The following is a 57,671-nucleotide window of genomic DNA, read 5'->3' as shown; positions in this document are numbered from 1 at the left end:
CGCCAGCAGCGCCTGACGCTTTTTGATTTCTTCAATCGGCCATACCTGACCATTAGGAATGTGATGCAGCGCCGTCACGACACCCGTTGCGCCAGCCTGACGCACATCATCAAGAGAAACCGGATCGTTCGGCCCGTACCAACGCCAGGTCTGTTCCATTGCCTCACCTCTAAAGTTGTTATACCAATATGGATGACTACGATGACGACTACCATACATGTTTGCCGTAAAGGGTCAACACACCGCCACACATTGATTGATCAAACTCACACTTCGGGGATATTTACGGCTCACCAATTTTATTTGCTGTCATATAACTTTACACTGGCGTTGTTAATTAATGGTTAATCAGGTGTGTATTTCATGAAGACAATTGCCTCCACCTCGCTTCCTGCCCATGTCCAGCTCCCTCGCTACGATCGTAAGCAGTTACGCTCTCGCATCGTCCATTTTGGCTTCGGCGCATTTCACCGCGCGCATCAGGCCTTGTTAACAAACCGGGTGCTGAATGAGAAAGGCGGCGACTGGGGTATTTGTGAGATTAGCCTCTTCAGCGGCGACGTGCTGATGAGCCAGTTGCGCGCACAGGATCATCTCTTCACCGTGCTGGAAAAAGGGGCGGAGGGAAACCAGCCGATTATCGTCGGTGCCGTCCATGAATGTCTGAACGCAAAACTGGATTCTCTGCCTGCCATCATTGAGAAATTTTGTGAACCTCAGGTCGCCATTGTGTCGCTCACCATCACAGAGAAAGGTTATTGCATCGATCCCGCCACCGGTAATCTGGATTTGCACAACTCCCGGATCGTTCACGATCTGGAGAACCCGTCTGAACCGCACTCCGCGCCCGGGATCCTGGTCGAGGCGCTCCACCGCCGCCGTGAACGCGGTTTGTCCGCTTTTACCGTCCTCTCCTGCGACAACATCCCTGATAACGGCCATGTGGTGAAAAACGCGGTACTGGGGATGGCCCAGAAACGCGACCCGGCGCTGGCAGAGTGGATTGATTCACATGTGAGCTTTCCGGGGACCATGGTCGACCGAATTGTTCCCGCCGCGACCGAGGCGTCGCTGGCAGAAATCACGCAGGAGCTTGGAGTAGAAGATCCTTGTGCCATCAGCTGCGAACCGTTTATTCAGTGGGTAGTGGAAGACAATTTTGTTGCCGGACGCCCGGCATGGGAAGTGGCTGGCGTACAAATGGTGCAGGACGTGCTGCCGTGGGAACAGATGAAATTGCGCATGCTCAACGGCAGCCACTCTTTCCTCGCGTATCTGGGCTACCTCGCCGGGTATGCGCACATTAACGAATGTATGGAAGACACCGCTTTTCGCGAAGCCGCACGTCGGTTAATGCTGAATGAGCAGGCTCCTACGCTGCGTATTAAGGATGTCGACCTCACGGCTTATGCCGATAGCCTGCTTGAACGCTTTGCCAATCCGGCACTGCAGCACCGGACCTGGCAAATTGCGATGGACGGAAGCCAGAAATTGCCGCAACGCATGCTGGATGGGATCCGCATCCATCTTGAACGTAAAACCGCGTGGCCGCTGCTGGCCCTGGGCGTTGCAGGCTGGATCCGCTACGTCAGCGGTACCGACGAGCGTGGCGACGCGATTGATGTGCGCGATCCGCTGAGTGATAAAATCCGCACCCTTGTTGCAGCCAGCAGCGACGCTGAGCGCGTCAACGCCCTGCTGGGGCTGAGTGAAATCTTTGGTCACGATCTCGCACAAAATAGCCTATTCGTGGAGGCCATCAGCCAGGCCTATCAGCGCATCGCCCGCCATGGCGCGCGTCAGGCTGTTATCGAAACGTTAAATATTTAGCGATTATTGCGCTTAAGGCGAACGGCGATTGCCTCCGTTCGCCCTCCCCCTTCTCATTGCGCCCGTTTTTCGCCAGGATGATGGATAATTGTTATAGCATCACAATTATCGACTGGAGCGCACGTGACCAAAACCAACCTCATTACCGGTTTTCTCGGCAGCGGTAAAACCACCTCAATTCTCCACCTGCTAGCCAATAAGGATCCGGCAGAAAAATGGGCCGTACTGGTCAATGAATTTGGCGAAGTGGGTATTGATGGCGCATTACTGGCAGACAGCGGCGCGATGATCAAAGAGATCCCCGGTGGCTGCATGTGCTGCGTAAATGGTCTGCCGATGCAGGTCGGGCTGAATACGCTGCTGCGTCAGGGCAAACCAGACCGTCTGCTGATTGAACCGACCGGGCTGGGTCATCCGAAGCAAATTCTCGATTTACTGACCGCGCCGGTCTACGAGCCGTGGATCGATCTGCGTGCCACGCTGTGCCTGCTGGACCCCCGTCAGTTGCTGGACGAAAAAGCCGTGACCAACGAGAACTTCCGCGACCAGCTCGCCTCGGCAGATATTATCGTCGCCAATAAAGAGGATCGCGCAACGGCGGAAAGCCAGTCCGCGCTGGAGACATGGTGGCAGCACTTCGGTGGCAACCGTCAGCGGGTGCTGACCACCCAGGGGAAAATTGATAACGCCCTGCTTGACCTGCCTCGCCTGAACCTGGCGGCGCTCCCGGCAAGCGCGGAACATGCCCACAGCCATCCGCAAAAACAGGGTCTGGCTGCCCTGAGTCTGCCGGAACACCAGCGCTGGCGTCGTAACCTTAACAGCGGCCAGGGCTATCAGGCCTGCGGATGGATTTTCGATGCGGATACCGTATTCGACACCATCGGCATACTCGAATGGGCCAGACTGGCTCCGGTCGATCGTGTTAAAGGGATCATGCGCACCCCGGACGGGCTGGTGCGGATCAACCGTCAGGGCGAAGATTTCTTTATCGAAACGCAAAATGTGGCGCCACCTGATAGCCGAATAGAGTTAATTAGTGCGGTTAACGCCGACTGGAATGCCCTGCAGTCCAGCCTGTTGAAGCTTCGTTTAAGTTTGGGCGGCTAACGTTGCCCCAGATTTCACTCTATGCTGAATGTTATGACGACTCGACTTCCCCTGATATTACTGCTTAATGTCGCCGGTCTGGCGCTCTTTTTCTCCTGGTATATCCCGGCGAATCATGGTGTCTGGTTTCCGCTGGATTCTGCCATTTTTCACTTCTTCAACCAGGAACTGGTGAAGAGTGAAGCCTTCCTGTGGCTGGTTGCTATCACGAATAACCGCGCCTTTGACGGCTGTTCGCTGCTGGCGATGGGCGGCCTGATGCTCTCTTTCTGGCTGAAAGAGGACAAAACAGGACGCCGCCGTATTCTGATTATTGGTTTGATGATGTTGCTGCTTGCAGTGGTAATTAACCAGCTGGCAACGGCCATTATTCCGGTTAAGCGTTCCAGCCCAACGCTCTTCTTCCCCGATATTTATCGCGTCAGCGAGCTGCTGCATATTCCAACGAAAGATGCGTCGAAGGCCAGTTTCCCGGGCGATCACGGAATGATGCTGCTTATTTTTTCCGGCGTGATGCTCCGCTATTTCGGCCGAAAAGCCTTTGCGATAGCCCTGATTATTTTTGTGGTTTTTGCCTTCCCACGGGTAATGATTGGCGCTCACTGGTTCACTGATATTGCAGTCGGTTCGCTCTCTTCTGTGCTGGTTGCGCTGCCGTGGTGTCTGATGACACCGCTGAGCGACAAGATAATAGCCGTGTTCGATCGCTACCTCCCCGGCAAAACGCAACAAATCAGAAACCAATAATTAACCTTAATTAACACTATGCATCAGGGATCGTTTTGATCCTTGATGCGCTTTTCTCCCCTTTCACCCCCTCCCGTCATCATTTCGTCACAATATTCGTGATAAAAATGAATGTGTTGCACGGTTTTTAACCTTGATCGTGCGCTTTTTGAACAATTATCAATTTTTACTTTCTGTATCACAATTTCTTATAAAAAAAAGGCTTTTTTTGCTCGCAATACCCCAGGCAATCGGTTAATCTCGAACTCGTTTTGCCCCATAGAGATAATTATTTCGCTGGTGAATAAATTTGTGCGCTACGCCACAAATGTGATCAGAAAGAATTGTCTCATTGTGAACAGATAATTAGTCTCGTCACGTTTGGCATTTTTTATAACGATATTTGTCGTTAAGGACTTCAAGGGATAATAAACAAAATGGTCAAATCTCAACCGATTTTGAGATATATCTTACGGGGGATCCCGGCGATAGCAGTGGCGGTACTGTTATCTGCATGTAGTACATCGAACACCGCAAAGAATATGCATCCTGAGACGCGTGTTGTGGGAATGGAAGATTCCTCGTCACTGCAAGCCTCTCAGGATGAATTTGAAAATATGGTACGTAATCTGGACGTGAAGTCCCGTATTATGGACCAGTATGCTGACTGGAAAGGCGTGCGTTATCGTCTTGGCGGCAGCACCAAAAAAGGCATTGATTGTTCCGGTTTCGTACAGCGTACTTTCCGTGAGCAGTTTGGGTTAGACCTTCCGCGTTCAACTTACGAACAGCAGGAGATGGGCAAGTCGATTTCACGCACTAAACTGCGCACCGGGGATTTAGTCCTGTTCCGTGCGGGTTCGACAGGTCGACATGTTGGCATCTACATTGGCAATGACCAGTTTGTACATGCCTCCACCAGCAGCGGTGTGACCATTTCCAGCATGAACGAACCTTACTGGAAGAAGCGCTATAACGAAGCGCGCCGCGTACTGACCCGCAGTTAAAATAATCATTGTATCGTTGGTTATCCCTTGGCCGGCGATATGATAAAAAAAGCACTGCTTCGGCGGTGTTTTTTTTTGCCCGTTACACTGAATACATTCAGCGGCAATCCAGGAACCACGACGTCTATGTTCACCCGCTACTTCTCCAGTAATCGCAAGATACTTTTCCTCAGCCTTATCACCGGCCTGATCACAGCCCTGCTCCTGGGTTCATTGCAATTTTTCTGGAGCTACCACAAGCGGGAAGTCAGATTCGACACCCTGATTGACGACGTGAGCATCTACATGGAAAGCTACTTCGATGAGTTAAAAAGCTCTATCGATCTCCTTCAGCCGCTCACGCTGAACAGCTGCCACGACGTCAACGCTGAGCTGACCTCTCGCGCGGCCTTTAGCCTTAACGTGCGCGCCTTTTTGCTGGTCAGGGATAAACTGGCGTACTGCTCTTCAGCCACCGGTCCGATGAACGTCCCGATGGAAGAACTGATACCCGAGCTGCACATCGATAAACAAATTGATATGGCGTTACTGCCGGGCACACCGATGATGCCGCACAGACCCGCGATTGCCATCTGGTATCGAAATCCGCTGGTGAAGGACGGCGGCGTGTTTACTTCGGTAAACATCAACCTGACTCCGTACATGCTTTATACCGCACGCCAGAACGAGTTCGCGGGCATTGCCATCATCATTGGCGACAATGCGTTGTCGACAAGGTCCGCCACACTGGTTAAGGCACAGGATTTACATGAAACGCCGGCGCGTACCGCGACCCTAAAAGAGGTTCCGCTGACGATCAAACTGTACGCCGAAGAGTGGACGAGCGATGAAATCCTGTTCGCGGTGTTCTTTGGACTGGTCTGCGGGATCGCGGCCGGCTCGCTTAATTTCTATATCCTCACCACGCGTCTTAACCCAGGCAAAGAGATCCTGAGCGCCATTAAACGCGGTCAGTTTTATGTGGTGTATCAGCCTGTTGTGGATGCAGAGACGCTGCAAATGCGTGGTGTCGAAGTCCTGATGCGCTGGAAACACCCGACGATGGGGGAAATTCCGCCTGATGCCTTTATCAACTTCGCCGAAGCGCAGAAGCTGATTGTGCCGCTGACGCTGCACCTCTTTGACCTCATCATCCGCGACGCGCCGGCATTACAGACCCTTCTGCCACCGGGCGCAAAACTGGGCATTAACATTGCGCCGGGGCATCTGCATGCAGAAAGCTTCAAAGAGGATATGCGCACTTTCCTGGACTTAATGCCGCCGGATCATTTCCAGATCGTGCTGGAAATCACCGAGCGCGACATGGTTAACCATCGGGAAGCCAACAATCTTTTCGAATGGCTGCACAATGAAGGCTTTGAAATTGCGATTGATGATTTTGGTACCGGCCACAGTGCGCTGATTTACCTTGAGCGTTTCACCATGGATTACATCAAAATTGACCGGGGTTTTGTCAACGCGATCGGGACGGAAACCGTGACCTCCCCGGTGCTTGATGCCGTACTCACCCTGGCAAGACGACTGAATATGTCGACCGTCGCCGAAGGGGTGGAGACGCCGGAGCAGGCAGCCTGGCTGCGCGAACATGGCGTTGTTTTCCTTCAGGGTTACTGGATTAGCCGCCCGATGCCGCTGGAGCAGTTCCGCCAATGGCAGCCTGAACGTTGAATGATTTCACATTGCCCGTGACGTCACTTATTATTCAGCTTAACTGAGCCGGTCAGTCGAAAGGGAGCCGCCGCGAGATGCTTATGCGCTTTATGTTGCTGCTGTTGGCGTTAACGAGCCTGTCCAGCCAGGCGCAAACCATCACAGAGAACATCGCGTTCTCCGTGATTGGTGAGCCAAAGTACGCGGTCAATTTTACGCACTTTGATTACGTCAACCCTGCCGCGCCAAAAGGCGGGAACGTGACCCTCTCCGCCACGGGGACGTTCGACAACTTCAACCGCTTCGCCCTGCGCGGCGTGGCGGCAGCGCGAACAGAATCGCTCTACGATACGCTGTTTGTTACGTCTGATGATGAACCCGGCAGTTACTACCCGCTGATTGCTGACAACGTGCGTTACGCGGATAACTTTGCGTGGGCGGAAATTTCGATTAACCCACGGGCGCGTTTTCACGATGGGACGCCGGTCAAAGCCAGCGACATTGCCTTCACATTTCACAAATTTATGACTGAGGGCGTTCCCCAGTTCCGCATTGTCTACAAAGGCGTTACGGTCAAAGCCATTGCCCCGCTCACGGTGCGTATTGAGCTAAGTGAGCCGAATAAAGAGAACATGCTCAGCCTGTTCTCCCTGCCCGTGATGCCTGAATCGTTCTGGAAAGATCACAAACTTAGCGACCCGCTCTCCACACCCCCGCTCGCGGGTGGCCCATACCGTATAACCGACTGGCGCATGGGGCAGTATGTTGTCTATTCCCGGGTCAAAGACTACTGGGCGGCAAACCTGCCGGTAAACCGGGGCCGCTGGAATTTCGATACCCTTCGCTACGATTACTACCTTGACGATAACGTCGCATTTGAAGCATTTAAAGCCGGTGCGTTCGATATGCGCGTGGAGAGCAGCGCTAAAAACTGGGCGACACGGTATATCGGCAAAAACTTCGCTAACGGGTATATCGTTAAAGACGAGCATAAAAATGCGTCCGCTCAGGATACGCGCTGGCTGGCGTTTAATATTCAGCGTCCGGTATTTACTGACCGTCGGGTGCGGGAAGCCATTACCCTGGCCTTTGATTTTGAATGGATGAACAAAGCGCTATTTTACGGTGCTTACAGCCGGGCAAATAGCTATTTCCAGAACACTGAATATGCCGCTCGCGATTACCCAAAAGCGGACGAACTTGTCCTGCTGGCACCGCTGAAAGCAGAACTGCCGCCGGAGGTGTTCACGACGGTATTTCAGCCTCCGGCGTCAAAGGGTGACGGCTACGATCGCGACAACCTGCTTAAAGCCAGCAAGCTGCTGGATGATGCAGGCTGGCCACTGAAGAATCAAAAACGCGTCGATTCCAGAACGGGCAAACCGTTAAGCTTTGAGCTGCTGCTTGCGTCCGGAAGCAACGATCAGTGGGTGCTGCCGTTTAAGCACAATCTTGAACGGCTGGGGATTACCATGAACATTCGCCAGGTCGACAACGCGCAGCTCACCAACCGCAAACGCAGCCGTGATTACGACATGATGCAAACCCTGTGGCCCGCGCAGCCGTGGCCCAGCTCAGATCTGCAAATCTCCTGGGCATCCAGCTATATCGACTCCTCCTATAATGCGCCGGGGGTGAAAAGCCCGGCGATTGATGCCTTGATTGCGAAAATTGTGGCGGCGCAGGGTGATAAAGAAAAACTCCTGCCGCTGGGACGCGCCCTCGACAGGGTCTTAACCTGGAATTACTACATGCTGCCAATGTGGTATATGGGCGAAGACCGGCTTGCGCGCTGGGACAAGTTCTCCGAGCCTGCCGTACGCCCTGTCTATTCACTGGGCTTCGACACCTGGTGGTATGACGTTAACAAAGCCGCCAGACTTCCCGCTGAGCGGCGATAAGGAATCATCATGGGTGCGTATCTGATCCGCCGTCTCCTGCTGATTATCCCGACCCTCTGGGCAATCATCACGATTAACTTTTTTATTGTGCAAATCGCGCCCGGCGGCCCGGTCGACCAGGCTATTGCAGCCATTGAATTTGGCAACAGCAGCGGTATGCCTGGCGGCGGTGGCGAAGGAATGGGCGCGAGCCATGCCCGCACCGGCCTGGGAAATATCAGCGAAAGCCATTATCGCGGCGGACGTGGCCTGGATCCGGAAGTCATCGCCGAGATCACCCATCGTTATGGCTTCGACAAACCGCTTCACGAGCGGTATTTCAACATGCTCTGGGACTACCTCCGCTTTGATTTTGGCGACAGCCTGTTTCGCAGCGCGTCAGTTTTAACATTGATTAAGCAAAGTCTGCCGGTGTCGATTACCCTGGGGCTGTGGGGAACGTTGATTATTTATCTCGTCTCTATTCCCCTGGGGATCCGTAAAGCGGTTCACAACGGCAGCCGCTTCGATGTCTGGAGCAGCACGTTTATCATCATCGGCTATGCCATTCCGGCGTTTCTGTTTGCCGTTCTGTTGATTGTCTTTTTTGCCGGTGGCAGCTATTTCGATATCTTTCCGTTGCGGGGGCTGGTGTCAGCGGATTTCAGCACCCTGCCCTGGTACAAGAAGATCACCGATTATTTCTGGCACATCACGCTGCCGGTGCTTGCGACCGTCATTGGCGGCTTTGCGGCCCTGACCATGCTGACCAAAAACGCCTTTCTCGATGAAATCCGTAAACAGTACGTTGTGACTGCCCGTGCGAAGGGCGTGGGCGAAAAGCAGATCATGTGGAAACATGTCTTTCGCAACGCCATGCTGCTGGTGATTGCCGGATTTCCTGCCACGTTCATCAGTATGTTTTTTACCGGCTCGCTGCTGATAGAGGTGATGTTCTCCCTCAACGGACTGGGCTTGCTGGGATATGAAGCCACCGTGTCGCGCGATTATCCGGTCATGTTTGGCACACTTTATATCTTCACCCTGATTGGCCTGCTGCTGAATATCATCAGCGATATCAGCTATACGCTGGTTGATCCCCGAATTGATTTTGAGGGCCGCTGATGCCGCGTTTAAGCCCCGTCAACCAGGCCCGATGGGCCCGTTTTCGCCACAACCGCCGCGGCTACTGGTCGCTGTGGATCTTTGCCGTCCTGTTTGTCTTAAGCATGTGTTCGGAACTGATTGCCAACGATAAACCGCTGCTGGTGCACTTTAACGACCGCTGGTATGTGCCCGTTCTCACCCAATACAGCGAAAGCGATTTTGGTGGCCCGTTTGCGACGCCCGCTGAATATCAGGATCCGTGGCTTCGCCAGCAAATTGAACAGCACGGCTGGGCGCTCTGGGCGCCGGTGCGTTTTGGCGCAAACAGCATTAACTTTGCGACCACCACCCCCTTCCCTTCCCCGCCTTCCGCGCAAAACTGGCTGGGAACGGATGCCAACGGTGGCGATGTGCTGGCACGCATCCTCTACGGCACGCGGATCTCGATCCTCTTTGGGCTGATGCTGACCGTCTTTTCCAGCGTGATGGGCGTAGTAGCAGGTGCCGTTCAGGGCTACTACGGCGGGAAAATCGACCTGTGGGGTCAACGTTTTATTGAAGTCTGGTCAGGCATGCCGACGCTGTTTCTGATCATTCTGCTTTCAAGCGTGGTACAGCCAAACTTCTGGTGGCTGTTAGGCATTACCGTCATCTTCGGCTGGATGGCGCTGGTAGGCGTGGTGCGGGCGGAATTCCTGCGCACCCGTAATTACGATTACATTCGCGCTGCCCAGGTGCTGGGGGTGAGCGACCGCGGGATCATTTTCCGCCATATGCTTCCTAACGCCGTGGTAGCGACCCTCACCTTCCTGCCGTTTATTCTGTGCAGTTCCATCACTACCCTCACCTCGCTTGATTTCCTTGGCTTCGGGCTCCCTCTCGGTTCCCCGTCGCTCGGCGAGCTACTGCTGCAGGGCAAGAACAACCTGCAGGCACCGTGGTTAGGCATCACCGCCTTTCTTGCCGTGGCCGTGCTGCTTTCACTGCTGATTTTTATTGGCGAAGCCGTGCGCGATGCTTTTGATCCCAACAAGGCGGTATAAGATGACGCAGCCCCTTCTCAGTATTGATAACCTGTCGATTGCCTTTTCAAAACAGGGTGAGGCGCGTACCGTGGTCACGGAGTTGTCGCTGCAGATCCAGCGCGGCGAAACGCTGGCGCTGGTAGGCGAGTCAGGCTCTGGCAAGAGCGTATCGGCACTGTCGATCCTGCGCCTGCTTCCGTCTCCGCCCGTCAGCTATCCGCAAGGCGACATTCTGTTTCACGGTCACTCGCTGCTGCATGCTGATGAAAAAACCCTGCGCGGGATTCGCGGCAATAACATTGCCATGATTTTCCAGGAGCCGATGGTCTCTCTTAACCCGCTGCACACGCTGGAAAAACAGCTCTATGAAGTACTGTCCCTGCACCGGGGCATGCGCAAAGAGGCGGCGCGGGGGGAGATTCTGGATTGTCTTGAACGAACCGGCATTCGCAATGCCGCAAAACGGCTGAACGATTTCCCCCATCAGCTTTCCGGCGGCGAACGTCAGCGGGTGATGATTGCGATGGCCCTGCTCACGCGACCCGAACTGTTGATTGCCGATGAGCCCACCACCGCGCTGGACGTGACGGTGCAGGCGCAAATTCTGCGGCTGCTGCGGGAGTTGCGTGACGAACTGAACATGAGCCTGCTGTTTATCACCCATAACCTCAGCATTGTGAGAAAGCTCGCCGACAGCGTCGCCGTGATGCAAAACGGACGCTGTGTCGAGCAGAACACCGCAGCCACCCTGCTGAAAGCGCCTCAGCACCCCTATACGCAGCGTCTGCTTGATAGCGAGCCCACGGGTGACCCGGTTCCCCTGCCGGCTGACAGCGCGCCGTTGCTGCGCGTTGAGGGGCTGGGCGTGTCGTTTCCTGTTCGCAAAGGGATTCTGCGGCGCATCGTCGACCAGAATCCGGTATTGAAAAATATCCATTTTTCCCTGCGTCCGGGCGAATCGCTGGGGCTGGTGGGCGAGTCCGGTTCGGGAAAAAGCACCACCGGCCTGGCACTGCTGCGCTTAATCGCCTCGCAGGGTGAGATCCTCTTTGACGGTATGCCGCTGCACAACTGGAACCGTCGCCAGATGCTGCCCGTTCGTCCCCGCATGCAGGTTGTGTTTCAGGATCCAAACTCCTCGCTTAACCCACGGCTGAACGTATTACAGATTGTCGAAGAGGGTCTGCGCGTTCATCAGCCAGCATTGACCGTCCGGCAGCGGGAAGAAGAAGTGATACGCGTTATGGCAGAAGTTGGCTTAGATCCGGATACCCGGCACCGCTACCCGGCTGAATTTTCCGGCGGTCAGCGCCAGCGTATCGCCATTGCCCGCGCGCTGATCCTCAAACCGGAGCTGATCATTCTGGATGAACCGACATCGTCGCTGGACAGAACCGTTCAGGCTCAGATCCTGGCATTACTGAAAGGATTGCAGGAAAAGCACAGGCTGGCCTATATCTTTATCAGCCATGATTTACAGGTTGTGCGGGCGTTATGCCATCAGGTGATTGTGTTGCGACAGGGAGAAGTGGTCGAGCAGGGAGAGTGCCAGCGCGTATTTGCTGCGCCAACGCAGAGCTACACGCGCCAGCTGTTGTCCGCAGACTAGCGCTCAGAAAGGATACTGGCCCGAGAAAGGCTCAGCGATAGCAACACCAAAGTTTTTCAGACGGCAGGTCGCGGCAAATTCATCCTGGCTTTTCACGAACAGGCAGGGTTCACCTTCACACTCCAGTACGGAGCTGTCCACTTCAATATCCGTCAGGGCCTCGCTGAGACGCTCCATGACTCGCCATGCATTTTCGTCGCTCGGGCTCAGCAGCTTAAGTGCAACCAGACAATTCTCGCAACCCGCGACGCTTTGCGGAATCGGTTCAACTTTCGATCCTGCAAAACCCGCCGACCAGCGATAGCTCTGGGGCAAGCGATGGACTATGGAGAGTTGTAATGTATTCACGTTCGTTCCCCGGAAGCAAAATTTACTTCACAATTTATTTACATTTATAGTAACACATCATCGCCAGCCTGCACTATTCGGCGCTTTTTTATAGGTGTTCAGGCTCGCGTCGGCGCTATATGTACCCGTTTCTGCGATCTAACTCAACCTTTTTAAATACAATGATGTGACTTTTTACACAAATAGATTTTACATAAAAGAAACAAACACAGGGTAAACGAACGCAGCTTTGGTTGATGTGTGTCAACAAAAAAGGCCCTGACTGGGCCTTATTTGCGCGTTAGCTGGCCACCTTTCGCGGCCGACTGGCGTAGAGATAGAAAAGAATGGAGCTGGTTGCACAAAACGCCATCGCCCACAGCATCGGCCAGGCCGTATTAAACGTGGCCATCGACAGTAACGCCCCGACGATGGCGCCGATGCCAAAGCGGAATGTTCCGGCCAGCGACGAGGCGGTGCCTGCCATATGCGGGAATTCGTCGAGGATCACCGCCATCGCATTGGAGGAAACCATCGACACGCAGCCGACGAAGGCCGCAACCCCCACCACCAGCGCCCAGAAGCCCACGCCTGTAAAAGCACTCAGCACCAGCCAGATAGCCATCACAAACTGGATCCAAAGCCCGGCGCGGAACATGTTCAACGCCCCGACTCGGCGGACAAAGCGGCTGTTAATGATGGTCATAATGAACAGGAAGACGATGTTGAGCGCAAAGTAATAACCGAAGTGCTGCGGAGAAACATGGTTCAGTTCGATATAGACAAACGGCCCGGCACTCAGGAATGAGAACATCCCGGCGAAGCTGAAACCGCTCGCCAGCATATAGCTCAGCACGCGCTTATGGCGAAACAGTGAGGCGAAATTCCCCATTGTGGTTCGGATGTGGAACTTCTGTCGGCGCTCCGCGGGTAGCGTTTCATCAATAAAGAAGAAGATCATTGCCGAGGCCAGCAGCGCGGCAAGTGCCAGGATCCAGAAAATCACATGCCAGCTGAACCATACCAGCACCGCACCGCCGGCCATAGGGGCCACCAGCGGTGCAATCGTCGTCACCAGCATCACGAACGACATCATCCGGGAGAACTCTTCTTTCGGGTAGATATCGCGCATCAGGGCATTGATCACCACACTTGCCGCTGCCGCCGCCAGACCGTGGAAAAAGCGCATGACAATCAGTTGATCGATGGTTTGCGCCTGCGCACAGGCCACCGCCGCCCCTGCAAAAATCAGGGTCCCGCCAAGGATAACGGGCTTGCGGCCAAAGCTGTCCGCCATCGGACCATAAAACAGCTGACCGAGGGCAAAACCGAGAATATAGGTGCTGAGCGTCATCTGCGCACTGCCTGCCGGTACGCCAAACTGCGCGGAAATAACCGGCAGCGCAGGCAGATACATATCAATAGACAGCGGCATCAGCATGGCCAGCAGGCCAAGAATGAAGACAATTTTGAACGACGAGTGTGGCCTGGTGGTCACAGAGTTCTCCTGAAATTAATGCGAAGGCAGACCAACGCTGGCGATCTCTTCTTCCGTTAACGGGCGATATTCGCCGGGCGCCAGCTCAGGATCGAGTTCAATTGCGCCAATACGTTCACGATGCAGACCGACAACGTGGTTACCCACCGCGGCAAACATACGCTTCACCTGATGGTAGCGCCCTTCACTGATGGTCAGACGAACCTCGGTAGGCGCGATCACTTCAAGCACGGCAGGCCGGGTCAGATCTTTTTCATTATGCAACTGAACGCCGTTGGCAAATTGTTCTGCCGTGTCATCCGCGACCGGAGACTCCAGCGTCACCCGATACGTCTTCTCACAGTGATGGCGCGGAGACGTGATACGGTGTGACCACTGCCCGTCGTCGGTCATCAGCACCAGCCCGGTGGTGTCGATATCGAGACGGCCAGCGGCATGCAGCTTGTGCGCGACCGGTTCGTCGAGGAAATAAAGCACCGTTGGATGATCCGGATCGTCCGTGGAACAGACATAGCCTTCCGGCTTATTGAGCATGAAATAGCGCGGCCCGTGCTGTTGGGTCAGCGGGTTGCCGTCATATTCAACCTGATGGTCAGGCTGGAGTTTGAACGCAGTGTCTTTCACAATGTCGCCATCCACGGTAACGCGGCTGGCGCGAATTTCACGCCCGGCAATAGCGCGGCTTACGCCGAGTTGCTGAGCGATAAACTTATCAAGTCGCATGAAATCTTTTTAGCCTTAATGGTGCTGGAAGTCGGACAACAGGTCCGAAAAAGAAGCAGTCTGGAATGGCTCAGTATAATGGTCTGGTTGCGCCACTCAAGGGAAAAAGTTTCGTGGCATACTATATGCGAAATAACTAAACCGAGACCCCATGACTTTTACACTTCGTCCTTATCAGCAGGAAGCCGTTGACGCCACTCTCGCCTGGTTTCGTAAACACCAGGCACCGGCGGCCATTGTGCTTCCCACCGGTGCTGGCAAAAGCCTGGTGATCGCCGAACTGGCGCGTCTGGCACGCGGACGCGTGCTGGTGCTGGCCCACGTCAAAGAGCTGGTGGCGCAAAACCATGCCAAGTATTGCGCGCTCGGGCTGGAAGCTGACATTTTCGCTGCCGGGCTAAAGCGTAAAGAGAGCCACGGCAAAGTGGTCTTTGGCAGCGTACAGTCGGTGGCCCGCAACCTTGATCTGTTTCGCAGTGAATTTTCGCTGCTGATTGTCGACGAGTGTCACCGCATCAGCGATGACGACGACAGCCAGTATCAGCAAATCCTCACTCACCTGAAAGAGGTGAACCCGCACCTTCGCCTGCTTGGCCTGACGGCGACCCCGTTTCGCTTGGGTAAAGGCTGGATCTATCGCTACCATTATCACGGCATGGTGCGCGGCGATGAGAAAGCGCTGTTCAGCGACTGTATCTATGAACTTCCTTTGCGCTACATGATCAAGCATGGCTACCTGACGCCGCCCGAGCGGCTGGACATGCCGGTGGTGCAGTACGATTTCAGCCGGTTACAGGCGCAGAGCAACGGGTTATTCAGCGAAGCGGAGTTGAACCAGGCGCTGAAAAAGCAAAAGCGCATTACCCCGCATATCATTAGCCAGATAGAAGAGTTCGCCGCGACACGCAAAGGGGTCATGATCTTTGCCGCCACCGTGGAGCATGCGCGAGAAATTACCGGGCTGCTGCCCGCCGAGGACGCGGCCTTAATCACCGGCGAGACGCCCGGGCCGGAGCGCGACCGCCTGATCGACGCCTTCAAAGCGCAACAATTCCGCTATCTGGTGAACGTGTCGGTGTTAACCACCGGGTTTGATGCCCCGCATGTCGATCTGATTGCCATTTTACGTCCGACCGAATCGGTCAGTCTTTATCAGCAGATTGTGGGGCGCGGCCTGCGCCTGGCGCCCGGGAAAACCGACTGTCTTATTCTGGATTACGCCGGTAACCCGCACGATCTCTACTCTCCGGAAGTCGGCACGCCAAAAGGCAAAAGCGACAACGTCCCCGTTCAGGTCTTTTGCCCTGCCTGTGGTTTTGCCAATACCTTCTGGGGTAAAACCACCGCAGACGGCACGCTGATTGAACATTTTGGCCGCCGCTGTCAGGGCTGGTTTGAAGATGACGAAGGACATCGCGAACAGTGCGATTTCCGTTTCCGCTTTAAAAACTGCCCGCAGTGCAATGCGGAAAACGATATTGCCGCCCGTCGCTGTCGCGAATGCGATACGGTTCTGGTCGATCCTGATGACATGCTAAAAGCAGCGCTGAAGTTAAAAGATGCGCTGGTGCTGCGCTGTTCCGGTATGGCACTGCAACCCGGCGCGGATGACAAAGGCGAGTGGCTGAAAATCACCTATTACGATGAAGACGGCGCAGACGTCAGCGAGCGCTTCAGGGTACATACGCCTGCCCAGCGTATGGCCTTCGAACAACTCTTTATTCGCCCGCACACCCGTACGCCCGGTGTACCGCTGCGCTGGATTACCGTGGCCGATATCGTGCGCCAGCAGGTGTTACTGCGCCACCCGGATTTTGTTGTGGCTCGTATGAAAGGACAGTTCTGGCAGGTTCGGGAAAAGGTGTTTGATTACGAAGGCCGTTTTCGTCGCGCCAACGAATTGCGCGGTTAAGGGGACTTTTCATTGATGTGCGGGGCGTTTGAGTATAAAATGCCGCCCGCTTCATATCCGTGAAGCAGAACACTCACCTGCTGCTGGGTCGCCTGTAGTAGGGTTTAAAATACAGAGAGAAATCAATGTTTACTATCGAAGCAGAAGTACGTAACGTGCAGGGTAAGGGTGCGAGCCGCCGCCTGCGTAACGCTAACAAGTTCCCGGCTATCGTTTACGGTGGCGAAGCTGCTCCAGTTGCAATCGAACTGGATCACGACAAAGTGTGGAACCTGCAGAACAAACCTGAATTCTACAGCGAAGTTCTGACCATCGTTGTTGGCGGTAAAGAAGAAAAAGTGAAAGTTCAGGCTGTTCAGCGTCACGCGTTCAAGCCAAAAGTCACTCACATCGACTTCGTTCGCGCGTAATCGCAAACACGTCGAAAAAAAGCCCCGCTTCTGCGGGGCTTTTTTTATGCCTGTTATTTCCCGCCAGAGGTGCGGCGCTGAAGCTGATCGCGCAGGTTCGGCGGCGTGCCTTTAATGGTCAGCGTATCGGTGGCCGGATCCCAGAAGATGCGTTCACCCAACAGCATGGCATCAAAGTTGATGGTCAACCCACCGCCGCTACCGGCAAATTTAGTGAGCTGTCGCAGCGTACTGCGATCCGCCGGGAAGCTCTCTTCGAGCTCATAGCCTTTATCAGCAGTAAATTCCTGGAAGCTGACTTCACTGACGCCCGCCAGCTCTTTTGACAGCGACTCCAGCTCAATCTCTTCTCCCGCCTGCAGCTGTTCGTTGCAGTAACTGTACACCTGCTGGCGCACGGTCTGACGCTCAGATTTATCGAGCTGCGCTTCGGCGGTAAAGTCGTCAACCGCCTGCAGCAGCCCTTTGTTCTGCGCTTTGGCGTTAAGACCTTCGCTGGCGCCGAGGAAGTCCATAAAGAAATCAGCCACTTTACGGCCGACGCGGCCTTTCAGGAAGGTCAGGTAGCGGGTCGATTCCGGGTTCGTTTCCCACTCGGTTAAATCGATACGCGCCACGATATCCGCATGGTTGATATCAAGATAATGGGTAGAGCTGATATCCAGCTGCTCATTCACGCGCATGCTGCTTAAATTGTTCAGCACGGTGACCAGCAGATACTCTACTGCCAGGTAACGATAGTGACAGAACAGGACGATACCGCCGTCTGCGAACGGGTATTTTGCCAGTTCGTCACGCAGACGTCCGGTGGCGGCGCGGCTAAACGCCAGGAAATCCTCTTCGCCCTGACGCTGCAGACGAAGACTATCAGCCAGTTCGCTCTCTTCGCTGAACAGACCATAGGCTTTATTTTTAGCACTGTAGACGCGGTGCAACTCCGCCATCATTTCCACAACGGTCGCCGTGGGTTCCAGTAACGAATCGCGAAGCACCACTTCAAGGGTTTGCTCATCACGCTTGATAAGCTGGTGCAAGGCAATCTGGTTGATTTCCAGACTCATGATAAACTCTCCTTTTAGACCGGGCGGTATTCAACCACCACCAGGTCATGTGTGCAACAACAGATAAAAAAGGGGAAAAAAAGCTGTCGCTACGGTAATATGTTGCCCTTTCATCAACAAACTGATTTTGATTTATGCCACAACATTCCCGCTACAGTGATGAACACGTTGAACAACTGCTCAGTGAGCTGGTCAACGTACTGGAAAAACATAAAACGCCGACCGATCTCTCCCTGATGGTTTTGGGAAATATGGTCACCAACCTTATCAATACCAGCGTTGCTCCGGCTCAGCGTCAGGCGATCGCCAAATCTTTCGCCCAGGCGTTACAGTCCTCCGTCAGCGACGACCAGGCCCATTAAGGGAAACGAACAACAGTTTATGGTGACGAATCGTCAGCGCTACCGTGAAAAAGTCTCCCAGATGGTCAGCTGGGGACACTGGTTTGCCCTGTTCAACATTCTGTTAGCGTCGGTCATTGGCTGTCGTTATCTGTTTGTCGCAGACTGGCCGACAACGCTAACCGGGCGTATTTACTCCTGGATGAGCGTTGTGGGTCACTTTAGCTTTTTGGTTTTCGCCACCTATCTGCTGATCCTGTTCCCCCTGACGTTTATCGTCATGTCGCAGCGGCTCATGCGTTTCTTGTCCGCTATCCTCGCGACGGCGGGGATAACGCTGCTGCTTATCGACAGCGAAGTCTTTACCCGTTTTCACCTGCATCTCAACCCCATCGTCTGGGAACTGGTGATCAACCCGGATCAAAACGAAACGGCCCGTGACTGGCAGCTGATGTTTATCAGCGTTCCGGTGATCCTGCTTATTGAGATGCTGTTTGCCACCTGGAGCTGGCAAAAGCTGCGCAGCCTGACCCGGCGCCGCCATTACGCGAAGCCCGTTGCGACGCTCTTTTTCGTCTCCTTTATTAGCTCGCACATCATGTATATCTGGGCGGATGCGAACTTCTATCGCCCTATTACCATGCAGCGCGCTAACCTGCCGCTCTCTTATCCGATGACGGCCCGCCGTTTCCTCGAAAAACACGGCCTGCTGGATGCGCAGGAGTATCAGCGCCGTCTGGTCGAACAGGGTAATCCGGAAGCGGTCAGCGTCCAGTATCCGCTGAGCGAACTACGCTATCGCGATATGGGCCGCGGGCAAAACGTCCTGTTAATCACCGTCGATGGCCTGAATTATTCACGTTACGAGAAGCAGATGCCTGCTCTGGCTGATTTCGCCAGTAAGAACGTGACGTTTACACAGCATATGAGTTCCGGTAATTCAACCGACGCGGGTATCTTTGGTCTCTTCTACGGCATTTCAGCCGGATACATGGACGGCGTGCTGTCCGCCCGTATTCCTGCGGCACTGATCACCGGGCTTAATCAGCAGGGTTATCAGTTAGGGCTATTCTCATCGGATGGCTTTAACAGCGCGCTCTATCGCCAGGCGCTGCTGTCAGACTTCTCACTGCCGGCGGCACAGAGCCAGACAGATGAACAGACCGCCAGTCAGTGGATAAGCTGGCTGCAACGCTACGCCCAGGAAGATAACCGCTGGTTCTCGTGGGTTGCCTTAAACGGCACCAACCTTGAGGACACGAATCAGAAAGGCTTTGCGCGCCGCTACAGCCGCGCTGCCGGTGATGTTGATGCACAGATTGGCCGCGTGCTCGACGCGTTGCGCGAGTCTGGCAAGCTGGATAACACCGTCGTGATCGTCACGGCCGGTCATGGTATCCCGTTGGGTGACGAAACGAAGAGCATGGAGTGGTCGCGTCCAAATCTGCATGTTCCGCTGGTGATCCACTGGCCGGGAACGCCGGCGCAGCGCATCAATATGCTGACTGAACATAAAGATGTGATGACGACCCTGATGCAACGTCTGCTGCACGTCAGCACGCCAGCAAACGAATATTCACAGGGGCAGGATCTCTTCAGTGCCACCCGCCGCCATAACTGGGTGACGGCTGCCGGAGAGAGCACGCTGGTGGTGACTACGCCAGCGTTGACGCTGGTGCTGAACAATAATGGGAAGTATCAGACGTATAATCTGCAGGGTGAGCGGTTGAAAGACCAAAAACCGCAGCTGAGCCTGCTGCTGCAGGTTCTGACGGATGAGAAGCGCTTTATCGCTAACTGATTAATTATAAACCAGTTAGCAACAGATTCCCTTGCATTCAAAACGGAATCGAGTAGTATTCTTTTTATGCGTCGGCACGTAGCGCAGCCTGGTAGCGCACCGTCATGGGGTGTCGGGGGTCGGAGGTTCAAATCCTCTCGTGCCGACCAAAAATACTCTTTAAAACCAGTCACCTATGGCTGGTTTTTTTATTGCTTCATTTCTGCTGGGAATCATTACCTGTAGTTTCAGCACCAACGGTCGACAACCCCCCTTAAAACACTCCGCCACGCTTGACGCTGTATATTTTTACAGTAAAAATACCTCCCCCACTTGAAGTTATTACGGAGGTTTTATGTTTGTTGAATTGGTTTACGATAAGCGAAATGTTCAGGGTCTGGATGGAGCCAGAGAAATTATATTGGCCGAGCTTACGAAGCGAGTGCATAACATCTTCCCTGATGCTGAAGTGAAGGTTAAGCCTATGCAAGCTAACGGACTCAATAGCGATGCCAGCAAAAGCGATCGTGAAAAGTTGAACCGCATGCTGGAGGATATGTTTGAAGAGTCTGATATGTGGCTTACAAATGAATAAATTTCTTTGAAGCCCTCATATCGAATGTACTGGCGCGGACTTTAGCTGATAATTTTCCTTTGTGTAACACAATAACATTGGACAATCGACTTAGTGCGATACACCAACGTCTGGAGCAGTGATGATGAAAACAGTCGAGATACTGCAATACAATTTACACAAAGGCACCGGAGCAGTTTTTCATAACGTCATGGCAGAAATTAGCGTTCCCCTACATCAACGCCACGGCATCGATGTGGTGTCGTTTGGTAACTCTCTGCACGATCTTGATTGCTACTATCTCATTCGAGCCTTTGAAAGTATTGAAAATATGAATACAGTGCTTAATTCTTTCTACGCGAGCGCAGACTGGCGCTGCGGGCCTCGTGAGTCCATCATTGACTGCATCGAAACAAGCATTAAGACAGTAATTGATCTGCCACGAGTAAGTGTGGATGGGCTACGAGTGTAAGTCCAAATCTGTTACGTCGCGATTGAGCGTTTACTGCCATATTAGGTTTGGTTCGGTGCATTGAGACAGCCAAAACAAGTCTGAGCTGATACATATCTAACCCTGCCCTGATCCCCATTGATTAACACACCGCGATGTTTGTAATGTCTTCATAAGCCACATGAGGACATCCCCAAGAAGCGTTTTTCCGACCAACATATTCTTGAAAACCAACCCTTCCGGGTTGTTTTTTTATTTCTGCAAAGGGAAATGGGTGTGATGTAACTCACTGGAAAAAAAGGGGCCCGTTTAGGCCCCCTGATGCGTTACTGTTTCACTTTGGCCTTTTCCTCATTGATGACGTTTAGCGCTGCTGCGGTGCAATCACCCTGAGCGATCCTGAGCGTGCCCGCCTGTTGGCGTTGCTCCAACAATGCGGAAAGCGTGTTGTAAACTTTCGTTTCGTGGCGGGCCTGTGCATAGCCCAACGCCTCGCAGATTTGAAAATCTGACATTGCCGCAACATGTTTACCATTTCCCCCCATGAAAGGCCGGGTGCTTAATGCATCCGTTTCGGGTTGAGAAGCAATGCTACATGCTGTTGTAGTCACCGCTGCCAGAATGAAGAATATCCACTGAGCCTTTTTCATCAGTAACGCTTTTTTTAAAGGTTTCACTTAAAATACTTCCCAAATTCGACATGTTGTCGCCTGATTTCTTTCAGGTTTGCCACTATTCCAGCCATACACCAGCCACTGACAACCCCCAAAAACCACCCCATCAAGAGATTGACTATCACCAGTGACCCACGTTTCTGGAGCCAGACTGCGCGCTACCACCACCAATATGATTGCCACCGCCTAAGCCGTGGGCGCTGTTGCTGTTGGCTGCATTGTTGCTGCCGTTCCCCGTTCCATGCTCATGTCGTGAGTTATTACGGCTATGATCGCTTCCCTGACGCTGAGAGACGATCAACGCGTCTACATGCGGAACTGCGATTTGCACATTCGGATCGACTTTGGCGATCTCCCCTGCGGTGGTGGTAGTGGTGACACCGTTAACCGTGATATTCACAGGCGTCCCCGGCTTCATACTGGACACAGCAACGTTAATCGAGCCCGTGTCTTTTGTTATGGCAACACTTGTAACGTTATCAGGTGCTTTCGTGGTGGCTGGAGTATGAGTAAGCGAGGGCGCAGTAACCGCCTTGCCAGCGGGTAAGGCTGGACCTGTTGTCGCTTGCTGCATAGACACCACTGCGGCGCGGTAAGTTGTGCCTGTGATTTGTGGCGCAGCCACTGCAGACGTTTTGGTGGCGTCAGGGGTGTTAACGGCAGTTCCTGCAGGTAAGGCTGGCCCTGTTGTGACTTGCTGCATTGAAATCACAGCGTTCCGGTAAGTCATGCCCGTAATGTGTGGCGTTTTCTGCTGCAGGGGTTGCGGCGTTCTTTGTGTTACAGGTCGCGGCGCATCGGGAGCCGTTTCAGTTGCCTGTACTGCATTAATACGATCGCCTGCAGTGCGTAAGCTGTTTTCGATGTCCCCTAAACGGGCCATATTTTCAGGTGAACGGTCGGCATTGTAAGCCTTTAATGCAGCCTGCTTATCCTCCATGGCCTGATTGGCTTCATTGCGAATCGACTGAATAGCAGTGGCTTTTTCATCCATGGTCATGAAATTAGAAGCGAAGGCGTTCACACTTCCGCATGAAAGCGCAATTATTACGGATAAAGAAATGATAGAATGGCGGTTCATTACAATAATTACCTTTAATTTATGTTAAGGGAAAACAGAAACAACAATTAACTACCCCGGCACATGTCGGGGACTTTTTTCAATAAGCGAAACAAGCACTTCAAACCGCGCATAATAACGACTGTAAACGATTACACTTTTGATATTTATCAATATCCCTAATTCAAATCGTAGAAATAACAATCAACTCAGCCACTATATTTCCCTGTTAATTCACTTCAAAACATCTCTATTGTTATCGCAACAAATCATTTTTTTAGTGGATAACACTCAGATGGTGAATCTTTCCGGTTCATTATCCTGCATAAAAAAGTGAAATAATGTTTCAGTGCACGTGCATTGACGTAACGAAAGCATCCCTCCTCTGGATAAAGCGCCCTGTCCCTGCATAGCTCGTGTGGCCCCAAGCCAGACACCGTCAGCAATGCAGAGAGGAATACATGCCCGGATTTCACGCGATAAGAGGTGTGATAATTGAACAACGTGGCGGTATAGCAGGGGGGCTAATTACAGAGGCAGGAATTTATTGCAATTGATGACAGGGCTGGTTGAATCAGCATAAATGCTGTCCAGCCCTGATTCGTACGACTAAAAAAAGAAAAGCATTTTAATAACCGTATTCTTACCGCACTTCGGCAGGCGTTTTACGCAGATAAAGCAGTGTCAGCAAACAAATCACCGCGCCGGCATAAAAGGTATATTCTGCGCCCCACAGTTCCCAGATAGCACCGGCACCCACGCTGGCCATCAGTAACCCGACCCCGCTGACCAGACTGAAAAGACCAAACGCCGTACCGCGCAAATCCGCAGGTGCTGTTTTGGCCACCATCGCGGCCAGCAGCCCCTGAGTCATCCCCATATGCATGCCCCAGAGCGCAACTCCGACAATAATACCGGTCCAGTGGGTACTCAGGGCCAGAACGACATCAGCGGCAATCAATACGACTAGCCCCCACTGCAGAAGCCGGGTATGGCTCATGCCATCAGAGAGTTTGCCAAACGGATAGGCCGAGAAAGAATAGATCACGTTCATCACCACCATCACCAGCGGGATTAAGGCCAGGGGAACGCCAGACTGTTGCGCACGGAGGACAAGAAAAGCCTCGCTAAAACGTGCCAGTGTGAATACCGCCCCCAGGCCAATGACCCACCAGCACGATTTTCCCAGCCGCGTTAAATTCTCTCTTTTGATGGGATTAGTGCGTTTATGTTCGACAGGGGTTTTCGGCTCCTTCAGGCCGAAATACAGCAGCGCAACCGAAAGAAAGCCGGGGATCAGGGCTATCCAGAAAACCGCGCGGAAATCATTGTGTAGCAGCAGCATTAACCCCACGGCCAGTAGTGGCCCCAGAAATGCGCCGGTGGTATCCATAGACTGACGCAGGCCATATGCCGCCCCACGCAGTTCCGGCGGGGTGATATCTGCGACCAGCGCATCCCGTGGAGCACCGCGGATCCCCTTCCCCGCACGATCCATCAGGCGCGCGCCTAAAACCATCCCCGAAGAGGATGCCAGGGCGAAAAAGGGTTTGCTCAGCGCACCGAGGCCATACCCGAGTAGCGCCAGCCCTTTACGCTTGCCAAGATAGTCGCTAATCGCCCCCGAAAAGACTTTGATAAAGAGAGCGGTAGCCTCCGCGAGCCCTTCAATCAGGCCGATAACCAACACGCTCGTTCCAAGCGTAGTCACCATAAACAGTGGAAGCAGGCTGTGAATACTCTCTGACGAGATGTCCATCAACATACTGACGCCACCCACTACCCAGACCCCACGAGGGATCCGGCTGAGTACCGTAAATCTGGAAAGCATCTGTAACTCCTGCTCTGAAAATAGTGGCCTGACTGCTTACAGAATAGGATACGACGGATTAAAAACCTGAGGAAGAACAACGAGCCAATAAAAAAGCCAGCGCTCAGGCTGGCTTTTTTATCGCAGGAAAGGCGTTTAGTGTTTATCACGCCCACCCAGGAAGAAAATGCCCAGCGGAATGGCAAGCAGCACGGTGAACACCAGGCTATAAACAAAGATCATCGCTGATTGCAGGACATACATGCTGGTCGTCCAGGCAGAGAGAGGAATGTTGTACTGTTCAATAACGCCAACAATGGTTGCCCGCCCAACACACGCGGCAGCAATCATAAACACAACCAGTAGCGCCAACAGGAACTTGCGGCCTTCAGGTGTTTTCAGTTTTGCACGTACCATCTCTCTCTTCCCTTCACAGATGAATAACATTATGTGGCGCTTAAAATAACACGATCTGCCGCCAGACTCCAATGCAGTACAAACAACCACTCATTGCGCATTAATAGAGTTTTATACGCTGCCAATATTGAAAATGTAAGTAAATTACACTAACCATTCACGAACATTATGTTAACCTGTGCCTGATAGTTTGACATAAAGGAATGACTGTGAAAAAAGCACCTCAATTTGCCATTGCCCTGATTGCCGCCGCATGCGTTAGCACCAGCGCTTTCGCCAGCGACACCCCTAAAGCGCAGCCTCTGGAAAAAGTAGCGCCTTATCCGCAAGCGGAAAAAGGGATGAAGCGTCAGGTCATTCAGTTACCCGCTCAGCAGGATGAAGCGAATTTCAAAGTGGAACTGTTAATTGGCCAGACGCTGGAAGTGGACTGCAACCAGCACCGTCTGGGCGGTCAGCTGGAAAGCAAAACCCTGGAAGGTTGGGGCTACGACTATTACGTCTTTGATAAAGTGACGTCTCCGGTTTCGACCATGATGGCCTGCCCGGATGGCAAGAAAGAGAAAAAATTTGTTACCGCGTATCTGGGTGACAACAGTCTGCTGCGCTATAACAGCAAGCTGCCAATCGTCGTTTATACGCCTGCAAACGTGGAAGTGAAATATCGCGTGTGGAAGGCGGAAGAAGAGACGGGCACGGCAGAAGTCCGTTAAGGATAAGCCGGGTGGCGACTTCGCCTGACCCGGCCATGGTACTGTGCGGTTAAATAAGCCGGGTAAGCGCTAACGCTACCCGGCTTTTTCACATCAGAGTGCGATATCCGCGACCGGTTTGTTTTCCGCCTGAGGCTTCAGCTCTGCCTTCGGTGCTGCGTCAGCAGCAGCTTGCGGCTTCACATATTGCAGCTGCAGAACGCGGCTGGTGTATTCCAGTTCCTGTTCCGTCGCGTCAACGTTACCGTTCAGCTTAGTGCCGTAAGAAGGAATAATGGTTTTCAGTTTTGCCTGCCATTCCGGGCTGGCAACTTTGTCTTTAAACACTTTTTCCATCAGATGCAGCATGATTGGCGCAGCGGTAGAAGCCCCCGGTGACGCACCCAGCAGCGCAGCAACAGTGCCTTCTTTGTCACTGACCACTTCGGTACCCAGACGCAGTACGCCGCCCTCTTTCGGATCGCGTTTGATGATCTGTACACGCTGACCCGCCTGCCACAAACGCCAGTCTTCTTTCTTCGCCTGCGGATAGTACTCTTTCAGCGCGTCAAAGCGTTCATCGTCAGAGAGCATCACCTGGCTAATCAGGTATTTCACCAGATCGAAGTTATCCAGACCGACGTCCATCATGGGCTTAACGTTAGAGGTGGTGGTCGCACTCAGCAGGTCCCACAGGGAACCGTTTTTCAGGAACTTCGTGGAGAAGGTCGCGAATGGCCCGAACAGCACCACACGTTTACCGTCAAGCACGCGGGTGTCGATGTGCGGAACGGACATGGGTGGCGCACCAACGGAAGCCTGACCGTAGACTTTTGCCAGGTGACGATTCACCACTTCCGGGTTTTCAGACACCAGGAACTGACCGCCCACCGGGAAGCCTGCGTAATCGTCCGCTTCCGGAATACCGGTTTCCTGCAGCAGTTTCAGCGCCGCGCCGCCCGCACCAATAAAGACAAACTTCGCCTTGATGACGTGCTCTTCTTCATTGTGTTTCAGATCGGCAACGGTCACGCTCCAGCTGTTATCCGCATTGCGCTTAAAGCCACGCACTTCGGTGCTGAGCTGCAGATTAAAGTTCTCTTTTTTCTGCAGGGAACCTACCAGCTGGCGGGTAATTTCGCCGTAGTTCACGTCAGTACCAATTTCAGTACGAGTCGCGGCGACTTTCTGGTTCGGGTCACGACCTTCCATGACCAGCGGAGCCCACTCTTTAATCTGCGCGTGATCTTCGGAGTATTTCATGCCGCGGAACAGCGTGCTCTGCTGCAGAGCCGCATAGCGCGCACGCAGGAAGTTAACGTTCTGCTCGCCCCACACAAAGCTCATGTGCGGCACGGTGTTGATGAAGGAGTGCGGATCGTGCATTACGCCGCTGTTCACCTGGTGAGACCAGAACTGGCGAGAAATCTGGAATGCTTCGTTGATCTCAACCGCCTTCTCGATACTAATGGAACCGTCCTTTTTCTGCGGTGTGTAGTTCAGTTCCATGAGTGCCGAATGGCCCGTACCGGCGTTGTTCCAGCCATTCGAGCTCTCCTGCGCCACGCCATCGAGGCGCTCGACCATGGTCATAGACCAGTCCGGCTGCAGTTCTTGCAGATAGGTTCCCAGCGTGGCGCTCATAATACCGCCACCAATTAAAAGGACGTCCGTTTCCTGCTCTTTTGGCGTGTCAGCTTTTGCCGCCATTGAGACGGTATTCAGCCCCACGGCCAGAGACAAGAGCATGGCAGTCATTTTTTTCATAATTTATGCCTTAGTGTAAAAGTGCGTGATGCGTGGAAATTGCAGGTGAAAAAAGCTGCGCGGGAACGGTAACAACTTTTAAATGGTGTTTAAAGGTTAAGAAATTATTGTAATTGTGAAATTTAATGATGGATTGTTTGTGAGGGATTACCTATGCGGCTGGCAAAAGGCGGCTTTTCTGGCTAGTATGTTGCGTTTTGTGATCGCGCGCACGGAAGCCTGCCCTAACCTGCGAAGTGTTATGTCATTACCCGATTCTTCTTTACCCCATGAAGGCCATGTCGCCTCGGTGTTACGCTCTCCCCGGCTGCTGATGCGTGAAACGCTGGCAGGCGTGATTACTGCCCTGGCGCTTATTCCTGAAGTGATTTCGTTTTCTGTCGTCGCAGGGGTTGATCCTAAAGTCAGCCTGATTGCTTCCGTGGTGCTGTGTCTTGCCCTGTCCGTGCTCGGCGGCCGCCCGGCAATGGTCACGGCGGCAGCGGGTTCCGTGGCGCTGGTGATTGGCCCGATGGTGCATCAGCATGGCGTGCAGTACATTTTGCCGGCCGTTCTGCTGGCCGGGGCGATCCAGATCCTCTTCGGCGTGCTCGGCATGGCGCGACTGATGCGCTTTATTCCGCAGTCGGTGATGACCGGGTTTGTTAACGCGCTCGGTATTTTGATCTTCTTCGCCCAGGTTCCCCATTTCTGGAGCCGAAGCCCGCTGATTGTGGGCCTGTTCGTGCTGACGCTGCTGATCGTCCTCTGGGTGCCCCGCTATATCAAAAGTATCCCCGCGCCGCTTATTGCCATTGTGGTGTTAACCCTGTTTACCGTGACCACCGGGCAAATCCTGCCGACCGTGGGTGACGAAGGCACCATGAGCGGTGGCCTGCCCGGGCTGACGCAGCTGCTTGTCCCGCTGAACACCGATACGCTGAGCATTATCTGGCCATGCGCATTAAGCATTGCATTTGTGGGTCTGCTGGAGTCGCTGCTGACGGCAAAACTGGTGGATGAGCTGACGGCGACCCCGTCCGGCAAGCGCCGCGAAAGCATTGGTCTGGGCATCGGTAACATTCTGGCCGGCTGGTATGGCGGTATCGCAGGCTGCGCCATGATTGGTCAAACCATCGTCAACGTGGAGATGGGCAAAGGCCGCAGCCGCATTTCCACTGTTGCGGCCGGTCTGGTGCTTCTGGTGCTGGTGACGGCGCTGAGTGAAGTGATGGCCCGCATCCCGATGGCCGTGCTGGCCGGGATTATGGCGATTGTCGCCGTCAAAACCTTCAGCTGGCATAGCCTGCAGCCCGCGACGGTGAAAAATGCCCCCCTTGCGGAAACGGTCGTGATGCTGGTGACCGTTGCAGCCACGGTTTCAACCGGCAACCTGGCCATTGGTGTGCTGGGCGGGATTATCGTGATGGCACTCCTTCCCGCCCGAATTAAGCGTCGGGTTAAAGAAGAAAAAGCGTTGCCAGCCCAAGAAAAATAAAGAAGCCGCCCGTATCGGTGATGGCAGTGATCATGACGCTCGACCCCACTGCGGGGTCGCGCCCGAGCTTTGTCATCGTCAACGGGATGATGACGCCCATCATCGACGCAACCAGCAGGTTCAGCACCATCGCCAGCATCATCACGCCGCCTAATGCCATATCGTCGTACAACCACCAGGTAATGCCGCCCATAATTCCGCCCCACACCAGGCCATTAATCAGCGCCACGCCCATCTCTCTGAAGATCAGGAAGGCAAAGTTACCCGGCTGAATGTTCTCCAGCGCCAGCGCGCGAACAATCATGGTGATGGTCTGGTTGCCGGTGTTGCCGCCTATCCCGGCCACAATCGGCATCAGCGAGGCTAACGCGACCAGCTGCGAAATGGTGTGTTCAAAGCCATCAATCACGCGGGAGGCGATAAACGCGGTACAGAGGTTAATGGCAAGCCAGGCCCAGCGGGTTTTGACCGCCTTGCCCACGGAGGCATGGACGTCATCTTCGGCGCTGATCCCCCCAAGCGCACGCAGATCGTTATCGGTCTCTTCGTAGACCACGTCAACGATCTCATCGATTGTCAGACGTCCCATCAGCTTGCCGACCGAGTCCACGACCGCCGCACTCACGAGGTCGTCACGTTCGAAGGTACGCGCGGCTTTTTCCGCGTCATCCTCCGGCGAGAAGACCATCGGCTCGTTTTCCATGACCTCGCTCACCCGCCGCTGAGTGCTGTTGAGCAGGATCGTTTTCAGCTCCAGCTCACCAAGCAAGGTTTTATCCCGCGAGGTCACGAACAGTTTATCGGTGTTGTCGGGCATACTGCCCAGGCGGCGTAAATAGCGCTGCACCGTGCCGAGCGTGACGTCCGGGCGCACCGTGATGACGCCAAACTCCATAATTGCGCCAACGCTGTGTTTATCGTAGTGCATCACCTGGCGCACGCGCGCCCGCTCATCGGCAGGCAACGAGGCCAGCAGTCGGCCGGTCAGGTTACGCGGCAGGTGTTGAACAAGGTAAATCTGCTCGTCGATATCCAGCGTTTGCAGGGCATCAAGAATAGCCCGGTCGCTCATCTCATCGATAAGATCATCCCAGACGTTTTCCGACGCCTCCAGCAGCACCTGCCCGCGCTCGTGATCCTGCACCAGACGCCACAGGGCGTGACGCTCTTCCGAGGGAAGTGCTTCGAGGGTATCCGCCAGGTCGGGCGGAGGCAAATGGGCAACCAGTGCACCTACCTCAGCAATATCGTCGGCTAAAGTGCCGACATCATATTGCTCAGCCAGGGTCAGTTTGCCCAGTAACGCAGACGTGACCGCTTTATCGGTCGTGAGAAGCCAGATGAGACGCGCACGTTCCTGGTCACGCTGCCGGGCGCTGTTTTTCTTTAATACCGACATCAATCATAAATCCATGAAATGAGATGGCATTAAGCATAGCGCGGGGATATGTAAATAAGAATAAACAACGGGACGGGATGCATAAAAAAGCGGCACATCGGCCGCGATTTTATCCCCTCTCCCGGTTGGAGAGGGGAAGACGAGACATCAGGCCGTGCGCGCTACCGCATCACGAGACGCCGCATCGCGCTCCTCGCCGGTCAACTCGCTGAGCTTACCGTCGCGCATCTCCAGCAGACGGTCGGCATGGATGAAGTAGTGATCGTCATGGCTGATGGCGAAAATAGTTTTGCCCATCGCCTTCATCAGCGGCAGTAACACCTGATAAAACTCGCGGCGGAAATGCGGGTCCTGATCTGCCGCCCACTCATCAAGCAGGATGATGTCGCGCTCTTCAGCCAGTGCCAACAGCAATGCCACGCGCTTTTTCTGCCCCTTCGAGAGTTTCAGGTTCAGGATTTTACCGTCCTGAAGCTCAAGCTTATGGGACATCTGCAGTTGCCCAAGCCATTTCTCCACCAGCGCAGGGTTAGCCTGCTGCCCTTCCGGCCCCAGCAGCTGATCAAAGAGCCAGACATCGGTGAAGACCGCCGAGAAGAGCTTGCGATAATCCTCTGGTTTCTCCGCGCTCAGCGCTTTACCATCCAGCAAAATCTCGCCCGATTGCGGCTGATATAAACCGGTGAGCAGCATCGCCAGCGTGGATTTCCCGCTACCGTTACCGCCAATCAGGAACAGCAGCTCGCCGCGATGAATCGTCAGGTTTACCGGTCCGACGGAAAAAGCGTTGTCCCGATAGCGGAACATGACGTTACGCAGCTCCAGGGTTTGCCAGTTCGGGAAGGCCTGCGGGCGTGGGAATTCGGCTTTAAACGGTGCGAGATCGAATTTATTGAGCTTGTTAAACGCCACCTGAGCGCTCAGCAACGTTGGCAATGCGCCCACGGCGGAGAGGAGCGGTGTACGCAAAAACAGCAGCGTCAGTGAATAGGTCGCCGCGACGTTGGTATCCGCCCATCCCAGACTGTTCGCCATCCAGAAGACCAGACCAATGGCGCCCAACATCATAATGTTCGACCAGTTCACCGCGCTCAGGTGGAAGGTATCGGCGCGAATGATGTGATGCCGGTATTCGCGGGCATCGGGAATATAGAGATGGTTAAAGATATGCTCGGCACGCTCGCGATTCAGGGTCAGCTCTTTACGCCCTTCCAGCACGGTCTGGTAATCGTTATAGAGCTTATCCTCGGTTTCACGCAGCACCGCCATGTGTTTATAGACGCGCGACACCAGCAGAAAACCGCCCCAGATGGTGATAACAATCCACAGCGCAGTGACCGCCAGCATTTTTGTGGAGAGCCAGGCGAGATACGCCGCCGAACCAAAGGTCAAAATAATGCCCTGCACCAGCTCCGGCAGACGAACGAAGGCAATGGTAATGGCGCGCACGTCGCTGGTCAGCCCTGCCAGCAGGGAGGCACTTCCAAGCTGCTCAACGCGTTCTACCTGCGTGTCCAGAATACGCTTAATAAATTCACTGCGCAGACGGAAAACGAAATGGTGTCCCAGCGCCGTCAGCGCCAGCTGCGAGCCGAGCGTCACCGCCATCAACAGCAGTAGCAGGCCAAGAAACTCCGGCAGGACGGCGAGTGAGGTATCGACCATTTCAATCAAGCGCACGTTAATAAACGCGATCAGGCCGATACCTAACGCGGCGCTGGCGAGGCTTAACGCCATGACGGCAATGAAGGGCCAGCGATACTGACGCCAGACGAGAAGAAGTAGTTGCATGCAGGCAATCCGGGCAATAAAAATCAGCCAGCAGTTTAAACTGCCGGACGGTTACATCAAGAATAATTCTTATTTTTATTGGCCACGGGATGCCTGCCGGAACGTCAGGTTAAGGCGGAACTCGCCGGTCTGAGGATGTACTCCCGGTTTGAGGGGCTGAATGCCGTGATAAAAAAGCCGCGATTCCCTGCCCCAAATCACCACATCACCGTGCTCCAGCATGAGCCGTTTCAGCGGATCGTTACGGCGTAATCCGCCAAACTGGAAGACCGCGGGCAGGCCTAAGGATACCGAGACGATCGGCGCGCGCAGATCGGGTTCATCCTTGTCCTGATGCAGCGAGAGCTTTGCCCCCACGGCGTAGCGGTTAATCAGACAGGCATTCGGGCGAAAGTCGGCATAGCCCGCTTCAACGGCGGCGTCATGGCAGAGCGCCCGAAAAACGTCAGGCATCGGCGGCCATGGCTGGCCGGTTACAGGATCGCCCGGGGCATATACATAGCCCTGCGCGTTTGTCGCCCAGCCCAGTTCCCCGCAGTTCGTCATCGCCACCGACATGGTGTACCCCCCGGGCGTCACCATGTGTCGAAACGGCGAGACCGCCGCCACCTCATCGATGCCGGCAAGCAGCGCCGCCGCGCGGGAAAGCGCAAAGCGGCGCAGGATCACCGCGCCGGGTGCAAGGGGCTCCTGCCAGGGTTCCGCATCCGCAAAAAGATCGAGCATTATCCCTCCGGGTTCTTTGCCTCACGTTTCAGTAACAACGCCTTTCGTTCTGGCCCCCAGCGGTAGCCCGAAAGCGCACCGTCGTGACGAACAACGCGGTGGCAGGGGATGATAACGGCCAGTTTATTTGCGGCACAGGCTCCCGCCACCGCACGCACAGCGCCTGGGCTACCGATCGTCTGCGCCACCTGGCGATAACTTGCCGTTTCACCGCGGGGAATGTCACGAAGCGCCTGCCACACACGCTGCTGGAAAGCGGTGCCCCGAATATCCAGCGGAAGTGCCAGCGGCACGGTATGGTCATCGATAGCGCTAATCACCCGCTCAATACGCCGGGCGAATTCTCCTTCCAGCGTTTCTCGCTCTGCTTTTGGAAACAGCGTCAAAAGCTCCTCGGTTAATGTCGCATCGTCGTCACCCAGCAGAATCGCGCAGATCCCGCGCTCGCTTTCACCCACCAGGCAACGGCCTAACGAACACTCACCAATCGCATAACGCACCGCCACATCCCCTTTCCGGTACTGCTTCGCCGTCATGCCCAGCGCAGCGTTGGCTTGACGATAATAGCTGCTGCTGTCAGGAAACCCGGCGGCCAGCACGGCATCGGTAATTTTGTCCCCCTGCGCAAGCGCGGTACGCAGGCGTTGTACCCGCGCCGCCTGTTGCCAGGCTTTAGGCGTCATACCGGTAACGGACTTAAACAAGCGGTGGAAGTGGAAAGGACTCATGGCGACCTGCTGCGCCAGCATTTCCAGCGTTAACGCGGGATCGCGCTCCAGCAGACGGCAGGCATGTTCAACTTTTGCCAGCGTCTGTTCCTGCGGATCGCGTTTGTCCGGCTGACAGCGTTTACACGGGCGAAACCCTGCCTGAAGGGCATGATCTACATCGGGGTAGAAGCGGACATTTTTACGTAACGCGTGGCGGGCACGGCAGGACGGACGACAGACGATCCCCGTCGTTTGCACGGCAAAGACAAACTGATCGTCAGCACGCGGATCGCGAGCCAGCACGGCCAGCCAGCGATCGTCATCGGTAGTAAAGGTCGGGTTTTTCATCATCAGCTCCTCTTACAAGCATACATACAGCGTGCCCGAGTGCCACTGATTAAAAACCCGCAACCTTGCTTTTTAATTCTTATCACTCACCAGGAAGCTGTCGAACTGCGGCGAACTCCAGGTTTTGAAGCCATCAGCCTCTTTGGTGATCATATAGACAGCCAGTCCTTCCTGGCGGACCACCTCTTTGGCTTTCTCCGGACCGAGGACCATTAAACCGGTATCCCAGGCATCGGCTTCCAGCGCGGTGGGGGCAATGACCGTCACCGAGACCAGATTATGCGCGATAGGGCGGCCGGTCTGCGGATCGATGACATGCGAAATCCGCTTCCCGTCGAGCTCATAATAGTTACGGTAACTCCCGGAGGTGCTGATACCGTGACCGTTGATATCCACAATCGCCTGTACGGCGTTTTGCTGGTCGGTCGGTTTTTGAATCGCCACCCGCCACGGATTACCGCTGGCATTCATGCCGCGGCTGACTAACGCACCGCCCACGGACACCAGGTAACGTGAAATACCTTCCTGGGCCATCAGCGCGGCCAGATGATCTGCCGCATACCCTTCCCCTACCGTCGACAGATCAACAAACAGATCGGGAATATCTTTTTGCAGGTACTGTTGTCCGTACTGGTTGATCACCGTCAGGTGCTGCAACCCTGTCCGGGCGCGGGCGTCATCTATCGCCGCCTGGTCAGGCGTGGTGACAGGCTGCTTGTTCGGGCCAAACCCCCACAGGTTAACCAGCGGCCCCACGGTCACGTCCATCGCGCCGTTGGTCTTGTAGCCCACGCGCATTGATTCGGTCACGATATCGGCCATTGCTTCGCTCACCGGCCACAGGGAAGTGCTGGTGGAGAGGTTAAAGCGCATCAGCGCAGAGTCATTTTTGTAGGTCGAAAGAAGCTGATCGTCGGCGTCCAGCTGCGACTGAATTTTGCTGCGAAGCTCTTCAGCGCGTGTCTTATCGAGATTCATCACGCTGACACGCCAGAATGTGCCCATCGTTTTGCCTTCCAGCACCGTCGCCGCGGGAGCATCCGTTTTGGCCACAGGCGTGGAAGAGTCACATGCTGTCAGGAAAAAAAGTATAGCCAGGAAGCTGGCGCGTAAAAAAGTCATGTCCATTCATTATTATCCTCATGCCAGGGCGGCAAGAGTACACCAAAAGGGTGAATTGTAAGAACCGAAAAGGCACGAAAAAGGGGCCATAAGGCCCCCTTTGTCACACGATGAAGCGATTAGAACTGGTAAACCAGACCCAGCGCTACGATATCATCAGTACCGATACCCGCCTGACGGGTGAATTCATTTTCATCAACCAGGTTGATTTTGTAATCAACGTAGGTGGACATGTTTTTGTTGAAGTAGTAAGTCGCGCCAACATCAACATATTTCAGCAGATCCTGATCGCCGTAACCTTCGATGTCTTTACCTTTGGACTGCAGGTAAGCCACGGATGGACGCAGACCGAAGTCGAACTGGTACTGAGCAACCACTTCGAAGTTCTGTGCTTTGTTAGCAAAGCCGTAAATGTCGCTGCTGCTCTGAGAGTTACCGAAACGGGTTGCGTTATAGGTCTGAGAGTACTGCGCCGCCAGGTAAATGTTGTTGGCGTCGTATTTCAGGCCACCAGAGTAAACTTCAGCACGATCGCCTTCGCCTTTCAGCGCCAGGTTAGCGGTGTCGTTCTGGTCAGCAGTACGTTTAGAAGAAGACATCGCACCACCGATGCTGAAGCCTTCGCCCAGGTTGTAGGTCACAGACGCGCCGTAACCGTCACCGTTCTGTTTCAGGGTGCTACGACCGGAATCGTTTTCACCGCTTACGCTGCCGTTTTTACCCTGATACTGCAGAGCAAAGTTCAGGCCATCAACCAGACCGAAGAAGTCCTGGTTACGGTAGGTTGCTACGCCGTTAGCACGGGATTGCAGGAAGTTGTCTGCACCGTAGGTGTCGCCGCCAAATTCTGGCAGAACGTCAGTCCAGGACGTTACGTCGTAGATCACACCGTAGTTACGACCATAATCGAAAGAACCCGCGTCAGCGAATTTCAGACCCGCGAACGCTACACGCGTCCAGGACTGGTTGTCGCTTTCAGAGGTGTTGCCCTGAATCTGGTATTCCCACTGGCCGTAACCGGTCAGCTGATCGTTAACCTGGGTTTCGCCTTTGAAGCCAAGACGCATGTAAGTCTGGTCGCCATCATTGCTCTTGTCGTCAGAGAAATAGTGCAGACCATCAACTTTGCCGTACAGATCTAATTTGTTGCCATCTTTGTTATAAATTTCAGCCGCATTTGCTGCGCCTGCCACCAGCAGAGCTGGTACCAGGAGGGACAGTACTTTAACTTTCATTTTATTAACCCTCTGTTATATGCCTTATAATTGCCACTGCTTACTGATTAACCCTCATTAACCAGTCGGCAATTTCATTCTCCGCAAAATTACAGAATAATCCAACGGGAATATGATACGAAAACTTTGAAAATGTTTCATTTCACGATAAACATGTTTCAAAATGTAAATATCAAGGAACTTTTACAAAGCACAGAGAGCTTAAGAATTTAGCACTTATCATCAAGCGAGAAGAAAAAACATTTAAATTCAGTAAACTACATTAAAAATATTTACAGCACTGAATGACAAAACAAGATCGGCCGTTATCTCTAAAATAACTCTCGCTATCATCATTAACTTTATTTATTACCGTCATTCAGATTTGAATGTCTGTTTATCCCTAATTCTACCGAATGCCTGGCATTCGGTTTTTTTTTACCTTTCTTTACGTAGCATGCGTTTTTTTGTGCTACCGCACTGAAATTGTAACGACTATTAACTAAATTCGTTTCCTCTCTCCTCGAGAACCGCGTCATTACTGCAAATCTCAATTTCTTGTTAATTCGTGCTATTTACCGGTATGTATCGTTTTTTATTTGTACACGCTCACTCGCTTTGTACATGTTTCATGCAATGGCGTTCTCCGATATTGTCAGTCGAAAAAGTGGCGGGTTCAAAGAGCGTGACGCTGGAAATTCAGGTATTACCCTTTATACTGCCCTATCGCCATAGAGCACGACCATTACGGGTTAAAGATATCAATGAGTCAGACTGAAACTACCGCTCCGAGCAAATTCTCCCTCTTACCCGGGAGCATCACCCGTTTCTTTCTTCTTTTGATCGTTGTGCTGCTAGTCACAATGGGGGTTATGGTTCAGAGCGCGGTTAACGCCTGGCTGAAGGACAAGAGCTATCAGGTTGTTGATATCACCCACGCCGTCCACAAGCGCATTGATACCTGGCGCTATGCAACCTGGCAGATTTACGACAACATCGCGGCCGCGCCGGCAACCTCCTCCGGAGACGGGCTTCAGGAGACTCGCCTGAAGCAAGACGTCTATTATCTGGAAAAACCACAGCGCAAAACCGAAGCGCTGATCTTCGGCTCTCATGACAGCGCAACGCTTGAGATGACCCAGCGCATCTCAACCTATCTTGATACCCTTTGGGGTGCCGAGACGGTGCCGTGGTCGATGTACTATCTGAACGGTCAGGACAACAGCATGATCCTGATCTCAACCCTGCCGCTAAAAGACCTCTCTTCCGGTTTCAAAGAGACGACCGTGGGCAGCATTGTCGATTCCCGCCGGGCAGAAATGCTGCAGCAGGCGAACGCCCTTGATGAACGTGAGAGCTTCTCATCTCTGCGCCGCCTCGCCTGGCAGAATGGCCATTACTTTACGCTGCGTACCACCTTTAACCAGCCAGGCCATCTGGCGACGGTGGTGGCCTTCGATTTGCCCATCAATGACTTGATTCCACCGGATATGCCGCTCGACAGCTTCCGTCTGGAGCCGGACAGCAGCACTCAGAATATGCGTGCCGCATCGGATAAAGAGGCCGCAGAGAGCGTATCGATCTCCTTTAACGGATCGAAAATCGAAATTGCCTCTTCGCTGAACTCAACCGGTATGCGTCTGGTGTGGCAAGTGCCGTTCGGCACCCTGCTGCTTGATACGCTGCAAAATATCCTCCTGCCCCTGCTGCTGAATATCGGCCTGCTGGCGCTGGCGCTGTTTGGCTACAGCACGTTCCGCTTCCAGTCAGGGCGTCAAAGCGATGCCGCTCCGGTCCCGGCAGGAACCAGTAACGAACTGCGCGTGTTGCGCGCGCTGAATGAAGAGATTATTTCCGTGCTGCCGCTTGGGGTGCTGGTTCACGATCAGGAAGCCAACCGTACGGTGATGAGTAATAAAATTGCTGACCACCTGCTGCCACATCTCAATCTGCAGAACATCACCGCCATGGCGGATCAACATCAGGGCGTGATTCAGGCCACCATTAATAACGAGCTGTATGAGATCCGACAGTTCCGCAGCCAGATCGCCTCCCGCACGCAGATCTTCATCATCCGCGATCAGGATCGTGAAGTGCTGGTGAATAAAAAGCTCAAGCAGGCACAACGTCTGTATGAGAAAAACCAGCAGGGGCGCGCTGCCTTTATGCAGAATATTGGTGATGCCTTCAAGAAGCCTTTAAAAATGCTGGCGACCCAGGCGGCGGCGCTGAATACATCGGAAAGCCATCAGCTTGCCTGCCAGGCCGACTCGCTGGTGCGCATGGTAGATGAGATCCAACTGGCGAATATGCTCGAAAATGATTTCTGGAAAGGAACGTCGACCCTCTTCTCTATCCAGAATCTGATCGATGAAGTGGTGCCTGAGGTCCTGCCCGTGATTAAGCGCAAAGGGCTGCAGCTGCTGATCAATAACCATTTACCGGCGAATGATGAACGTCATGGCGATCGCGAAGCGCTGCGTCGCATTCTGCTGATGATTATTCAGTACGCCGTCACCACCACCCAGATCGGCAAGATCACCCTGGAAGTCAGTACCGACGAGTCGGCTGAAGATCGCCTGACGTTCCGTATCCTGGATACCGGGGAAGGCGTAACGACAAGCGAAATCGATAATCTGCATTTCCCGTTCCTGAATGACACCCAGAGCGATCATTACGGCAAGGCCAATGCCCTGACCTTCTGGCTGTGCGATCAGCTGGCACGTAAGCTCGGTGGCCATCTGAATATCAAGGCCCGCGAATCACTTGGCACGCGTTACTCGCTGCACGTTAAAATGGCGGCGAATCCACAGGAAGAAGACGAAGAACGCCTGCTGGATGATGTGGTCGTGATGGTGGATGTGACCTCGAACGAGATCCGCAATATTGTGGTTCGTCAGTTAGAAAACTGGGGCGCGGCCTGCATAACGCCGGATGAAAGACTCTCAAGTCAAGAATTTGATCTGTTTTTAACTGATAATCCGTCTAATCTTACTGCCTCCGGCTTGCTTTTAAGCGATGATGAGCCAGGCGTGCGAAAAATCGGCCCAGGCCAGCTGCGCGTCAACTTTAATATAAGCAATGCGATGCAGGAAGCTGTACTACAACTAATAGAAGAGCAACTGGCGCAGGAAGAGATAGCGGAATCACCGTTAGGCGGCAATGAAAATGCCGAGCTTCACGCCAGCGGATACTATTCACTCTTTGTTGATACAGTACCAGATGATGTTAAGCGGTTGTATACTGAGTCCGCTGCGAATGATTTTGCAGCGCTGGCACAGACAGCACACCGGCTTAAAGGGGTGTTTGCCATGCTTAATCTGGTTCCCGGCAAGCAGTTATGTGAAACGCTGGAACATCTAATTCGTGAGAAAGATGCCTCTGGCATTGAAAAATACATCAGCGACATTGACGCCTACGTCAAAAGCTTGCTGTAGCAAGGTAGCCTTATACATGAACAATATGAACGTAATTATTGCCGATGACCATCCGATTGTACTGTTCGGTATTCGCAAATCACTTGAACAGATCGAGTGGGTGAATGTAGTCGGTGAATTTGAAGACTCTACAGCACTGATCAATAACCTCCCAAAGCTTGATGCGCATGTGCTCATCACCGATCTCTCCATGCCTGGGGACAAATACGGTGATGGGATCACACTCATCAAATATATCAAACGTCACTTCCCCGACATCTCGATCATTGTTCTGACCATGAACAACAACCCGGCCATTCTGAGCGCCGTGCTGGATCTGGATATCGAAGGGATTGTATTGAAACAGGGTGCGCCGACCGATCTGCCAAAAGCGCTCGCTGCGCTGCAGAAAGGCAAGAAGTTCACGCCTGAAAGCGTCTCTCGTTTGCTGGAAAAAATCAGCGCCGGTGGCTATGGCGACAAACGCCTGTCTCCGAAAGAGAGCGAAGTTCTGCGCCTGTTCGCCGAAGGTTTCCTGGTCACCGAGATTGCCAAGAAGCTGAACCGCAGTATTAAAACCATCAGTAGCCAGAAGAAATCAGCAATGATGAAACTGGGTGTGGATAACGATATTGCACTGCTGAACTATCTCTCCTCCGTTACGCTGAGCGCGTCGGATAAGGATTGATGTTGACCGGGTGTGCGGCCTGATGGCCTCACCTCCCCCTCCCGGCGTGTGAGGGAAACAACAAAAAAGGCCCTGACGGGCCTTTTTTTATACTCTCGCTTTTCTGACCCGTTCCGCATACACGGAGATCGTCTGTTTCAGGACGTCCAGCGTCACCGGTTTCGACAGACAACTGTCCATCCCTGACTCCAGACAGCGCTGTTTCTCTTCCGCCAGCGCATTCGCCGTCACGCCCACGACCGGCAACGTCAGGCCAAGCTGGCGTATACGCTGCGTCAGACGGTAGCCATCCATATTCGGCATGTTGACGTCGCTAAGAACGATATCAATGTGGTTTTTACTCAGCACGTTCAGCGCATCCACGCCGTCATTGGCGGTTTTGCACTGATAGCCAAGCGAACCCAGCTGGTCTGCCAGCAGGCGACGGTTAATCGGATGGTCATCCACCACCAGAATCATCATATCGTCATTCAGCGATGCCAGCGCATCCGGTGACGGCAACTCCGTCGCCCCATCGCTATCTTCCAGCTGCACGCTGTAAATACGTGCCAGCAGGCTCATGAGCTCATGCGGCGTCGCCACGCTGTGCACCCATTCACCCGGAGCTCGTTCGACCGGAATACCGATATGGCGACGGCAGAAGTGAACCACCCCTCTGCCCTGCCAGGGTTGCTCCAGCACCTCGTCGGTGATCAGCACGTCGTCGACATCCGGCGTTTGCCCTTCATAGCGGGACACGCGCACGCCGCTGTGGGTAAGAAGCGCCGTCAGGTAATCATTCAGTGAGGCATTGTGTACTGCCAGCCAGCAGCGCTTATCGCTTAGCCCATCCACCACCGCTTTTGCCGGGTACTGGGCAGAATAGAGCGGAATGCGGATAGTAAACTGGCTGCCCATGCCTGGCTCGGTATCAACGGAGATATCGCCGTCCATCATGCTCACGAGCTTCTCACAGATCGCCAGACCCAACCCGGTCCCCTGGAAGTTACGCTGTACGCCGGTACCGACCTGGAAGAACGGGTCAAACAGACGCACCACTTCCTTCGCCGGGATACCCACGCCGGTATCACGCACGCGAATACTCAGGTAGTCCCCTGCCCGGCACACATGCAACACAATGCAGCCGATATCGGTAAATTTAATGGCGTTACTGAGCAGGTTAGAAATGACCTGCTGCAGACGCATCGGATCGCCATGCAGCGTCAGCGGCACGTCCGGCTCAATAAAGCAGTAGAGGCCCAGCTGTTTACGCACCACCAGCGGCAGATAGTTGGCGCTGATGTGGTTCATCACCTCGCGCGGAGAGAACTCCCGCGGCTCAATTTTCAGCTGCTCCGACTCAATTTTGGAGAAATCGAGAATATCGCTGATGATTTTCAGCAGCAGGCTGGAGGAGTTATTCATCGCCGTCACCAGGCGATCGACCCCTTTCGGCAGCTCTTTGGTCTGCAGAAGATCAAGGTTACCGATAATCCCGTACAGCGGGGTACGCAACTCGTGGCTGACGGTGGCGAGGAACATGGATTTCGACTGGCTGGCCTGCTCGGCGGCCTGCGCCATCTCCTGCAGCGACTCTTCCATCTTCACACGCGCCGAGACGTCTACCAGGACGCAAATTGCCACGTTTTCATTACGATAGCGGGAGTGCACAAAGCTGATTTGCAGGTTCGTGTGCGTGCTGGTCAGCACGTCAACGAAGTTCACCTGCTGGCCACAGATAATCTGCGTCAGCCTCTGTCGGTCCTCATGCGTCAGCATGTTCAGGTAGTTATGCGCCAGCTCGTTACTGAGGATATTGGTCCCGTCCTGCGTGCGCAGGATGCAGATCCCCACCGGCGCCGAGGCGACAATCTTGCGGTTAAACTGCTCGTGCTCTTCCAGCCGCTGGGCATCGCTTTCGGCGGGAATAAAGATTTTGCGCTCATACATTCGCGCCAGGGTAAACAGCGCCCCCCCGGCCAGCAGGTTCAGCAAAATCGCGTTCATGATAAGAATGCGGATCCGCTCAAGCACCATATCCACGGGCAGCGAATAGACAATACTCAGCGACGAAGGCGGCAAGCTCTTTTTAAGCACCAGCTCACGGAAGCCTGAGGTATAGCCAAACCACGACCGCTCCTGCATCCAGTGCGGATCGACGTTCAGTCGATTATCCGGACCGGCAAGTGAGATAAGGGTATGTCCGTTTTCATCCAGAATGGTCACGCCCATCGGCAGACTGCCCGGCGTGAAGAAGTTTTCCATGCGAATGGTCTGTTCAATCCCCAGCAGCGCCTGCAGACGATTGCCCAGATAGACCGGCGTGAGGGCGTAGAAATAGCCCACGCCCATGCGTGGCCCCTGGCTTATCCAGAAGATGTTATTCCCGCGCTCGTCCTGCGGCGCATTGCGATATTTCACAATACGTTCGTGCAGGCTTTTCAGCGCATCATCGCGCTCAACGGGCACATCGCGCAGGCCAAAGTCGGCCATGCAGAGATTTTCACTGCCAATCAGGAAGACGCGGTTCAGATCATAGGCGGCGGAAAAGTTGTCACGCCAGTAGCGCATAAACCAGGACAGCGACTCCAGTGAACCGCGCCAGGTGCTGCCCATCGCAGAGCAATCGGAATCCGGAAACAGCGGCTCGAAATTCGGTACTTCGGTTTTGTCATTACGCCCACGGATGGCAAGAATGCCGTTTTCCGCGGTCAGGCGATTCTCGGCAATGTACTTCAGCTCCTTCATCACGTCGGACGTTCGCTGAATATAGCGCTGGGCCTGATCGGAGCTTAAGTTAAACTCCTGGCGGATCTCCGCTTCTTTCTGATGAAGGGCGTTAACGATGTAAAACACCGACAATAATGCCACCAGCAACCAAAGCAAGAGCGCCAGCGCCCGAAACAGATAGCGAGAGACTTTCAGCGTGGTACGAAAGGAGACGAGGTATTTCAAAGGGGCGAGGCTCCGCCGTCGGGGTCAAAAAGAATGTGGTTAAGGTAGCGGTAAACGCGCCTTGTCGCAACGTTCACTTATCTGCTTGTGCAAAAGAAAAGGGCCGGAAACCGGCCCTTTTTGCATCAGGAGACATTACTCGTCAGCGTCATCCGCTGCATCATCTTCGGTATCGGCTTCTGGTGCGATTTCATCATCACCTTCTGCGACGCTACCGTCGATGGAGTCGAGTTCTTCGTCATCCACAGGCTCAGCTACACGCTGCAGACCCACGACGTTCTCATCTTCCGCGGTACGGATGAGGATCACACCCTGAGTATTACGGCCAACCACGCTGATCTCAGATACGCGTGTACGCACCAGCGTACCGGCATCCGTGATCATCATGATCTGGTCGGCATCGTCTACCTGTACCGCACCCACAACGGATCCGTTGCGCTCGGTAACCTTGATAGAGATAACGCCCTGCGTGCCACGAGACTTGGTCGGGTATTCGCTTTCGGCAGTACGTTTACCGTAGCCGTTCTGCGTGACGGTCAGGATAGCACCTTCACCGCGCGGAACGATCAGGGAAACGACGGTATCTTCACCGGCCAGTTTGATACCACGAACACCTGTTGCAGTACGGCCCATTGCACGAACCGCGTTCTCTTTGAAGCGCACCACTTTACCGGCGGCGGAGAACAGCATCACTTCATCGGAACCGGAGGTGAGGTCAACGCCAATCAGTTCGTCACCGTCGTTCAGGTTCACCGCGATGATACCGGCAGAACGTGGACGGCTGAATTCGGTCAGCGCGGTTTTCTTCACGGTACCGCTGGCGGTCGCCATAAAGACGTTCACGCCTTCTTCGTACTCACGTACAGGCAGAATCGCGGTGATACGTTCGTTCGCTTCCAGCGGCAGCAGGTTCACGATTGGACGACCACGCGCACCACGGCTCGCTTCTGGCAGCTGATAGACCTTCATCCAGTACAGACGACCACGGCTTGAGAAGCAGAGGATCGTGTCATGGGTGTTTGCCACCAGCAGACGGTCAATAAAGTCTTCTTCTTTAATACGTGCTGCCGATTTGCCTTTACCGCCACGACGCTGTGCTTCGTAGTCGGTCAGCGGCTGATACTTCACATAGCCCTGGTGAGACAGGGTGACCACCACATCTTCGCGGTTGATCAGATCTTCAATGTTGATATCAGAGCTGTTCGCCGTGATTTCGGTGCGACGCTCATCGCCGAACTGATCGCGGACCAGTTCCAGCTCTTCACGGATCACTTCCATCAGGCGCTCTGCGCTACCCAGGATATGCAGCAGCTCGGCAATCTGTTCCAGCAGTTCTTTGTATTCGTCGAGCAGTTTTTCGTGCTCAAGGCCGGTCAGTTTCTGCAGACGCAGATCCAGAATCGCCTGGGCCTGCTGTTCAGTCAGGTAGTACTGACCGTCACGCACGCCGAACTCAGGCTCCAGCCACTCAGGACGCGCAGCATCGTCGCCAGCGCGTTCCAGCATGGCGGCCACGTTGCCCAGATCCCACGGACGGGCAATCAGAGACGCTTTCGCTTCCGCAGGGGTTGGTGCACGGCGAATCAACTCAATGATTGGGTCGATGTTTGCCAGTGCAACGGCCAGCGCTTCAAGGATGTGTGCACGGTCGCGGGCTTTACGTAGTTCGAAAATAGTACGGCGAGTCACCACTTCACGGCGGTGACGCACAAACGCGCTCAGAATATCTTTCAGGTTCATGATCTTCGGCTGACCATGGTGCAATGCAACCATGTTGATACCGAAGGAGACCTGGAGCTGAGTCTGGGAATACAGGTTGTTCAGTACAACCTCGCCCACCGCGTCGCGTTTGATTTCAATCACGATGCGCATGCCGTCTTTATCAGATTCGTCACGCAGCGCGCTGATGCCTTCAACACGTTTTTCTTTTACCAGCTCGGCGATTTTTTCAATCAGACGCGCTTTGTTCACCTGATACGGGATCTCGTGAACAATGATGGTTTCACGGCCGGTTTTGGCGTCCGCTTCCACTTCGGCGCGGGCACGGATATAAATCTTGCCACGTCCGGTGCGGTACGCTTCTTCAATACCACGACGACCGTTGATGATCGCCGCCGTCGGGAAGTCTGGACCCGGGATGTGTTCCATCAGCCCTTCAATGCTGATGTCTTCATCCTCAATATAGGCCAGGCAGCCGTTGATCACTTCCGTGATGTTATGCGGTGGAATGTTGGTTGCCATACCGACGGCGATACCGGACGAACCGTTCACCAGCAGGTTAGGGATTTTCGTTGGCATAACGTCCGGAATGCGTTCCGTGCCGTCATAGTTATCAACGAAATCAACCGTCTCTTTTTCCAGGTCAGCCATCAGCTCATGGGCAATTTTCGCCAGACGGATTTCCGTATAACGCATTGCCGCGGCGGAGTCGCCGTCGATAGAACCAAAGTTACCCTGACCATCTACCAGCATGTAACGCAGCGAGAATGGCTGCGCCATTCGGACGATAGTGTCGTACACTGCGGAATCACCATGGGGATGGTATTTACCGATTACGTCACCAACGACACGGGCAGATTTTTTGTAGGCTTTATTCCAGTCATTGCCCAATACGTTCATGGCGTATAGTACGCGACGGTGTACCGGCTTCAGGCCATCGCGGACGTCCGGCAGCGCACGGCCAACAATGACCGACATCGCATAGTCCAGATAGGAGCTCTTCAGCTCTTCCTCGATGTTAACCGGTGTAATTTCTCTCGCAAGGTCGCTCATCTAACCGCTATCCCTCTACTGTATCCCGGATTCAAAGGTCGCAAATTATAACACAGCCGCGGTGATTGAGGTAAACCAATAAGCTTTATTCAACCGCGCGGGCTGATATACTCCGAAGTCTTGCAAAATAAGGAGTAAAAGCGCCCATGAATGCCGAAAAATCCCCGGTGGCTCACAACGTTGACCATGAAGAGATTGCCAAATTCGAAGCGGTGGCATCCCGCTGGTGGGATCTCGAAGGTGAGTTTAAACCTCTGCACCGCATTAACCCGCTGCGTCTGGGCTATATCGCGGAGCGTTCCGGCGGCCTGTTCGGTAAGAAAGTGCTCGACGTCGGCTGCGGCGGCGGCATTCTGGCAGAAAGCATGGCGCGCGAAGGGGCCACCGTCACCGGTCTGGATATGGGCTTTGAACCGCTGCAGGTTGCCCGTCTTCATGCGCTGGAATCTGGAGTGCAGGTGGAATATGTGCAGGAAACCGTCGAAGAACATGCGGCAAAGCATGCCCATCAGTACGACGTGGTGACCTGTATGGAGATGCTGGAGCACGTTCCCGACCCCCAGTCCGTGGTTCACGCCTGTGCAAAACTGGTGAAACCGGGCGGCCAGGTCTTCTTCTCGACGATCAACCGAAACGGAAAAGCCTGGCTGATGGCGGTCGTCGGGGCGGAGTATGTGCTGCGTATGGTGCCAAAAGGCACGCACGACGTGAAGAAATTCATCAAGCCTGCTGAATTACTGAGCTGGGTTGATCAGACGTGGCTCAAGGAGCAGCACATCACCGGTCTGCATTACAATCCATTGACCGATAAATTCAAACTCGCACCGGGTGTAGATGTTAACTATATGTTGCATACAACCGCCAAAAACGACTGACGTCATCCATTATTCTTATAAAGATTGCGCGACATCATGTTGCGCAATTCTGACCTCCCGTTGAAGAAATCAGCACTCGATCAAATTTTGAATTTTTTTCTTAATTATTGACATCTCTTCCAGGCCTTACGGTACGAGGACTTAGCCTTTTTTACCCTTTGACAACCTCAATTTAACGTCAAAATCAACCCTTGTGCTGAAAAGATTCGATACTAGAATACTCACCATATAGCGTTTTTCTTATCGCAAACCCCCTATATGTAGTATTTATCCACAGAGTTAGTCACAAGACGGATCTGTGGATAAGCGGGGGATATTTTTTATTTCACGGACAGGTAAAACCCACATGAATCAGAGTCTGCTGGTGACTAAGCGCGACGGTACCACCGAGCGTATCAATCTGGACAAAATCCATCGTGTTCTCGACTGGGCAGCAGAAGGACTGAATAACGTATCTATCTCCCAGGTTGAACTGCGCTCTCACATTCAGTTCTACGATGGCATCAAGACATCTGATATCCACGAAACCATCATCAAGGCTGCGGCGGATCTCATCTCCCGTGAAGCCCCGGATTATCAGTACCTCGCTGCACGTCTGGCGATTTTCCACCTGCGTAAAAAAGCGTACGGCCAGTTTGAGCCGCCAAAGCTTTACGATCACGTGGTGAAAATGGTTGAGCTGGGCAAATACGACACGCATCTGCTGGAAGACTATACGGAAGAAGAGTTCGAGCAGATGAACGGGTTTATCGATCACTGGCGCGACATGAACTTCTCTTACGCGGCGGTGAAGCAGCTCGAAGGCAAATACCTGGTTCAGAACCGTGTGACCGGTGAGATCTACGAAAGTGCCCAGTTCCTCTATATTCTGGTGGCCGCCTGCCTGTTCTCTAACTACCCGCGTGACACCCGTCTGGAATACGTGAAGCGTTTCTACGATGCGGTTTCCACGTTCAAGATTTCTCTGCCTACGCCAATCATGTCTGGCGTGCGTACCCCAACCCGTCAGTTCAGCTCATGCGTTCTGATCGAGTGTGGTGACAGCCTGGATTCCATCAACGCGACCTCCAGCGCCATCGTGAAATATGTCTCCCAGCGTGCCGGTATCGGCATCAACGCCGGTCGCATCCGTGCACTGGGTAGCCCGATTCGCGGCGGTGAAGCGTTCCACACCGGCTGTATCCCGTTCTACAAACACTTCCAGACCGCGGTAAAATCCTGCTCTCAGGGCGGCGTACGCGGTGGTGCAGCCACCCTGTTCTACCCAATGTGGCACCTGGAAGTGGAAAGCCTGCTGGTACTGAAAAACAACCGTGGCGTTGAAGGCAACCGCGTTCGTCACATGGACTACGGCGTACAGATCAACAAGCTGATGTACACCCGTCTGCTGAAAGGTGAAGACATCACCCTGTTCAGCCCGTCCGACGTTCCGGGCCTGTATGACGCGTTCTTTGCCGATCAGGATGAGTTCGAGCGTCTGTACACCAAATACGAAAAAGACGACAGCATCCGTAAGCAGCGCGTTAAGGCGGTTGACCTGTTCTCCCTGATGATGCAGGAACGTGCCTCTACCGGCCGTATCTACATTCAGAACGTTGACCACTGCAACACCCATAGCCCGTTTGACCCGGTGGTTGCGCCAGTGCGCCAGTCTAACCTGTGCCTGGAAATCGCCCTGCCGACCAAACCGCTGGAAGATGTTAACGACGAAAACGGCGAAATCGCGCTCTGCACCCTCTCTGCTTTCAACCTGGGCGCTATCAAGAGCCTGGAAGAGCTGGAAGAGCTGGCGGTGCTGGCCGTGCGTGCGCTGGATGCCCTGCTGGATTACCAGGACTACCCAATCCCGGCGGCAAAACGTGGAGCAATGGGCCGTCGTACCCTCGGTATCGGCGTTATCAACTTTGCCTACTGGCTGGCGAAACACGGTAAGCGTTACTCCGACGGCAGCGCGAACAACCTGACCCACGAAACGTTCGAAGCGATTCAGTACTACCTGCTGAAAGCCTCCAACGAGCTGGCGAAAGAGCAAGGCGCGTGCCCGTGGTTCAACGAAACCACCTATGCGAAAGGCATTCTGCCGATCGATACCTACAAGAAAGACCTGGATGCGATCTCTAACGAACCGCTGCATCTGGACTGGGAAGCGCTGCGTGAATCCATCAAGACTCACGGCCTGCGTAACTCCACGCTGTCTGCCCTGATGCCGTCTGAGACCTCTTCACAGATCTCTAACGCCACCAACGGTATTGAACCACCGCGCGGCCACGTCAGCATTAAAGCGTCGAAAGACGGTATCCTGCGTCAGGTTGTGCCTGACTACGAGCTGCTGAAAGACAACTACGAGCTGCTGTGGGAAATGCCAAACAACGACGGTTACCTGCAGCTGGTGGGGATCATGCAGAAGTTTATCGACCAGTCGATTTCTGCTAACACCAACTACGACCCGACGCGCTTCCCGTCTGGCAAGGTACCGATGCAGCAACTGTTGAAAGACCTGCTCACCGCCTACAAATTTGGTGTGAAAACCCTGTACTATCACAACACCCGTGATGGTGCGGAAGACGCTCAGGATGACATGGCACCGTCAATTCAGGACGATGGCTGCGAAAGCGGCGCATGTAAGATCTAATGAAGGGCGGGGATATCCCCGCCTTTATTTCGTAAGACAGGACTCCAATTCATGGCATACACCACCTTTTCACAGACGAAAAACGACCAGCTCAAAGAGCCGATGTTCTTCGGGCAACCGGTCAACGTGGCACGCTACGATCAGCAAAAATATGACATCTTCGAAAAGCTGATTGAAAAGCAACTCTCCTTCTTCTGGCGCCCGGAAGAAGTTGACGTCTCTCGCGATCGTATCGATTTCCAGGCGTTGCCGGAGCACGAAAAGCATATCTTCATCAGCAACCTGAAGTACCAGACGCTGCTGGACTCCATTCAGGGCCGTAGCCCGAACGTGGCGCTGCTGCCGCTGATCTCCATTCCGGAGCTGGAAACCTGGGTGGAAACCTGGGCGTTTTCTGAGACCATCCACTCCCGCTCTTACACCCATATTATCCGCAACATCGTTAACGATCCGGCGGTGGTGTTTGACGATATCGTCACTAACGAGCAGATCCAGAAACGTGCTGAAGGTATTGCGCACTACTACGACGAACTGATCGAGATGACCAGCTACTGGCATCTGCTGGGCGAAGGCACCCACACCGTGAACGGCAAAACCGTCACCGTGAGCCTGCGCGCGCTGAAGAAACAGCTTTACCTGTGCCTGATGAGCGTTAACGCACTGGAAGCCATCCGCTTCTATGTGAGCTTCGCCTGCTCCTTCGCTTTTGCGGAACGCAAGCTGATGGAAGGTAATGCCAAAATCATCCGTCTGATCGCCCGTGACGAGGCCCTGCACCTGACCGGCACCCAGCATATGCTGAACCTGCTGCGCAGCGGTACAGACGATCCGGAGATGGCTGAAATTGCCGAAGAGTGCAAACAGGAGTGCTATGACCTGTTCGTGCTGGCCGCTCAGCAGGAGAAAGAGTGGGCAGACTACCTGTTCCGCGACGGCTCCATGATTGGCCTGAACAAAGATATCCTGTGCCAGTATGTTGAGTACATCACCAACATCCGTATGCAGGCGGTCGGGCTTGAGCTGCCGTTCAAAACCCGCTCTAACCCAATTCCGTGGATCAACACCTGGCTGGTATCCGATAACGTGCAGGTTGCGCCACAGGAAGTGGAAGTCAGTTCTTATCTGGTCGGGCAGATTGACTCTGAAGTTAATACCGACGACCTGAGCGACTTCCAGCTCTGATGAGCCGCGTAACGCTTAGCCTTTCCGGTACCGAAGTGCTGTGCCGGGAAGAACACCCTTCCCTGTTGATTGCGCTTGAGGCGCATCAGGTTGAAGTGGAGTATCAATGCCGCTCAGGCTATTGCGGCTCATGTCGCTGCCGTTTAGTCGCCGGACAAGTGGACTGGCTGACCGAACCGCTGGCCTTCATCAACGAAGGTGAAATTTTGCCCTGCTGCTGCCGGGCAAAAGGCGATATAGAGATTGAGATGTAAACCGCCCCTCCGGGCGACATAAAAAAGGGCCTTACGGCCCTTTTTCTTTTACTTCAAAAACTGCACGGCTTTATCGGGGAAATCGGTGAACAGCCCGTCCACCCCGGCCTGGTTATACAGCACGTCGTACAGCTGGTTTACGTCCGTCGCATAAGCCGGAAGCTGGTCCGCACGCACCGTATACGGATGAACCTGCATATGACTGGCGTGCGCCTCTTTCACCATTGCCGTCAGCTTAATGTGGCCCGGCGTTGAGCCTTCCGCCACCAGCATATGGTAATCCGGTCCGATACCGTCGGCGTACTGCGCGATCTGTTTCATTGCGCCCGGCTTAAACATCCAGTCGTAGTTGTAATTCACCCACGTGCCGTCGGGCTGTTTCTCCTGAGTTTCATTCCAGTCGGTGTAGGCAATCAGCTGTACCAGATTGAGATCCATCCCTCTCTTTGGCGCCAGCTCGGTTTTGATGCGCTTCAGCTCAGCGGCGTCAAAACACTGCAGATAGACTTTGTCGCGCTTGCTGGTGTAGCCGTACTTTTTCAGCACGTCCAGCGTCTTCGCGGCAATGTCCTTCCCTTCCTGATGGTGGAACCACGGCGCTTTTATCTCCGGGTAGATGCCGATGTTTTTCCCGGTTGAGTGGTTCAGTCCCTGAACAAACTCAATCTCTTCTTCGAAGGTATGAATGCGAAAATCAGATTTACCCATCGGGAAACGTCCCGGATAGACCTGCACCTTCTTGCCGTTTTCAACCTCGAAACCCTCGGTAAACTTCAGCGAACGAATCTCATCCAGCGTAAAGTCAATGGCGTAGTAGCGACCATCTTTGCGGGCGCGGTCCGGGAAACGCTCAGCCACGTCCGTCACGCGGTCAAGATAGTGGTCATGAAGGACGACCAGCTGATCGTCACGGGTCATCACCAGATCCTGCTCGAGATAATCTGCCCCCTGCGCATAGGCCATCGCTTTTGCCGGGAGCGTGTGCTCTGGCAGATAGCCGCTTGCGCCGCGATGGGCGATAACCATTTTCTCGTTAGCCAGCGCTGAGCCTGTCATCAGGCCCGCCAGCAGCAGGCCCGTTGCTACGTAAGTTAATTTCATCAGCCTTCTCCTTATTGACGACGCGCCTGCATTTCGGCGTGATGACGTTTTTCACCAATCATCACCACAATCAACAGCAGCACCGCCAGCACGCTACCGCCAATCATCACCATAAAGCCGCCGTCCCAGCCGAAGAAGTCAACGGTGTAGCCCACAATGGCGCTCGCCGCGACCGAACCGCCCAGGTAACCGAACAGACCGGTAAAGCCGGCCGCCGTACCTGCCGCTTTCTTCGGCGCCAGCTCCAGGGCATGCAGACCAATCAGCATAACCGGGCCGTAAATCAGGAAGCCAATGACGATCATACAGGCCATATCGATTGACGGGTTACCCGGCGGGTTGAGCCAGTAAACCACGGTGGCAATGGTCACCAGCGTCATAAAGAAGACGCCTGTCGCACCACGGTTACCCCGGAACACTTTGTCCGACATCCAGCCGCAAATCAGCGTCCCCGGGATCCCGGCGTACTCATAGAGGAAGTAAGCCCAGGAGGATTTATCCAGCGCGAAATGCTTCACCTCTTTCAGATAGGTAGGTGACCAGTCGAGGATGCCGTAACGCAGCAGGTACACGAAGACGTTGGCCACCGCGATATACCACAGCAGTTTGTTGGGCAGGACGTACTTCATGAAGATCTGTTTGGCCGTCAGCTCTTCTTCATGCTGCTCGCTGTAATCATCCGGATAGTCGTTTTTGTACTCTTCAATCGGCGGCAGGCCACAGGACTGCGGCGTGTCACGCATCAGGGCGAAAGCGATAACCGCCACCAGAATGGCACCAAAGGCAGGCATATAAAGCGCGGCTTTCCAGTCGTTAAACCACGCCATCCCCAGCAGGAACAGCAGAGGTGGAATACCGCCACCGACGTTATGCGCGCAGTTCCACACCGACACGATGCCGCCACGCTCTTTCTGCGACCACCAGTGCACCATGGTGCGCCCGCACGGCGGCCACCCCATTCCCTGGAACCAGCCACAGAGGAACAGCAGCACGAACATCACGGCGATGCTGGAGGTTGCCCATGGCACAAAGCCCATGAACAGCATCACCGCTGCCGCCAGGATCAGACCCGCAGGCAGGAACACGCGTGGATTCGAGCGATCGGACACTGAACCCATGATGAATTTGGAAAAACCGTAGGCGATAGAGATCCCCGACAGCGCGAACCCCAGATCGCCACGAGAAAAGCCCTGCTCCACCAGATACGGCATGGCGAGCGCAAAGTTTTTACGTACCAGGTAGTACGCCGCGTACCCGAAGAAGATCCCCAGGAAGATTTGCCAACGCAGACGACGGTATAGCGGATCAATTTCTGCCTCTGGCAGACGCGCCCGATGCGGCGCAGGTTTGAAGATACTGAGCATGACAGCCTCCGTGGCCAGGTATTGAATTTACAGGGGTTTAACTGCCCCACACTCCAGAGAGGCGGCGATGTTAAGAAATCACGGTGATTGTTACTGTGAATCAACGCACAAATTGTTACAGAAATATGACAATGTGCGCAGAAAAGCGCATGGAATCACGTTTCACTTTCGAATTTCGTTCGTTTATGTTCGAAATCAAACAAACCACAGTTTTGATGTGGCTAAATGGTAAAAAACGAACACAGAGGGATAACAATGACAATTCACGATCCTCGCTACAGCGATGTGATTATCATTGGCGGTGGCGCGACCGGCGCCGGCATCGCACGCGACTGCGCCCTGCGTGGGCTGAGCGTCACGCTTCTGGAGCGCCATGACATTGCGACGGGCGCAACCGGGCGCAATCATGGCCTGCTACACAGTGGTGCCCGTTACGCGGTGACCGACCCCGAATCCGCGCGGGAATGCATTGCTGAAAACCAGATCCTCAGACGCATTGCCCGCCACTGCATTGAACCGACCAACGGTCTGTTCATTACGCTCCCCGAAGACGATCTCTCATTTCAGCCAACCTTTGTGACCGCCTGCCGCGCTGCAGGGATTGAGGCTGACGTCATCGACCCCGAACTCGCGCGTCGTCTGGAACCGTCTGTCAACCCGGCCCTTATCGGTGCGGTGAAGGTCCCGGACGGTACGGTTGACCCTTTCCGCCTGACCGCCGCGAACATGCTGGACGCCCGTGAACACGGCGCACAGGTTCTGACCGGGCAGGAAGTGACCGGGCTTATCCGTGAAGGGAACCGCGTCTGCGGCGTACGTGTTTTTGATACGCAGTATAAGGAGCATGGTGAACTGTACGCCGCCGTGGTGGTCAACGCGGCGGGGATCTGGGGGCAACGCATCGCGGAGTACGCCGAGCTGTCTGTGCGCATGTTCCCGGCAAAAGGCTCGCTGCTGATCCTCGACCACCGCATTAACAACCACGTGATCAACCGCTGCCGCAAACCTTCTGATGCCGACATCCTGGTGCCGGGCGATACCATTTCGCTTATCGGCACCACCTCAACCCACGTGGACTTTAGCGAGATTGATTACAACCGCGTGACCGCCGACGAGGTGGATATCCTGCTGCGCGAAGGGGAAAAGCTGGCCCCTGTGATGGCGCAGACCCGAATTCTTCGCGCCTATGCCGGCGTGCGCCCTCTGGTGGCGAGCGATAACGACCCGAGCGGGCGCAACGTCAGCCGTGGCATCGTGCTGCTCGACCACGCCGCGCGCGATGGTATGGACGGGTTTATCACCATCACCGGCGGCAAGCTGATGACCTACCGCCTGATGGCCGAGTGGGCAACCGATGCCGTCTGTCGCAAGCTGGGTAATAGCGAACGGTGTGTGACCGCAGAGCAACCTCTGCCCGGCTCACGTCAGTCCACCGAGAAAACGCTGCAAAAAATCATCTCCCTTTCCGCCCCCCTGCGCGGTTCCGCCATCTACCGCCACGGAGACCGCACGCCGGTCTGGCTGGGGGAAGGACGGCTGAGCCGTAGCCTGGTGTGTGAATGCGAAGCCGTCACGGCGGGTGAAGTGCAATACGCCGTGGAGAATCTGACCGTCAACAGCCTGCTTGATTTACGTCGGCGCACCCGCGTGGGCATGGGCACCTGCCAGGGTGAGCTGTGCGCCTGCCGTGCCGCCGGGTTGTTACAACGTTTTCATACCACCACTGCCACCCAGTCGCTGGCACAACTCAGTGATTTCCTGAACGAACGCTGGAAAGGCATTCAGCCTGTCGCCTGGGGTGATGCCCTGCGTGAAAGCGAGTTTACCCGCTGGGTCTACCAGGGGCTGTGCGGTCTTGAGAAGGAGCAACAGGATGAAATTTGATACCGTGATTGTCGGTGGTGGGCTGGCGGGTCTGCTCTGTGGTATCAGGCTAACGAAGCAGGGGCTGCGCTGCGCCATCATCACCCGGGGCCAGAGCGCACTGCACTTCTCGTCGGGTTCGCTGGATCTGCTGGATGAGGCGTATCGCGATGCCCTGCCGCCAGAGCATCCCTATAACCTGACGGGCAGAGACACCGTCGACCGCCTCGCCCATGAAGCCGAAACCCTTCTGGCCGAGTGCGGCGCACGGCTGCAGGGTAACGCCCGGAAAAATCATCATCGGGTTACCCCGCTCGGCACCCTGCGCTCTGCCTGGCTCAGCCCGGAAGAGGTGCCTGTTGCCCCCTTTAACGCAGGGCGGATCCTGGTCGTGGGTATTAGCGGTTTTCTTGATTTCCAGCCCCACCTCGCTGCGGCATCGCTCTGTCGCCAGGGCGTGAACGCACAAACGGCTGAGATAGAGCTTCCTGAGCTTGACGTCCTGCGCGACAACCCGAGTGAGTTTCGCGCGGTGAATATTGCCCGTTTTCTCGATAACGACGATAAATGGCCACTGCTGTATGCCGCGCTCCGGCCGCTTGCCGAAGGTTGCGACACGCTGTTTATGCCCGCCTGCTTTGGCTTAAGCGACAACCGGCTCTGGCGCTGGCTCTCGGATCGCCTGCCCTGCTCGCTTGGCCTGCTGCCGACGCTTCCCCCTTCTGTCCCCGGCATTCGCCTGCATACCCAGCTTCAGCGGCGGTTTATCGCTCAGGGTGGCGTGTGGATGGCGGGTGACGAGGTGAAAAAAATCACCCTGACGGATGGCTCGGTGAGCGAAGTCTGGACGCGTAATCACGCTGATATTCCGCTTCGCGCGCGTTATACGGTGCTGGCAAGCGGCAGTTTCTTCAGCAACGGGCTGCTGAGCCGTCGGGACGGCATCCAGGAGGCCATTATGGGACTGGATGTCCGGCAAACGCCCTCCCGCGCGGACTGGTATCAGAGTGATTTCTTCACCCCGCAACCCTGGCAGCAGTTCGGCGTGATTGTCGATAAGCAACTGCACCCGCAACGTTCTGGTCAGCCGGTCAGTAATCTCTATGCCATTGGTTCTCTTCTGGGGGGATACGATCCTATCGCTCAGGGTTGCGGCGGCGGGGTCTGCGCCATCACGGCGCTGTATGTGGCAGAGCAAATTGGCCAGCGCATGGAGGCTGAGCAATGAACGATACCCGGTTTGAAAGCTGCCTCAAATGCACAGTTTGTACCACCGTCTGCCCGGTCAGCGGTGTGAATCCGCGCTACCCGGGCCCGAAACAGGCCGGGCCTGACGGCGAGCGCCTGCGTCTTAAAGACGGTGCGCTGTATGATGAGGCGCTGAAATACTGCATCAACTGTAAACGTTGCGAAGTGGCCTGTCCGTCGGACGTGAAGATCGGCGATATCATCCAGCGAGCCCGCGCGCGTTACAGCACGCAAAAGCCGTCCCTGCGCGATGCGATCCTGAGTCACACCGACCTGATGGGCAGTGTCTCCACGCCTTTTGCCCCGCTGGTGAATGCTGCAACGTCTCTCAAGCCGGTGCGAAAACTGCTGGATGCGACGCTGAAGATAGACCACCACCGCAGCCTGCCAAAATACTCTCACGGTACCTTCCGGCGCTGGTATACATCCGTGGCAGCGGAACAGGCGCAGTACACCGATCAGGTCGCGTTCTTCCACGGCTGCTATGTCAACTACAACCACCCGCAACTGGGAAAAGATCTGCTGAAGGTACTCAACGCGATGGGGACCGGCGTGCAGCTCCTGAAGAAAGAGAAGTGCTGCGGTGTGCCGTTGATTGCCAACGGTTTTACCGATAAGGCGCGCAGACAGGCCAAAAGCAACGTCACATCCCTGCGCGAGGCCATCGTTGATAAAGGAATTCCGGTACTGGCCACCTCGTCCACCTGTACCTTCACCCTGCGTGATGAGTATCCGCACCTGCTGGACGTGGATAACACCGGTCTGCGCGAGCACATTGAGCTGGCGACGCGTTTCCTGTGGCGCAAACTGGACAGCGGGCAGACGCTGCCGCTGCGGGAACTACCGCTGAAAGTGGTGTATCACACACCGTGTCATATGGAGAAAATGGGCTGGTCGCTCTATACGCTTGAGCTGTTGCGGCTCATTCCGGGGCTGGAGCTGACGGTGCTGGACTCGCGCTGCTGCGGCATCGCGGGCACTTACGGCTTTAAGCGAGAAAACTACGAAACGTCACAGGCGATCGGCGCCCCGCTGTTTCGCCAGATTGAAGAGAGCGGCGCAGATATCGTGATCACCGACTGCGAAACCTGCAAGTGGCAGATAGAGATGTCTA

General features: G+C 54.4%; 46 protein-coding genes and 1 tRNA gene (2 of these 47 only partly in view). 27 read left to right on the top strand and 20 right to left on the bottom strand.

Annotation, left to right across the window (positions count from 1 at the left end):
* Window positions 1-159 carry the 5' portion of a mannonate dehydratase gene (uxuA, locus tag F8561_RS19840; RefSeq protein ID WP_020883185.1) on the bottom strand. Its footprint begins 1,032 nt before the window's first position, so only the first 159 of its 1,191 coding nucleotides appear in the window; its start codon is at window positions 157-159; its stop codon lies off the left edge, out of view.
* 204 nt (window positions 160-363) lie between these two features.
* On the opposite strand from uxuA, the gene F8561_RS19835 reads away from it, so the two are divergent.
* From F8561_RS19835 to yejF, 9 genes are all read left to right on the top strand, one after another.
* Complete coding sequence (locus F8561_RS19835; RefSeq protein WP_020883184.1) at window positions 364-1,830, top strand: mannitol dehydrogenase family protein; 1,467 nt, start codon at window positions 364-366, stop codon at window positions 1,828-1,830.
* Between the two features lie 123 nt (window positions 1,831-1,953).
* A complete protein-coding gene (locus F8561_RS19830; RefSeq protein WP_020883183.1) occupies window positions 1,954-2,940 on the top strand; it encodes a CobW family GTP-binding protein in 987 nt (328 codons plus the stop codon).
* A 33-nt stretch (window positions 2,941-2,973) separates the two neighbouring features.
* Window positions 2,974-3,687 carry a phosphatase PAP2 family protein gene (locus F8561_RS19825; RefSeq protein WP_025203633.1) on the top strand — a complete coding sequence of 238 codons (714 nt, stop codon included), beginning with the start codon at window positions 2,974-2,976 and terminating at the stop codon, window positions 3,685-3,687.
* 416 nt (window positions 3,688-4,103) lie between these two features.
* Window positions 4,104-4,673, top strand: coding sequence for a bifunctional murein DD-endopeptidase/murein LD-carboxypeptidase (gene mepS / locus F8561_RS19820; protein ID WP_014170930.1), 570 nt, complete (start codon window positions 4,104-4,106; stop codon window positions 4,671-4,673).
* A 126-nt stretch (window positions 4,674-4,799) separates the two neighbouring features.
* On the top strand, window positions 4,800-6,341 hold the full coding sequence (locus tag F8561_RS19815; protein ID WP_151887810.1) for a cyclic di-GMP phosphodiesterase: 1,542 nt from the start codon (window positions 4,800-4,802) through the stop codon (window positions 6,339-6,341).
* Window positions 6,342-6,418: 77 nt separating this feature from the next.
* Window positions 6,419-8,224, top strand: coding sequence for an extracellular solute-binding protein (locus F8561_RS19810; RefSeq protein WP_063214746.1), 1,806 nt, complete (start codon window positions 6,419-6,421; stop codon window positions 8,222-8,224).
* Window positions 8,225-8,233: 9 nt separating this feature from the next.
* A complete protein-coding gene (locus F8561_RS19805; protein WP_151887809.1) occupies window positions 8,234-9,328 on the top strand; it encodes a microcin C ABC transporter permease YejB in 1,095 nt (364 codons plus the stop codon).
* Window positions 9,328-10,353 (top strand): ABC transporter permease, encoded by a 1,026-nt coding sequence (locus tag F8561_RS19800; RefSeq protein ID WP_014170934.1) that lies wholly within the window; start codon window positions 9,328-9,330, stop codon window positions 10,351-10,353. Before F8561_RS19805 ends, F8561_RS19800 begins: the two co-directional genes overlap by 1 nt.
* A gap of 1 nt (window position 10,354) precedes the next feature.
* Window positions 10,355-11,944 carry a microcin C ABC transporter ATP-binding protein YejF gene (gene yejF / locus F8561_RS19795; protein WP_041162786.1) on the top strand — a complete coding sequence of 530 codons (1,590 nt, stop codon included), beginning with the start codon at window positions 10,355-10,357 and terminating at the stop codon, window positions 11,942-11,944.
* A 3-nt stretch (window positions 11,945-11,947) separates the two neighbouring features.
* On the opposite strand, the gene F8561_RS19790 is transcribed toward yejF, so the two are convergent.
* The 3 genes from F8561_RS19790 to rsuA form a co-directional block, all read right to left on the bottom strand.
* Window positions 11,948-12,292 carry a YejG family protein gene (locus F8561_RS19790; RefSeq protein WP_014170936.1) on the bottom strand — a complete coding sequence of 115 codons (345 nt, stop codon included), beginning with the start codon at window positions 12,290-12,292 and terminating at the stop codon, window positions 11,948-11,950.
* 280 nt (window positions 12,293-12,572) lie between these two features.
* A complete protein-coding gene (locus F8561_RS19785; protein ID WP_014170937.1) occupies window positions 12,573-13,769 on the bottom strand; it encodes a Bcr/CflA family multidrug efflux MFS transporter in 1,197 nt (398 codons plus the stop codon).
* A gap of 15 nt (window positions 13,770-13,784) precedes the next feature.
* Entirely contained in the window at window positions 13,785-14,492 is a 708-nt protein-coding gene (gene rsuA / locus F8561_RS19780) for a 16S rRNA pseudouridine(516) synthase RsuA (protein WP_014170938.1), read from the bottom strand.
* A gap of 151 nt (window positions 14,493-14,643) precedes the next feature.
* On the opposite strand from rsuA, the gene F8561_RS19775 reads away from it, so the two are divergent.
* Both F8561_RS19775 and rplY read left to right on the top strand, forming a co-directional pair.
* On the top strand, window positions 14,644-16,404 hold the full coding sequence (locus F8561_RS19775; protein ID WP_025203629.1) for a DEAD/DEAH box helicase: 1,761 nt from the start codon (window positions 14,644-14,646) through the stop codon (window positions 16,402-16,404).
* Between the two features lie 125 nt (window positions 16,405-16,529).
* Window positions 16,530-16,814 carry a 50S ribosomal protein L25 gene (gene rplY, locus F8561_RS19770; RefSeq protein ID WP_014170941.1) on the top strand — a complete coding sequence of 95 codons (285 nt, stop codon included), beginning with the start codon at window positions 16,530-16,532 and terminating at the stop codon, window positions 16,812-16,814.
* Between the two features lie 53 nt (window positions 16,815-16,867).
* Here rplY and yejK read toward each other — a convergent pair whose 3' ends face one another.
* The gene (gene yejK, locus F8561_RS19765; RefSeq protein ID WP_014170942.1) at window positions 16,868-17,875 is read right to left on the bottom strand and encodes a nucleoid-associated protein YejK; all 1,008 of its coding nucleotides are present in this window, start codon (window positions 17,873-17,875) and stop codon (window positions 16,868-16,870) included.
* A gap of 134 nt (window positions 17,876-18,009) precedes the next feature.
* Between yejK and F8561_RS19760 the strand changes: the two genes are divergently transcribed.
* From F8561_RS19760 to F8561_RS19740, 5 genes are all read left to right on the top strand, one after another.
* Window positions 18,010-18,237 (top strand): YejL family protein, encoded by a 228-nt coding sequence (locus F8561_RS19760; protein WP_001135586.1) that lies wholly within the window; start codon window positions 18,010-18,012, stop codon window positions 18,235-18,237.
* A gap of 19 nt (window positions 18,238-18,256) precedes the next feature.
* On the top strand, window positions 18,257-20,017 hold the full coding sequence (yejM, locus tag F8561_RS19755) for an LPS biosynthesis-modulating metalloenzyme YejM (RefSeq protein WP_032680580.1): 1,761 nt from the start codon (window positions 18,257-18,259) through the stop codon (window positions 20,015-20,017).
* A gap of 72 nt (window positions 20,018-20,089) precedes the next feature.
* Window positions 20,090-20,166 (top strand) — tRNA-Pro (locus F8561_RS19750).
* A gap of 185 nt (window positions 20,167-20,351) precedes the next feature.
* Window positions 20,352-20,591 (top strand): DinI family protein, encoded by a 240-nt coding sequence (locus F8561_RS19745; protein WP_014170944.1) that lies wholly within the window; start codon window positions 20,352-20,354, stop codon window positions 20,589-20,591.
* Between the two features lie 124 nt (window positions 20,592-20,715).
* Window positions 20,716-21,042: an NIPSNAP family protein gene (locus F8561_RS19740; protein ID WP_151887956.1), complete on the top strand. Its 327-nt coding sequence runs from the start codon at window positions 20,716-20,718 to the stop codon at window positions 21,040-21,042.
* A 305-nt stretch (window positions 21,043-21,347) separates the two neighbouring features.
* On the opposite strand, the gene F8561_RS24445 is transcribed toward F8561_RS19740, so the two are convergent.
* The 4 genes from F8561_RS24445 to F8561_RS19720 form a co-directional block, all read right to left on the bottom strand.
* On the bottom strand, window positions 21,348-21,698 hold the full coding sequence (locus tag F8561_RS24445; RefSeq protein WP_226778084.1) for a hypothetical protein: 351 nt from the start codon (window positions 21,696-21,698) through the stop codon (window positions 21,348-21,350).
* Window positions 21,699-21,816: 118 nt separating this feature from the next.
* On the bottom strand, window positions 21,817-22,776 hold the full coding sequence (locus F8561_RS19730) for a hypothetical protein (protein ID WP_134178570.1): 960 nt from the start codon (window positions 22,774-22,776) through the stop codon (window positions 21,817-21,819).
* Between the two features lie 622 nt (window positions 22,777-23,398).
* The gene (locus F8561_RS19725) at window positions 23,399-24,586 is read right to left on the bottom strand and encodes an MFS transporter (protein ID WP_032680578.1); all 1,188 of its coding nucleotides are present in this window, start codon (window positions 24,584-24,586) and stop codon (window positions 23,399-23,401) included.
* Between the two features lie 135 nt (window positions 24,587-24,721).
* Window positions 24,722-24,982: a DUF2534 family protein gene (locus F8561_RS19720; RefSeq protein ID WP_010433451.1), complete on the bottom strand. Its 261-nt coding sequence runs from the start codon at window positions 24,980-24,982 to the stop codon at window positions 24,722-24,724.
* A 209-nt stretch (window positions 24,983-25,191) separates the two neighbouring features.
* Here F8561_RS19720 and eco point away from each other — a divergent pair, with 209 nt between their 5' ends.
* Window positions 25,192-25,695 carry a serine protease inhibitor ecotin gene (gene eco / locus F8561_RS19715; RefSeq protein ID WP_040018015.1) on the top strand — a complete coding sequence of 168 codons (504 nt, stop codon included), beginning with the start codon at window positions 25,192-25,194 and terminating at the stop codon, window positions 25,693-25,695.
* Between the two features lie 93 nt (window positions 25,696-25,788).
* On the opposite strand, the gene mqo is transcribed toward eco, so the two are convergent.
* Entirely contained in the window at window positions 25,789-27,441 is a 1,653-nt protein-coding gene (mqo, locus tag F8561_RS19710; protein ID WP_014170951.1) for a malate dehydrogenase (quinone), read from the bottom strand.
* A 187-nt stretch (window positions 27,442-27,628) separates the two neighbouring features.
* On the opposite strand from mqo, the gene F8561_RS19705 reads away from it, so the two are divergent.
* Window positions 27,629-28,918 carry a SulP family inorganic anion transporter gene (locus F8561_RS19705; RefSeq protein ID WP_032680576.1) on the top strand — a complete coding sequence of 430 codons (1,290 nt, stop codon included), beginning with the start codon at window positions 27,629-27,631 and terminating at the stop codon, window positions 28,916-28,918.
* Here F8561_RS19705 and mgtE read toward each other — a convergent pair.
* From mgtE to F8561_RS19675, 6 genes are all read right to left on the bottom strand, one after another.
* Window positions 28,881-30,317, bottom strand: a complete 1,437-nt coding sequence (gene mgtE / locus F8561_RS19700; RefSeq protein ID WP_078774629.1) for a magnesium transporter — start codon at window positions 30,315-30,317, stop codon at window positions 28,881-28,883. The two genes, F8561_RS19705 and mgtE, sit on opposite strands and share 38 nt — an antisense overlap.
* A gap of 147 nt (window positions 30,318-30,464) precedes the next feature.
* Window positions 30,465-32,108, bottom strand: a complete 1,644-nt coding sequence (locus F8561_RS19695; protein WP_063214736.1) for a multidrug ABC transporter permease/ATP-binding protein — start codon at window positions 32,106-32,108, stop codon at window positions 30,465-30,467.
* Between the two features lie 75 nt (window positions 32,109-32,183).
* Window positions 32,184-32,834 carry a DNA oxidative demethylase AlkB gene (gene alkB / locus F8561_RS19690; RefSeq protein WP_151887808.1) on the bottom strand — a complete coding sequence of 217 codons (651 nt, stop codon included), beginning with the start codon at window positions 32,832-32,834 and terminating at the stop codon, window positions 32,184-32,186.
* Complete coding sequence (gene ada / locus F8561_RS19685; protein ID WP_151887807.1) at window positions 32,834-33,892, bottom strand: bifunctional DNA-binding transcriptional regulator/O6-methylguanine-DNA methyltransferase Ada; 1,059 nt, start codon at window positions 33,890-33,892, stop codon at window positions 32,834-32,836. The genes alkB and ada overlap by 1 nt, the downstream gene beginning before the upstream one ends.
* A gap of 72 nt (window positions 33,893-33,964) precedes the next feature.
* Window positions 33,965-35,020: an FAD:protein FMN transferase ApbE gene (gene apbE, locus F8561_RS19680; protein ID WP_032678595.1), complete on the bottom strand. Its 1,056-nt coding sequence runs from the start codon at window positions 35,018-35,020 to the stop codon at window positions 33,965-33,967.
* Between the two features lie 113 nt (window positions 35,021-35,133).
* Window positions 35,134-36,249 carry a porin OmpC gene (locus F8561_RS19675; protein ID WP_020883165.1) on the bottom strand — a complete coding sequence of 372 codons (1,116 nt, stop codon included), beginning with the start codon at window positions 36,247-36,249 and terminating at the stop codon, window positions 35,134-35,136.
* A gap of 743 nt (window positions 36,250-36,992) precedes the next feature.
* Here F8561_RS19675 and rcsD point away from each other — a divergent pair.
* Together rcsD and rcsB are read left to right on the top strand one after the other, a co-directional pair.
* Entirely contained in the window at window positions 36,993-39,665 is a 2,673-nt protein-coding gene (gene rcsD / locus F8561_RS19670) for a phosphotransferase RcsD (RefSeq protein ID WP_151887806.1), read from the top strand.
* 16 nt (window positions 39,666-39,681) lie between these two features.
* Window positions 39,682-40,332 (top strand): response regulator transcription factor RcsB, encoded by a 651-nt coding sequence (rcsB, locus tag F8561_RS19665; RefSeq protein WP_006176468.1) that lies wholly within the window; start codon window positions 39,682-39,684, stop codon window positions 40,330-40,332.
* Window positions 40,333-40,419: 87 nt separating this feature from the next.
* Here the strand turns inward: rcsB and rcsC are convergent, their stop codons facing one another.
* On the bottom strand, window positions 40,420-43,266 hold the full coding sequence (gene rcsC, locus F8561_RS19660) for a two-component system sensor histidine kinase RcsC (protein ID WP_014170962.1): 2,847 nt from the start codon (window positions 43,264-43,266) through the stop codon (window positions 40,420-40,422).
* A gap of 135 nt (window positions 43,267-43,401) precedes the next feature.
* Window positions 43,402-46,038 carry a DNA topoisomerase (ATP-hydrolyzing) subunit A gene (gene gyrA, locus F8561_RS19655; RefSeq protein ID WP_014170963.1) on the bottom strand — a complete coding sequence of 879 codons (2,637 nt, stop codon included), beginning with the start codon at window positions 46,036-46,038 and terminating at the stop codon, window positions 43,402-43,404.
* Window positions 46,039-46,184: 146 nt separating this feature from the next.
* Between gyrA and ubiG the strand changes: the two genes are divergently transcribed.
* From ubiG to yfaE, 4 genes are all read left to right on the top strand, one after another.
* A complete protein-coding gene (ubiG, locus tag F8561_RS19650; RefSeq protein WP_014170964.1) occupies window positions 46,185-46,913 on the top strand; it encodes a bifunctional 2-polyprenyl-6-hydroxyphenol methylase/3-demethylubiquinol 3-O-methyltransferase UbiG in 729 nt (242 codons plus the stop codon).
* A 346-nt stretch (window positions 46,914-47,259) separates the two neighbouring features.
* On the top strand, window positions 47,260-49,545 hold the full coding sequence (gene nrdA, locus F8561_RS19645) for a class 1a ribonucleoside-diphosphate reductase subunit alpha (protein ID WP_020883162.1): 2,286 nt from the start codon (window positions 47,260-47,262) through the stop codon (window positions 49,543-49,545).
* Between the two features lie 51 nt (window positions 49,546-49,596).
* Window positions 49,597-50,727 carry a class Ia ribonucleoside-diphosphate reductase subunit beta gene (gene nrdB, locus F8561_RS19640; protein WP_014170966.1) on the top strand — a complete coding sequence of 377 codons (1,131 nt, stop codon included), beginning with the start codon at window positions 49,597-49,599 and terminating at the stop codon, window positions 50,725-50,727.
* Window positions 50,727-50,981 (top strand): class I ribonucleotide reductase maintenance protein YfaE, encoded by a 255-nt coding sequence (yfaE, locus tag F8561_RS19635; RefSeq protein WP_014170967.1) that lies wholly within the window; start codon window positions 50,727-50,729, stop codon window positions 50,979-50,981. The genes nrdB and yfaE overlap by 1 nt, the downstream gene beginning before the upstream one ends.
* A 48-nt stretch (window positions 50,982-51,029) precedes the next feature.
* On the opposite strand, the gene glpQ is transcribed toward yfaE, so the two are convergent.
* Both glpQ and glpT read right to left on the bottom strand, forming a co-directional pair.
* Window positions 51,030-52,082: a glycerophosphodiester phosphodiesterase gene (gene glpQ, locus F8561_RS19630; protein WP_151887805.1), complete on the bottom strand. Its 1,053-nt coding sequence runs from the start codon at window positions 52,080-52,082 to the stop codon at window positions 51,030-51,032.
* Window positions 52,083-52,093: 11 nt separating this feature from the next.
* On the bottom strand, window positions 52,094-53,446 hold the full coding sequence (glpT, locus tag F8561_RS19625) for a glycerol-3-phosphate transporter (protein WP_025203601.1): 1,353 nt from the start codon (window positions 53,444-53,446) through the stop codon (window positions 52,094-52,096).
* A gap of 255 nt (window positions 53,447-53,701) precedes the next feature.
* On the opposite strand from glpT, the gene glpA reads away from it, so the two are divergent.
* The 3 genes in view from glpA to glpC are tightly spaced (each overlapping or abutting the next) and all read left to right on the top strand, a layout consistent with a single transcriptional unit that may run on beyond the window.
* The gene (gene glpA, locus F8561_RS19620) at window positions 53,702-55,330 is read left to right on the top strand and encodes an anaerobic glycerol-3-phosphate dehydrogenase subunit A (protein WP_151887804.1); all 1,629 of its coding nucleotides are present in this window, start codon (window positions 53,702-53,704) and stop codon (window positions 55,328-55,330) included.
* Window positions 55,320-56,537: a glycerol-3-phosphate dehydrogenase subunit GlpB gene (glpB, locus tag F8561_RS19615; protein ID WP_151887803.1), complete on the top strand. Its 1,218-nt coding sequence runs from the start codon at window positions 55,320-55,322 to the stop codon at window positions 56,535-56,537. The genes glpA and glpB overlap by 11 nt, the downstream gene beginning before the upstream one ends.
* On the top strand, window positions 56,534-57,671 hold the 5' portion of the coding sequence (glpC, locus tag F8561_RS19610; RefSeq protein ID WP_151887802.1) for an anaerobic glycerol-3-phosphate dehydrogenase subunit GlpC. Its footprint extends 53 nt past the window's final position; 1,138 of the gene's 1,191 nt are visible here — the first part of the coding sequence; the start codon lies at window positions 56,534-56,536; its stop codon lies beyond the right edge, outside the window. The genes glpB and glpC overlap by 4 nt, the downstream gene beginning before the upstream one ends.

This window comes from Enterobacter sp. 198, from assembly GCF_009025585.1.
GTDB lineage: Bacteria > Pseudomonadota > Gammaproteobacteria > Enterobacterales > Enterobacteriaceae > Enterobacter > Enterobacter ludwigii.
The sequence above is the reverse complement of the archived record's forward strand: the minus strand, read 5'-3'. Positions and strand labels throughout refer to the sequence as shown.

Bases quoted from the DNA above. Each gene is read 5' to 3' on its own strand.
- F8561_RS19835 (WP_020883184.1), top strand. From the start codon at position 364: ATGAAGACAATTGCCTCCACCTCGCTTCCTGCCCATGTCCAGCTCCCT.
- F8561_RS19825 (WP_025203633.1), top strand. From the start codon at position 2,974: ATGACGACTCGACTTCCCCTGATATTACTGCTTAATGTCGCCGGTCTG.
- mepS (WP_014170930.1), top strand. From the start codon at position 4,104: ATGGTCAAATCTCAACCGATTTTGAGATATATCTTACGGGGGATCCCG.
- F8561_RS19815 (WP_151887810.1), top strand. From the start codon at position 4,800: ATGTTCACCCGCTACTTCTCCAGTAATCGCAAGATACTTTTCCTCAGC.
- F8561_RS19810 (WP_063214746.1), top strand. From the start codon at position 6,419: ATGCTTATGCGCTTTATGTTGCTGCTGTTGGCGTTAACGAGCCTGTCC.
- F8561_RS19805 (WP_151887809.1), top strand. From the start codon at position 8,234: ATGGGTGCGTATCTGATCCGCCGTCTCCTGCTGATTATCCCGACCCTC.
- F8561_RS19800 (WP_014170934.1), top strand. From the start codon at position 9,328: ATGCCGCGTTTAAGCCCCGTCAACCAGGCCCGATGGGCCCGTTTTCGC.
- yejF (WP_041162786.1), top strand. From the start codon at position 10,355: ATGACGCAGCCCCTTCTCAGTATTGATAACCTGTCGATTGCCTTTTCA.
- rsuA (WP_014170938.1), bottom strand. From the start codon at position 14,492: ATGCGACTTGATAAGTTTATCGCTCAGCAACTCGGCGTAAGCCGCGCT.
- F8561_RS19775 (WP_025203629.1), top strand. From the start codon at position 14,644: ATGACTTTTACACTTCGTCCTTATCAGCAGGAAGCCGTTGACGCCACT.
- rplY (WP_014170941.1), top strand. From the start codon at position 16,530: ATGTTTACTATCGAAGCAGAAGTACGTAACGTGCAGGGTAAGGGTGCG.
- yejK (WP_014170942.1), bottom strand. From the start codon at position 17,875: ATGAGTCTGGAAATCAACCAGATTGCCTTGCACCAGCTTATCAAGCGT.
- F8561_RS19760 (WP_001135586.1), top strand. From the start codon at position 18,010: ATGCCACAACATTCCCGCTACAGTGATGAACACGTTGAACAACTGCTC.
- yejM (WP_032680580.1), top strand. From the start codon at position 18,257: ATGGTGACGAATCGTCAGCGCTACCGTGAAAAAGTCTCCCAGATGGTC.
- F8561_RS19745 (WP_014170944.1), top strand. From the start codon at position 20,352: ATGTTTGTTGAATTGGTTTACGATAAGCGAAATGTTCAGGGTCTGGAT.
- F8561_RS19740 (WP_151887956.1), top strand. From the start codon at position 20,716: ATGAAAACAGTCGAGATACTGCAATACAATTTACACAAAGGCACCGGA.
- F8561_RS19730 (WP_134178570.1), bottom strand. From the start codon at position 22,776: ATGAACCGCCATTCTATCATTTCTTTATCCGTAATAATTGCGCTTTCA.
- F8561_RS19725 (WP_032680578.1), bottom strand. From the start codon at position 24,586: ATGCTTTCCAGATTTACGGTACTCAGCCGGATCCCTCGTGGGGTCTGG.
- F8561_RS19720 (WP_010433451.1), bottom strand. From the start codon at position 24,982: ATGGTACGTGCAAAACTGAAAACACCTGAAGGCCGCAAGTTCCTGTTG.
- mqo (WP_014170951.1), bottom strand. From the start codon at position 27,441: ATGAAAAAAATGACTGCCATGCTCTTGTCTCTGGCCGTGGGGCTGAAT.
- F8561_RS19705 (WP_032680576.1), top strand. From the start codon at position 27,629: ATGTTGCGTTTTGTGATCGCGCGCACGGAAGCCTGCCCTAACCTGCGA.
- mgtE (WP_078774629.1), bottom strand. From the start codon at position 30,317: ATGTCGGTATTAAAGAAAAACAGCGCCCGGCAGCGTGACCAGGAACGT.
- F8561_RS19695 (WP_063214736.1), bottom strand. From the start codon at position 32,108: ATGCAACTACTTCTTCTCGTCTGGCGTCAGTATCGCTGGCCCTTCATT.
- alkB (WP_151887808.1), bottom strand. From the start codon at position 32,834: ATGCTCGATCTTTTTGCGGATGCGGAACCCTGGCAGGAGCCCCTTGCA.
- ada (WP_151887807.1), bottom strand. From the start codon at position 33,892: ATGAAAAACCCGACCTTTACTACCGATGACGATCGCTGGCTGGCCGTG.
- apbE (WP_032678595.1), bottom strand. From the start codon at position 35,020: ATGGACATGACTTTTTTACGCGCCAGCTTCCTGGCTATACTTTTTTTC.
- F8561_RS19675 (WP_020883165.1), bottom strand. From the start codon at position 36,249: ATGAAAGTTAAAGTACTGTCCCTCCTGGTACCAGCTCTGCTGGTGGCA.
- rcsD (WP_151887806.1), top strand. From the start codon at position 36,993: ATGAGTCAGACTGAAACTACCGCTCCGAGCAAATTCTCCCTCTTACCC.
- rcsB (WP_006176468.1), top strand. From the start codon at position 39,682: ATGAACAATATGAACGTAATTATTGCCGATGACCATCCGATTGTACTG.
- gyrA (WP_014170963.1), bottom strand. From the start codon at position 46,038: ATGAGCGACCTTGCGAGAGAAATTACACCGGTTAACATCGAGGAAGAG.
- ubiG (WP_014170964.1), top strand. From the start codon at position 46,185: ATGAATGCCGAAAAATCCCCGGTGGCTCACAACGTTGACCATGAAGAG.
- nrdA (WP_020883162.1), top strand. From the start codon at position 47,260: ATGAATCAGAGTCTGCTGGTGACTAAGCGCGACGGTACCACCGAGCGT.
- nrdB (WP_014170966.1), top strand. From the start codon at position 49,597: ATGGCATACACCACCTTTTCACAGACGAAAAACGACCAGCTCAAAGAG.
- yfaE (WP_014170967.1), top strand. From the start codon at position 50,727: ATGAGCCGCGTAACGCTTAGCCTTTCCGGTACCGAAGTGCTGTGCCGG.
- glpQ (WP_151887805.1), bottom strand. From the start codon at position 52,082: ATGAAATTAACTTACGTAGCAACGGGCCTGCTGCTGGCGGGCCTGATG.
- glpT (WP_025203601.1), bottom strand. From the start codon at position 53,446: ATGCTCAGTATCTTCAAACCTGCGCCGCATCGGGCGCGTCTGCCAGAG.
- glpA (WP_151887804.1), top strand. From the start codon at position 53,702: ATGACAATTCACGATCCTCGCTACAGCGATGTGATTATCATTGGCGGT.
- glpB (WP_151887803.1), top strand. From the start codon at position 55,320: ATGAAATTTGATACCGTGATTGTCGGTGGTGGGCTGGCGGGTCTGCTC.